The organism is Dongia sp. (assembly GCF_041905885.1).
Taxonomy (GTDB): domain Bacteria; phylum Pseudomonadota; class Alphaproteobacteria; order Dongiales; family Dongiaceae; genus Dongia.
Genome location: NZ_JAYRKD010000016.1, coordinates 57,549 through 115,219, shown reverse-complemented (window position 1 = coordinate 115,219; position 57,671 = coordinate 57,549). Strand labels below are relative to the sequence as shown.

Annotated in this window: 45 protein-coding genes and 1 riboswitch (2 of these 46 cut by a window edge); of the genes, 34 read left to right on the top strand and 11 right to left on the bottom strand. The window is 66.7% G+C overall.

The features are described 5' to 3' along the window. From ACH2CY_RS16900 to ACH2CY_RS16815, 18 genes are all read left to right on the top strand, one after another. Nucleotides 1–345, top strand: partial view of a YbjN domain-containing protein gene (locus ACH2CY_RS16900; RefSeq protein WP_395020484.1) — the 3' portion only. 165 nt of this gene lie to the left of the window's left edge; 345 of the gene's 510 nt are visible here — the last part of the coding sequence; its start codon lies beyond the left edge, outside the window; it ends in the stop codon at nt 343–345. 48 nt (nt 346–393) lie between these two features. Then, nucleotides 394–1,212 carry a pyrroline-5-carboxylate reductase gene (gene proC / locus ACH2CY_RS16895; RefSeq protein ID WP_395020483.1) on the top strand — a complete coding sequence of 273 codons (819 nt, stop codon included), beginning with the start codon at nt 394–396 and terminating at the stop codon, nt 1,210–1,212. A gap of 10 nt (nt 1,213–1,222) precedes the next feature. Beyond that, the gene (locus tag ACH2CY_RS16890; protein ID WP_395020482.1) at nt 1,223–1,690 is read left to right on the top strand and encodes a YbaK/EbsC family protein; all 468 of its coding nucleotides are present in this window, start codon (nt 1,223–1,225) and stop codon (nt 1,688–1,690) included. A gap of 85 nt (nt 1,691–1,775) precedes the next feature. Next, on the top strand, nt 1,776–2,432 hold the full coding sequence (locus ACH2CY_RS16885) for a hypothetical protein (protein ID WP_395020481.1): 657 nt from the start codon (nt 1,776–1,778) through the stop codon (nt 2,430–2,432). A gap of 87 nt (nt 2,433–2,519) precedes the next feature. After that, nucleotides 2,520–2,738, top strand: a complete 219-nt coding sequence (locus ACH2CY_RS16880; RefSeq protein ID WP_395020480.1) for a hypothetical protein — start codon at nt 2,520–2,522, stop codon at nt 2,736–2,738. 113 nt (nt 2,739–2,851) lie between these two features. Next, a complete protein-coding gene (locus ACH2CY_RS16875) occupies nt 2,852–3,847 on the top strand; it encodes a DUF808 domain-containing protein (RefSeq protein WP_395020479.1) in 996 nt (331 codons plus the stop codon). Between the two features lie 61 nt (nt 3,848–3,908). After that, nucleotides 3,909–4,400: a PAS domain-containing protein gene (locus ACH2CY_RS16870; protein WP_395020478.1), complete on the top strand. Its 492-nt coding sequence runs from the start codon at nt 3,909–3,911 to the stop codon at nt 4,398–4,400. Nucleotides 4,401–4,460: 60 nt separating this feature from the next. Beyond that, a complete protein-coding gene (locus tag ACH2CY_RS16865) occupies nt 4,461–4,760 on the top strand; it encodes a hypothetical protein (RefSeq protein WP_395020477.1) in 300 nt (99 codons plus the stop codon). Nucleotides 4,761–5,012: 252 nt separating this feature from the next. Continuing rightward, entirely contained in the window at nt 5,013–5,624 is a 612-nt protein-coding gene (locus ACH2CY_RS16860) for a DUF2280 domain-containing protein (protein ID WP_395020476.1), read from the top strand. Nucleotides 5,625–5,744: 120 nt separating this feature from the next. Continuing rightward, a complete protein-coding gene (locus tag ACH2CY_RS16855; protein ID WP_395020475.1) occupies nt 5,745–6,872 on the top strand; it encodes an ABC transporter ATP-binding protein in 1,128 nt (375 codons plus the stop codon). 17 nt (nt 6,873–6,889) lie between these two features. Beyond that, nucleotides 6,890–7,699 (top strand): BtpA/SgcQ family protein, encoded by an 810-nt coding sequence (locus ACH2CY_RS16850; protein ID WP_395020474.1) that lies wholly within the window; start codon nt 6,890–6,892, stop codon nt 7,697–7,699. Further along, the gene (locus ACH2CY_RS16845; protein ID WP_395020473.1) at nt 7,696–9,186 is read left to right on the top strand and encodes an FGGY-family carbohydrate kinase; all 1,491 of its coding nucleotides are present in this window, start codon (nt 7,696–7,698) and stop codon (nt 9,184–9,186) included. The genes ACH2CY_RS16850 and ACH2CY_RS16845 overlap by 4 nt, the downstream gene beginning before the upstream one ends. Then, nucleotides 9,183–9,989: a carbohydrate ABC transporter permease gene (locus ACH2CY_RS16840; RefSeq protein WP_395020472.1), complete on the top strand. Its 807-nt coding sequence runs from the start codon at nt 9,183–9,185 to the stop codon at nt 9,987–9,989. Before ACH2CY_RS16845 ends, ACH2CY_RS16840 begins: the two co-directional genes overlap by 4 nt. Further along, nucleotides 9,986–10,897 carry a carbohydrate ABC transporter permease gene (locus ACH2CY_RS16835; protein ID WP_395020471.1) on the top strand — a complete coding sequence of 304 codons (912 nt, stop codon included), beginning with the start codon at nt 9,986–9,988 and terminating at the stop codon, nt 10,895–10,897. The genes ACH2CY_RS16840 and ACH2CY_RS16835 overlap by 4 nt, the downstream gene beginning before the upstream one ends. 194 nt (nt 10,898–11,091) lie before the next feature. After that, complete coding sequence (locus ACH2CY_RS16830) at nt 11,092–11,598, top strand: phasin family protein (protein ID WP_395020470.1); 507 nt, start codon at nt 11,092–11,094, stop codon at nt 11,596–11,598. Nucleotides 11,599–11,724: 126 nt separating this feature from the next. Next, the gene (locus ACH2CY_RS16825; protein ID WP_395020469.1) at nt 11,725–12,087 is read left to right on the top strand and encodes a tRNA-binding protein; all 363 of its coding nucleotides are present in this window, start codon (nt 11,725–11,727) and stop codon (nt 12,085–12,087) included. Between the two features lie 92 nt (nt 12,088–12,179). Further along, entirely contained in the window at nt 12,180–12,950 is a 771-nt protein-coding gene (locus tag ACH2CY_RS16820) for a hypothetical protein (RefSeq protein WP_395020468.1), read from the top strand. 229 nt (nt 12,951–13,179) lie between these two features. Beyond that, nucleotides 13,180–14,829, top strand: coding sequence for a calcium-binding protein (locus ACH2CY_RS16815; protein ID WP_395020467.1), 1,650 nt, complete (start codon nt 13,180–13,182; stop codon nt 14,827–14,829). Between the two features lie 9 nt (nt 14,830–14,838). On the opposite strand, the gene ACH2CY_RS16810 is transcribed toward ACH2CY_RS16815, so the two are convergent. From ACH2CY_RS16810 to ACH2CY_RS16800, 3 genes are read right to left on the bottom strand one after another with little or no spacing between them, the layout of a single operon-like run. Next, nucleotides 14,839–16,179 (bottom strand): ATP-binding protein, encoded by a 1,341-nt coding sequence (locus ACH2CY_RS16810; protein ID WP_395020466.1) that lies wholly within the window; start codon nt 16,177–16,179, stop codon nt 14,839–14,841. After that, entirely contained in the window at nt 16,179–16,895 is a 717-nt protein-coding gene (locus ACH2CY_RS16805) for a response regulator (protein ID WP_395020465.1), read from the bottom strand. The genes ACH2CY_RS16810 and ACH2CY_RS16805 overlap by 1 nt, the downstream gene beginning before the upstream one ends. A gap of 10 nt (nt 16,896–16,905) precedes the next feature. Further along, nucleotides 16,906–17,397, bottom strand: coding sequence for a MarR family winged helix-turn-helix transcriptional regulator (locus ACH2CY_RS16800; protein ID WP_395020464.1), 492 nt, complete (start codon nt 17,395–17,397; stop codon nt 16,906–16,908). Between the two features lie 100 nt (nt 17,398–17,497). Between ACH2CY_RS16800 and ACH2CY_RS16795 the strand changes: the two genes are divergently transcribed. Further along, nucleotides 17,498–18,391: a branched-chain amino acid aminotransferase gene (locus ACH2CY_RS16795; protein ID WP_395020463.1), complete on the top strand. Its 894-nt coding sequence runs from the start codon at nt 17,498–17,500 to the stop codon at nt 18,389–18,391. Between the two features lie 147 nt (nt 18,392–18,538). On the opposite strand, the gene ACH2CY_RS16790 is transcribed toward ACH2CY_RS16795, so the two are convergent. The 3 genes from ACH2CY_RS16790 to moaD all read right to left on the bottom strand — a co-directional run bounded on the left by ACH2CY_RS16790 (nt 18,539) and on the right by moaD (nt 20,101). After that, on the bottom strand, nt 18,539–19,303 hold the full coding sequence (locus tag ACH2CY_RS16790) for a TerC family protein (protein ID WP_395020462.1): 765 nt from the start codon (nt 19,301–19,303) through the stop codon (nt 18,539–18,541). Between the two features lie 80 nt (nt 19,304–19,383). After that, on the bottom strand, nt 19,384–19,845 hold the full coding sequence (locus ACH2CY_RS16785) for a molybdenum cofactor biosynthesis protein MoaE (protein ID WP_395020461.1): 462 nt from the start codon (nt 19,843–19,845) through the stop codon (nt 19,384–19,386). Nucleotides 19,846–19,849: 4 nt separating this feature from the next. Then, the gene (gene moaD, locus ACH2CY_RS16780; RefSeq protein WP_379959030.1) at nt 19,850–20,101 is read right to left on the bottom strand and encodes a molybdopterin converting factor subunit 1; all 252 of its coding nucleotides are present in this window, start codon (nt 20,099–20,101) and stop codon (nt 19,850–19,852) included. A 33-nt stretch (nt 20,102–20,134) separates the two neighbouring features. On the opposite strand from moaD, the gene arsC reads away from it, so the two are divergent. From arsC to ACH2CY_RS16750, 6 genes are all read left to right on the top strand, one after another. Further along, entirely contained in the window at nt 20,135–20,479 is a 345-nt protein-coding gene (gene arsC / locus ACH2CY_RS16775; RefSeq protein WP_395020460.1) for an arsenate reductase (glutaredoxin), read from the top strand. 43 nt (nt 20,480–20,522) lie between these two features. After that, nucleotides 20,523–20,718, top strand: a riboswitch (cobalamin riboswitch). An 80-nt stretch (nt 20,719–20,798) separates the two neighbouring features. Continuing rightward, entirely contained in the window at nt 20,799–21,329 is a 531-nt protein-coding gene (cobU, locus tag ACH2CY_RS16770) for a bifunctional adenosylcobinamide kinase/adenosylcobinamide-phosphate guanylyltransferase (protein WP_395020459.1), read from the top strand. Between the two features lie 13 nt (nt 21,330–21,342). After that, the gene (gene cobW / locus ACH2CY_RS16765; RefSeq protein ID WP_395020458.1) at nt 21,343–22,374 is read left to right on the top strand and encodes a cobalamin biosynthesis protein CobW; all 1,032 of its coding nucleotides are present in this window, start codon (nt 21,343–21,345) and stop codon (nt 22,372–22,374) included. 126 nt (nt 22,375–22,500) lie between these two features. Further along, nucleotides 22,501–26,214, top strand: a complete 3,714-nt coding sequence (cobN, locus tag ACH2CY_RS16760) for a cobaltochelatase subunit CobN (RefSeq protein ID WP_395020457.1) — start codon at nt 22,501–22,503, stop codon at nt 26,212–26,214. Next, complete coding sequence (cobO, locus tag ACH2CY_RS16755; RefSeq protein ID WP_395020456.1) at nt 26,211–26,828, top strand: cob(I)yrinic acid a,c-diamide adenosyltransferase; 618 nt, start codon at nt 26,211–26,213, stop codon at nt 26,826–26,828. The genes cobN and cobO overlap by 4 nt, the downstream gene beginning before the upstream one ends. A gap of 1 nt (nt 26,829) precedes the next feature. Beyond that, entirely contained in the window at nt 26,830–28,311 is a 1,482-nt protein-coding gene (locus ACH2CY_RS16750) for a cobyric acid synthase (protein WP_395020455.1), read from the top strand. Here the strand turns inward: ACH2CY_RS16750 and cbiB are convergent. Then, a complete protein-coding gene (gene cbiB, locus ACH2CY_RS16745; protein WP_395020454.1) occupies nt 28,298–29,284 on the bottom strand; it encodes an adenosylcobinamide-phosphate synthase CbiB in 987 nt (328 codons plus the stop codon). The two genes, ACH2CY_RS16750 and cbiB, sit on opposite strands and share 14 nt — an antisense overlap. Nucleotides 29,285–29,357: 73 nt before the next feature. On the opposite strand from cbiB, the gene ACH2CY_RS16740 reads away from it, so the two are divergent. The 8 genes from ACH2CY_RS16740 to ACH2CY_RS16705 all read left to right on the top strand — a co-directional run bounded on the left by ACH2CY_RS16740 (nt 29,358) and on the right by ACH2CY_RS16705 (nt 50,461). Continuing rightward, entirely contained in the window at nt 29,358–30,578 is a 1,221-nt protein-coding gene (locus ACH2CY_RS16740) for an MFS transporter (RefSeq protein ID WP_395020453.1), read from the top strand. Between the two features lie 91 nt (nt 30,579–30,669). After that, nucleotides 30,670–31,512: a uroporphyrinogen-III C-methyltransferase gene (cobA, locus tag ACH2CY_RS16735; RefSeq protein WP_395020452.1), complete on the top strand. Its 843-nt coding sequence runs from the start codon at nt 30,670–30,672 to the stop codon at nt 31,510–31,512. Between the two features lie 4 nt (nt 31,513–31,516). Then, entirely contained in the window at nt 31,517–32,836 is a 1,320-nt protein-coding gene (locus ACH2CY_RS16730) for a cobyrinate a,c-diamide synthase (RefSeq protein ID WP_395020451.1), read from the top strand. Between the two features lie 65 nt (nt 32,837–32,901). Beyond that, a complete protein-coding gene (locus tag ACH2CY_RS16725; RefSeq protein ID WP_395020450.1) occupies nt 32,902–34,110 on the top strand; it encodes an MFS transporter in 1,209 nt (402 codons plus the stop codon). 225 nt (nt 34,111–34,335) lie between these two features. Next, a complete protein-coding gene (locus tag ACH2CY_RS16720; protein WP_395020449.1) occupies nt 34,336–35,619 on the top strand; it encodes a caspase domain-containing protein in 1,284 nt (427 codons plus the stop codon). Nucleotides 35,620–35,703: 84 nt separating this feature from the next. Continuing rightward, entirely contained in the window at nt 35,704–37,074 is a 1,371-nt protein-coding gene (locus ACH2CY_RS16715; RefSeq protein ID WP_395020448.1) for a caspase domain-containing protein, read from the top strand. A gap of 321 nt (nt 37,075–37,395) precedes the next feature. Continuing rightward, on the top strand, nt 37,396–43,188 hold the full coding sequence (locus tag ACH2CY_RS16710; protein WP_395020447.1) for an Ig-like domain-containing protein: 5,793 nt from the start codon (nt 37,396–37,398) through the stop codon (nt 43,186–43,188). Nucleotides 43,189–43,540: 352 nt separating this feature from the next. Continuing rightward, the gene (locus ACH2CY_RS16705) at nt 43,541–50,461 is read left to right on the top strand and encodes a VCBS domain-containing protein (RefSeq protein ID WP_395020446.1); all 6,921 of its coding nucleotides are present in this window, start codon (nt 43,541–43,543) and stop codon (nt 50,459–50,461) included. A 140-nt stretch (nt 50,462–50,601) separates the two neighbouring features. Here the strand turns inward: ACH2CY_RS16705 and pgmG are convergent, their stop codons facing one another. Then, nucleotides 50,602–51,996, bottom strand: coding sequence for a phosphoglucomutase/phosphomannomutase PgmG (pgmG, locus tag ACH2CY_RS16700; RefSeq protein WP_395020445.1), 1,395 nt, complete (start codon nt 51,994–51,996; stop codon nt 50,602–50,604). A gap of 107 nt (nt 51,997–52,103) precedes the next feature. Continuing rightward, the gene (locus ACH2CY_RS16695) at nt 52,104–55,385 is read right to left on the bottom strand and encodes an adenylate/guanylate cyclase domain-containing protein (RefSeq protein WP_395020444.1); all 3,282 of its coding nucleotides are present in this window, start codon (nt 55,383–55,385) and stop codon (nt 52,104–52,106) included. A 154-nt stretch (nt 55,386–55,539) separates the two neighbouring features. Between ACH2CY_RS16695 and ACH2CY_RS16690 the strand changes: the two genes are divergently transcribed. Further along, nucleotides 55,540–56,481, top strand: a complete 942-nt coding sequence (locus ACH2CY_RS16690; protein WP_395020443.1) for a carbohydrate kinase — start codon at nt 55,540–55,542, stop codon at nt 56,479–56,481. Nucleotides 56,482–56,540: 59 nt separating this feature from the next. Here the strand turns inward: ACH2CY_RS16690 and ACH2CY_RS16685 are convergent, their stop codons facing one another. Together ACH2CY_RS16685 and ACH2CY_RS16680 are read right to left on the bottom strand one after the other, a co-directional pair. After that, the gene (locus ACH2CY_RS16685; RefSeq protein WP_395020442.1) at nt 56,541–57,170 is read right to left on the bottom strand and encodes a TetR/AcrR family transcriptional regulator; all 630 of its coding nucleotides are present in this window, start codon (nt 57,168–57,170) and stop codon (nt 56,541–56,543) included. Nucleotides 57,171–57,487: 317 nt separating this feature from the next. Next, nucleotides 57,488–57,671, bottom strand: the final stretch of a protein-coding gene (locus ACH2CY_RS16680) for a fumarylacetoacetate hydrolase family protein (protein ID WP_395020441.1). 665 nt of this gene lie beyond the right edge of the window; the window shows 184 of its 849 coding nt (coding positions 666–849); the start codon falls outside the window, past its right edge; the stop codon is at nt 57,488–57,490.

Here is a 57,671-nt window from a genome sequence, read left to right as displayed (position 1 = left end):
GTCTGGCAAGCCGATCTCGGCGCCATGTATTTCTCCAGCCTGTTCGACCTCAAAGTCCCGGCCAACAAGAAACGCGAAGCCGCCGAGCTGCTCTCGATGATCAACGAGCGGCTCTGGCTCGGCCATTTCGATCTCTGCTCGGAAGAGAGCGCGCCGATGTTCCGCCACACCATCCTGCTGCGCGGGACCGGCGGCGTCGCGGTCGAGCAGCTCGAGGACCTGATGGAAGCGGCGCTCTGCGAGTGCGAGCGCTACTATCCGGCCTTCCAGTTCGTGATCTGGGGTGGCAAGCGCCCGGAAGAGGCGATGCAGGCGGCGATGCTGGAGACTGTCGGCGAAGCCTGATAGCTTCTCTGCATGATTGATGCTCAGCGGCAAGACCGCGGTAAACCATTGGGCTTGCCGGGACCGCTGGTCCTGGTCGGTTGCGGCAAGATGGGCGGCGCCCTGTTGCGCGGCTGGCTGGCGCGTGGCGCCGACCCGAAGCTGGTGACGGCGATCGACATCGCCCCGGTCGGCCTCGACGACGTCCAGGCAAAAGGCGTCACCATCCTCACCAAGGCCGCCGACCTGCCGGCCGGCCTGAAGCCGGCGCTGTTGCTGCTGGCGGTGAAGCCGCAATTCATGGACGACGCCTTGCCCGACTACCGCAAATATGTCGGGCCGGACGCCACCTTCCTGTCGATTGCGGCCGGCAAGACCCTCGCCTATTTCAAGGACCGGCTCGGCGCGGATGCGGAGATCGTGCGCTCGATGCCGAACACCCCGGCGGCGGTCGGGCGCGGCGTCAGCGTGATCTACCGCGACACCTCCGTCCGCGCCGAGCGGCTGGCGCTCTGCGGCGAATTGCTGCAAGCCGTCGGCACCGTGGAATGGGTCGACGCCGAGGACCTGTTGAACGCGGTGACCGCGCTTTCGGGCGGCGGGCCGGCCTATACCTTCCTCTTGATCGAATGTCTCGCCGAAGCCGGGCGCGCCGCCGGACTCCCGGCCGAGATGGCGATGCGGCTTGCCCGCGAGACCGTCTCCGGCTCGGGCGAGCTGGCGCGGCTCTCGGACGAGAGCGCGGCACAGCTCCGCATCAACGTGACCAGCCCCAAGGGCACGACGCTCGAAGCCTTGAACGTGCTGATGGCGCCGGACGGCATGCAGCCGCTGATGACCAAGGCGATCGCCGCGGCGACCCGGCGCTCCCGCGAACTGGCGCAGTAGCCGGCGGCCGATGGACAGCGTCGATCGCGTCCGCCAGGCGCTGGCCGAGCTGGGTCTCGCCACCGAGATCAAGGAATTCTCCGCCTCGACCCGCACGTCTGCCGACGCCGCGGCGGCGATCGGCTGCTCGGTCGCGCAGATCGCGAAGTCGCTGGTGTTCCGCGCCAAGCCCTCCGGCCGCGCCATCCTGGTGATGGCCAGCGGCGCCAACCGCGTCGATGAGAAGAAGCTCGCGGCCGCACTCAACGAATCGATCGGCAAGGCCGACGCCGAATTCGTGCGGGCGGAGACCGGCTTTGCCATCGGCGGCGTCTCGCCGGTGGGGCACGGCATCAAGCTCAAGACCTTCATCGACGAAGAACTGATGGCCTTGTCGGAGATCTGGGCCGCCGCTGGTTCGCCGCATTCCGTCTTTAGGCTGACACCGCATGACCTGCAGCGGGTCACGCAGGGTCAAATTCTCGCCTTGAAGGCCTGATAAGCCTCCCCCGGCCTTGATGCAGAACAGGCGCGGGGCCATAGTTTCTTCAACCACAATCGATTCACGCTTGGGAGGCTCGGACATGGCGAAACGGGCTGGAGCGAAGAAAGCGGCGCGGAAGACCGCCCCGAAACCCGCGCGCGCCGGGGGCGGCGACTCCGCCGCCGCCTTGCGGCGGGCGCTGCTGAAGCTGGTCGAGACCCAGGGCTGGATCGACCTCTCCTTCGCCGAGATCGCCGATCAAGCCGGCGTGCCGATTGCCGAGGCGCACCGGGTCTATCCCAGCAAGACCGCGATCCTGCTCGGCCTCAGCCGCGCGATCGACGAGCGGATCCTGACCAGCCTCGGCGGCGATCCGCTGGAAGGCACGGCGAAGGACCGGCTGTTCGACATCATCATGCGGCGCTTCGACATCCTGAAAGGCGACCGCGAAGCCTATCGCCGCCTGATGCGGCAGTTGCCGGCGACGCCCGACAGCTTCGCCGCCTTGCTCTGCCAGCTCCGGCGCTCGCTGGCGCTCACCCTGGAAGCCGCGGGGATCAGCGCCAGCGGCTTGAAGGGCGCCTTGCGGCTGAAAGGCCTGCTTGCGATCTACCTCGCGGGCCTGCGCGCCTTCGCCCAGGACGAGAGCGACGATCTCGCCAAGACCATGGCCGAAATCGACAAGCGCCTCGGCCAGGCCGAGCGGCTCTCCGGCATGCTCCATCGCCGGCACAAGGGCGACCCCGCGGCGGCTTAGCAACGACCTCGCGCGTTGCTCCACGTCGGAACGGTCTTCGCCGGTCGTCGTTGATCCCTCGTCACTGGGTTGCTGACGAGGTCAGAGATGGACCGGAACCGGGAAGAAGAACTCCGCCGGCGCGCGACCAAGGTTCGGGACGGGGCCGGCAAGCCCGAGGGGCAAGACCGGGCGCATCGGGCGCAGGCCGCGCGCGACGTGGACGCCGCCCGCAATCCCGTCGGCAATGGTCAAGGCGACGCCCAGGCCGACGACCCGAATAATGAAATGAACGCTCCGAGCGGCAAGGGCGATCGCCGCAGCTAGCGCCGCCGGGCATCCCGGGCACACCTCCTGTCGTGGCAAAGCCTCCGCACCTTGACTAAGCTGGGCGGACAAGGTGGGACGCTCGGATTCCACCGCCAACAGGAGCATCTTTCTTGAGCATCGGTCTGATTGCCCTTCTCGACGACGTGGCCAGCATCGCCAAGGCCGCGGCGGCGTCGCTGGACGACATCGCCGGACAGGCGGCCAAGGCGGGAACCAAGGCGGCGGGCGTCGTGATCGACGACACCGCGGTCACGCCGCGCTATCTGACGAATTTCGCCGCTTCGCGCGAGCTGCCCGTCGTCGGCAAGATCGCGCTCGGTTCGCTCAAGAACAAGCTGCTGTTCCTGCTGCCGGCAGCACTTGCGCTGACCTTGCTCCTCCCGCAGGCCATCATGCCCCTGCTGATGCTGGGCGCGCTCTACCTCTGCTACGAAGGGGCGGAGAAGGTCTATGAATCCCTGTTCCCGCACGCCGCCCACGAGCACGAGGCCGCCCTGGAGTCGATCGCGGACGACGCGCAATCCTTCGAGGACCAGAAGGTCGCGAGCGCCATCAAGACCGACTTCATCCTCTCGGCCGAAATCATGACCATCACGCTGGGCGCCGTTCCGGACGCCGGGTTCTGGACGCAGGCGACGGTGCTGGCCGTCGTCGGCGTCGCGATCACGGTCGCGGTCTACGGCGTGGTCGCCATCATCGTGAAGGCCGACGACGTCGGCCTCGCGCTGGCGCAGGTCCGCGGCCCGCTCGGCGCACCGGTGCGCGTGTTCGGTCGCGCCCTGGTCCGGTTCATGCCGCATTTCCTGCGCCTGCTCGGCATCCTCGGCACCGCGGCGATGATCTGGGTCGGCGGCGGGATCCTGCTGCACGGCCTTGAGAGCTATGGCTGGGCCTGGCCCAGCCAACTGCTGCACGATGCCGGCGCCGCCGCGGAACAGGCGGTCCCTGCCGTCGGCGCGTTCCTCGCCTGGCTGGTCCAGGCCGCCGGCGCCGGCGTCGTCGGCCTCTGCATCGGCCTGCTCGCGATCCCGGTCATGGGCCGCTTCCTCTCCCCGCTCTGGCGGAGCCTGAAGGCAGGTTTGCGCCGCCTGCGCGCGAAGCCCTAGCGCCGGCGTTGCAGCCCTCGGATTTGCCAGTGCAGCAAGCCCCGTCGTATAGGCTCAGGAAATGGCCAAGATCGAAGTAAAGCTGTTGCCGCCGCCGCCCGGGAGCCTGGAATCTTACAATCCTCGCCTGGCACGGCTGTTTGACTACTGGATCGGCAAATGCGCCGGACGGCCGCTGCCGTCGCGTGCCGACATCGAACCGCTGGAGATGCGAGAATGGCTCGGCAATCTTCTCCTGGCGGAGTTCTTCGGCGGGATCGAGCACTATCGCGTTCGGCTTGACGGCTCAAACCTCATTGGTCACGGCGGAAAAGACCGCACCGGGAAAGGCTCGGAGGTCCTGACTTCCGACGAAGAACGCAATTTGATCGCCATGCAATACAAGCCGGTGCTCGACACGGCACAGCCGGCCTATTTCGAGACCCAGTTCCGTAACAGCGAAGGGCGCTTTCTGCGCGAGCAGAAACTTCTGCTGCCGCTGTCCGATAACGGTTCCGTGGTGAACATGGTGCTGGCAGGCATTTACTACAGGAACCTGGACAGCGCCTATTGAGTGCCGGTGACATGCGGCACGATCGAGGATGAGCGTCATGAAAAGAACGAAGGACCACCCATGACGGCGGATTCAGATGAAGAATATCCCCTTGGCTTCAATGCCGGCCGCGCCTGGGCTGAAGCCTCGGATGACGAGGGGGCGGTGGAGAACGTCGAGACCTTCACCTACGACGCCGGAACCTCCTTCGACGAATTGCTGGCGCTCTACAAACGCTGCATCGACCCCGAGGGCATTCTGGTGGAAGACGACATTCTCGACGGCTTCGAGGCCGATGGCCGCATGCTGACCAGCGAATACCTGTTCGGCTTCATCGACGGCGTGCAGGCCGCGATCAAGCAGGCGAAGGGGCTGTCGTAACGCCGCGCGGCATGGGCGTGGCATCCTCTTTCTGACGCATTCCGGCCTCCCGACGCGCGTCTAGCCTTGCATTGGAACAAAAAGAGAACTATACTGCGTCTTGCAGTGGCGAGATGCGCCGGCTGCGATCCCGCCGCGCGAGCGGGGCATTAACGACGGCACTGAGGTGCCGCATTCCCGATCAGCAATACCGAAGAGCGACGGATGCCGCGCGCATCGCCACGCCCGAATCTTTTTGCCTGAGAGGTCGCCATGCCGCCCACCTCGACCGAAGCACCAACCCCCACGGGAGGTTTACCAAACGTGCCAACCCCCACAGGAGGTTTACCGAACGCACCAACCCCCACAGGAGGTTTACCGAACGCACCAACCCCCACAGGAGGTTTACCGAACGCGCCAACCCCGACCGGAGGTTTACCGGATGCACCAACCCCGACCGGAGGTTTACCGGATGCACCAACCCCGACCGGTCCAAGGTCGACATTCCGCCTTACCGATGAGATCCGGGAGTTCATCGTGCGCGCCTTGGCCTGCTTCGACACGCCGTCCCGGGTGGCCGCGGCCGTGCGCGACACCTTCGGCATCGAGGTCAGCCGCCAGCTGATTTACAAATATGATCCGGCCGGCTGCAAGCCGCCCGCGCAACGCTGGATCGACCTGCACGCGGCGACGCGGGCGAAATTCCTGGCCGAGCTTGCCGAGATCGGCGTCGCCCAGAAGGCCTTTCGCCTGGAGATGCTCGACCGCTTTGCACGGCAGGCCGTGGAGAAGCACGAGTTGTTCAAGGCTGCCGCCTTCCTCGAGCAGGCGGCCAAGGAATGCGGCGGCTGCTACGAAAGCCGGCGGCGCGCTGCATGGCGCTGAATGCGGAATGAATGCAACGCCGCTCCGAATCCTTCGGCGCGGCGTTTTATTGCACACGCTGGGGTGCGATGCGATGATATTGCCGAAGAAACTCAGTGATTCGGCAGTGGAATTAAGCCGTTGGCGTCGATTGCGCTTCAGGATGTCTCCAAGAACTACGGCAAGGTCGCTGCGCTCGCGGATGTGACGCTGCAGGTCGATGACGGCGAGCTCATGGTCCTGCTTGGGCCGTCCGGCGCCGGCAAGTCGACCTTGCTGCGGCTGATCGCGGGGCTGGAGAGTCCGAGCGCCGGCGAGGTCTTCATCGGCGACCAGATGGTCAACGACGTGGCGCCCAAGGACCGCAACCTCGCGATCGTGTTCCAGTCCTACGCGCTCTATCCGCATCTCTCGGTCGGGGAGAACCTTGCCTTCGGCCTGAGGATGCACAAGGCGCCGCGCGCGGAGATCGAGCAGCGGGTGCGCCGGATCGCTGGGATGCTCGACCTCGACCAGCATCTTGGCCGCCGGCCCTCGGCGCTGACCGGCGGCGAACAGCAGCGCGTCGCCCTGGGCCGGGCGCTGGTGCGCGATCCGGTCGCCTACCTGTTCGACGAGCCGCTGGCCAATCTCGATGCGCAGCTCCGCAACGAGATGCGCCTCGAGCTGGTGAAGCTGCATCGCAGCCTCGGGCGCACCATGGTCTATGCGACCCATGACCAGGTCGCGGCCATGACCCTGGGCGAGCGGATCTGCATGATGCGCAAGGGCCGGGTCGAGCAGGTGGGCATGCCGCTGGAGCTCTACCGCAACCCGGTCAATGTCTTCGTCGCCGGGGCGCTGGCGCATCCGGCGATGAACCTGGTGCCCTGCCATGTGATGACCGCCGACGGCACCAAGCGCGAGGACGGCGCGCTGTTCATCGAAACCGGCCATGTGCGCCTGCGGGTGCCGACACCCTACACGCCCGCCTATCGCACCTATAATGCGCAGGAGGCGATCTTCGGTCTGCGGCCCGAGGACGTGCATGCCGAGCCCAGCGATCCCGGCTGGCAGGCGATCGACGTCGAGGTGGTGGCGCTGGAGACCCGCGGCGCCGAGACGGTGCTGATCGCGGCAATCCCGGGCCTCGCAGGCTTCGATTTCGCCGCGCGGCTCGGCCGCCATTACCGCGCGCCGATCGGCAGCATGCAGCGCCTCTACCTCGATCTCGCCGAAATGCATCTCTTCGACCCGCGCACCACCATGGCCGTGCCGCGGGATATCTGAGTGTTCAGGAGTATTCAATGACCAGTCTGAATCTTGGTGAGACCTTCGGCAGCGTGAAGCCGATCATCGCCATGGTGCATTTCCCGCCGCTGCCGGGATCGCCGCTCTATGACGCCAAGCGCGGCATGAACTGGATCATCGAATCCGCATCCAAGGACATCGTCGCCCTGCAGGCCGGCGGGGTCGACGCGGTGATGTTCGGCAACGAGGGCGACCGGCCCTATATCCTCAAGGCCACGCCGGAATCGCTCGCCGCCTATGCCGCGGCGGTGATGGCGCTGAAACCCGAGATCAAGGTGCCGTTCGGCGTCAACTATCTCTGGGATCCCGTGGCGACGGTCGGACTCGCGGTCGCGACCGGCGCCAGGTTCGGGCGCGAGATCATGACCGGGGTCTATGATTCCGACATGGGCCTCTGGGCGCCGGATTGCGCCGGCGCGGTGCGGCTGCGGCACAATCTCGGCCGCGACGACATCAAGCTCATGTACAACATCAACGCCGAGTTCGCCTCGCCGGTCGGCAGTCGCACCATTGCCCAGCGCGCCAAGAGCGCGGTCTTCGCTTCGCTGGCCGACGTGGTGCTGGTCTCCGGGGTGATGACCGGCGAAGCGGTCGAGACCAGCGACTTGAAGGCGGTGAAGGACGTGCTGCCCGAGACCCCAGTCTTCGCCAATACCGGCGTCAACATCGACAACGTGCAGTCGATCCTCGCGATTGCCGACGGCGTCGTCATCGGCACGCATTTCAAGCAGGGCGGCGACACCTGGAAGGCGGTCGATGGCGACCGGGTGAAGCGGTTCATGGACAAGGTGCGAAAGCTGCGGTGATCTTTCTCGGCCTCGACATCGGCACCACCTCGACCATCGGCATCCTGATCGATGCCGAAGGCGGGACCCTGGCGACCGCGGCGCGGCCGAGCGCGCTCCAGTCGCTTCATGCCGGCTGGGCCGAGGAGGATCCGGCGCTCTGGTGGTCGAATTGTTGCGCCGTGATCGGCGAATTGCTGAAGACCGCCGGCATTTCCGCCGACCGGATCGCGGCGGTCGGCGTCACCGGCATGGTGCCGGCGCTGGTCCTGCTGGATCGGGACGGCAAGCTGCTGCGGCCGAGCATCCAGCAGAACGACGCCCGCGCCACCGCCGAGATCGCGGCGATGCAGGCTCGCTTCGATGCGGACCGCTTCTTCCGGCTGACCGGCGGCAGCATCAACCAGCAGGTCGTGGCGCCAAAACTGCGCTGGCTCGAGCGCCATGAGCCGGAGATGTTCTGCCGGATCGCGACGGTGTTCGGCTCCTATGACTACATCGCCCATCGCCTGACTGACGCCCGGTCGATCGAGCAGAACTGGGCGCTGGAATCCGGGCTGATGGATCTCGCGGGCGGGCACTTTGCGCCGGAGATGGTGGTGGAAGCGGGCATCGCCGCGGATGTTCTCCCGCCGATCCGCCGCGCGACCGAGATCATCGGCGCCGTGACAACAGAAGCGGCGCAGGCGACCGGGTTGAAAGCGGGCACGCTGGTCATCGCCGGCTGTGCCGACCACGTGGCCTCGGCCTATGTGGCGGGCGCTTCGCAGGACGGCGACCTGGTGCTGAAGTTCGGCGGCGCCGGCGACATCCTGCTCTCGACCGCCAGGCCGGCGACCGATCCCCGGCTGTTCATCGACCACCACATCCTGCCCAACCGGTATTTCGTCAACGGTTGCACCGCGACCAGCGGCAGTCTCTTGAACTGGATCCTCCGCGAGTTCGCCGGCGGCGAGACCCATGCCGCGCTCGATCGTCTTGCGGCCGGCGTGCCGGCCGGCGCCGACGGCATCGTGCTGCTGCCCTATTTCCTCGGCGAGAAGACGCCGCTGCACGATCCGCACGCCCGCGGCACGATCGTCGGCCTCGGCTTGCATCACACCCTGGCGCATCTCTGGCGCGCGGCGCTGGAAGGCGTCGTCTTCGGCTTCCGGCATCATGTCGAGGTGTTCTCGGAGCTGGGCCTCGCCGTGAACCGCGTCTTCGCCTGCGACGGCGGCGCGGCCAGTGATCTCTGGCTGCAGATCGCCGCGAACGTGCTGGCGGTTCCGGTGACCCGGATCGACCGCCATCCGGGCTCCTGCCTGGGCGCCGCTTACGTCGCGGGCCATGGCATCGGCGCCTTCGCGGATCTCGCCGGGGTCAGTCGCTATGTCGCCACCGGCCGAGAGTTCCGGCCGGACCCGGCGCGCCAGGCGGTCTATGACCGCGCCTATGCGAATCACCGCGAGGTCTATGCGCGGCTGAAGACGCTTTATCCGCGGCTCGACCTGGAGAGCGCGGCATGAGGCGGCGCGGCAATCTCATCGCCCATGCGGTGCTGGCGGTCTGCGCGCTCTGGATCGCGCTGCCGCTCCTCTGGGTCTTGCACCTGAGCTTCCTCCCCGAGACGCAGAGCAACAGCCTCGATCTGCCCACCGCCGTCACGCTCGAGAATTATGTGAAGCTGCTGGTGGAGGATCGCTTCTGGCGCGCCGCCGCCAACAGCCTGGCGGCGGCTTCGCTCTCGACCCTGCTGGCCTTGCCCTTCGCCGCGACGCTCGGCTATGCGCTGGCGCGCTACCGCAGCAGCGGGCAGGCCGGGCGGTTTCTGCTGCTGCTGCTCCAACTGCTGCCGCCGATTGCCATGGTGCTGCCGGTGGTCGCGCTGTTCATGGTCGCCGGCTTCACCGACCCGATGGGCGGGCTGGTGCTCGCCTATGCCGCGGTCAACCTGCCGTTCCTCACCTGGGTCCTGATCGGCTTCTTCGAGCGCGTGCCGGCCGAGCTCGAATGGGCGGCGATGTCCGACGGCGCCACCGCCTGGGGTGCCTTCTGGCGGATCGCCTTGCCGGTCGCGCGGCCCGGCCTCGCCGTCGCGGCGCTGTCGGGTTTCATCCTGGCCTGGAACGAGTTCCTGTTCGCGCTGGTGCTGACCGACGGCGAGAGCGAGACCATCCCGGTCGCGCTCACCAACCTGCAGTCCCGCGCCGAGGTGCCGGTCGCGGAACTCTCCGCCGGCATCGTGCTCGGCGTGCTGCCGATGCTCGGGGTCCTGGCGCTGTTGCGCCACCACCTGCTCCACGGCCGCACCTTCGGAGCGATCCGGTGACGGCCGCCGCAGCCAATGCGAAGCCGGCGAAGCGACGGCGGCCGCGCAACCGCTGGCGGGCGACCGGGTGGAAATTCGCGGCGCCCGGGCTCTCGATGATCGCCCTGGTCCTCGGCCTGCCGCTGGTCTATGCGGTGCTGCTCAGCCTTTCCTCGTTCAACCTGCTCAACCCGGTGCTCGAACCCTTCGTCGGCCTGGCGAATTTCGAGACCCTGCTGGTCGATCCCTATTTCTGGCACTCGCTGGCGGTCTCCTTCGAATACACCGTCGCGACCGTGACCGGCGCCTTCGGCCTCGGCCTGCTGATCGCCGTGCTGCTAACCCGGGTGGTGCGGCTGAAGGCGATCTACTTCGCGATCCTCACCGTGCCGGTGGCCCTGGCGCCGGTCAGCGCCGGGCTGATCTGGCATATCCTGCTCGCGCCCGGTCGCGGCGTGATCAACCAGCTGATCGGCCTGGCCGGGCTACCGGTGCCGGATTGGCTGGGCGATCCCGACCTCGCGCTCTGGACCCTGGTCTTCGTCGAGCTCTGGCAGCAGGTCGCCTTCGTGGTGCTGATCCTTTCGGCCGGCCTCGCCGCGCTGCCGCGCCGCCCCTACGAGGCGGCCGAGATGGATGGGGCGGGGCGCTGGCAGCAATTCTGGTACCTGACCCTGCCGCTGCTGCGGCCGGTGGTCGGGATCGCGATCGTCATCCAGCTGATCAACGTGACCCGCGCCTACGACCTCGTCTATGTGCTGACCCGGGGCGGGCCGGACATGGGCACCGATCTCTTGAGTATCTACACCTATCGCCAGGCGTTCCTGGGCTTGAGCCTCCACGACGGGGCGGCCGCCTCATTTGTATTACTAATGATGGTCCTCTTTCTCAGCCTCATCCTCTTCCGGTTAGTGACCCGCCGGGCCTAGATCCGGCCCCGCCGGCGCCCGGGAAGTGACTCGCGAACTTCATCTAAGTGTCAGATAAATAATGGTAATATTTCGAGCCTGTTGCGTCGCAACAAAGCCCTTGATTTTCCTGCTGCATTGCACCATCTTCCTTGTAATTGTGCACTGCACAATGAAGGCACGAGCAGATGAAATCCCCCAGGAGGAAAGCCCCCATGGCCAAGACCAACACCGCCGAGACCAACGACTTCTTCAAGCCGGACTATTTCAAGGTTCCGGATTTCGGTCAGTTCCAGACCGACTTCAACCGCTGGGTCAGCGACTTCTCGAAGTCGTTCGCCAACGGCAAGGCCCCGAGCGTTGACCTCGAGAGCGTCTTCGCTTCGCAGCGCAAGAACTTCGAGGCGTTCCAGAGCGCCAACCAGCTCGCGTTCGACGGCGTGAAGGCCGTTGCCGCCCGCCAGGCCGAGCTCGCCCGCGAAGCCGTCGAGCAGTTCTCCAGCATCGCCAAGGAGCTTTCGGCTCCGGCCAGCGTCGAAGAGAAGCTGGTGAAGCAGGCTGAAGTCGCGAAGTCGGCTTTCGAGCAGGCCGTTTCGACCCTGCGCGAGATGAACGAGACCCTGACCAAGTCCAACACCCAGGCGATCAACGTCGTCTCGAAGCGCGTCGCCGACAGCTTCGACGAAGTGAAGACCGCCTTCGCCAAGACCGCGAAGAAGTAATCTCGCTTCGCCCGGCTCGCAGTTAGAGCCGAGATCGATGGAAGGCCGCCCCCCGGAAACGGGTGGGCGCCCTTCTCTTTATGCTCTAACGTCCGACCCGAACAGCGAGCGAGAGAGAGCGGGACCATGGCTGCGGAAGCGGGCGGCGCGACGGCGCCGATCACCTACGACGATTTCCTGAAGGTCGATATCCGGGTCGGCGTGATCCTCTCCGCCGAGCCTTATCCCGAGGCGCGCAAGCCCGCCTTCAAGCTCTCGGTCGATTTCGGCCCGGGGATCGGGGTCAAGCGCAGCTCCGTCCAGATCACCAAGCACTACACGCTGGAAGGGCTGGTCGGAAAACAGGTCGCCGCGGTGGTGAATTTCCCGCCCAAGCAGATCGGCAAGTTCATCTCCGAGGTGCTGGTTCTGGGCTTCCCGGACGGGGATGGCGGCGTGGTCCTGATCGCGCCGACCCAGAACGTGCCGGTCGGCGGCCGCTTGTTCTAGGACCAAAGGACGCACCGCCCCGTAGAAGCTTTTTTAACGAAGCCCCGCCCAGACTGCCGGCTGCTGCGGCAATTTCGGAAAGTGGGATCGATATGCGTGGACTCGGGAGCGGCGCCTATGCGGGCGCCACGGCGGATATGGTGGCGGGGCTGCTGGCCGAGTTCGTCGGCGAGACCCAGGAACGCACCGCCGACCTGATCCAGCGCCTGCCCAAGGGCGACTGCCTGCCGGATCTCCGCCGCTTCGTCTTCGACCTCGCCGGCCAGGCCCGGAATTTCGGCCTCTCCATGCTGGAGACCGTGGCCGACCAGGCCCAGAACTACCTCACCGCCATCGTCACACTCGACGACCGGGCGATCGACGATCTCGGGCATTACCTCGACGTGATCCAGGACCTCCTCAGCGGCAAGCAGGGCGAGGAGGGCGACATCCGCCAGATGGTGCGCGGCCTCCCGGTCCGCCGCGGCGTCGAGATCGACGAGGCGCCGGAAGTGCGTGACATCGAGGTGGTGCTGGTGATGGCCCCGGGCACGCAGCAGACCTTCGTCGAGCGCGAACTGCGCGCCTGCGGCTACCGCGCCACCGCCATTCCCGACACCTTGAAGGCCCTGGCCTATGCCACCCGCGCCAAGCCGGACATGATGATCCTCTCCGCGGTGATGCCGCAGCTCTCCGGCATCGACCTCGCCCTGGCGCTCGCGGCGATCCCGGCGACCCGCAACATCCCGGTGGCGGTCATCACCAGCCTCAACGCCGATGATCCGCAATTGAAGGTGCTGCCGCCGAGCGTCTGCCTGATCCGCAAGACCAGCGCCTTTGGCGACGACCTCACCAAGGCCTTGCAGCAAGGCTTCCTGCTCTAGCCGCATATCGACGTGCAGTGAAGGCGGCATTCCCGCCGTTTCGCCGCTCGCCGGAACTGTGACCACCGGCACAGGCGGGTCTCTCTGCGTCGATTCCGTCGAACAGCAACGAACCTGACAGACCGCGCTCCCGACCGACCTCAGGACGGCGTGGCGCGCGGCGGTCTCACTCGACCGCACCAGCTCTGACGCGCGTGGAACGCCGGCACTCTCCTAAAGGAGGTCCGCCATGGCGAATTTCACGACCAGCCCCAACAACGGCGTCGATTTCAACAACTTCGACATCGACGACCTGATCGGCAACTTCCTGTTCGTCGCCAATGCGACGAACTGGCGGACCGGCCCCAGCAACCTCGATCCCAGCACCTATGTCGAGGTCCAGGGCGTCGGCCTCACCTACAGCAACGGCGCGCTCACCGGCGGCACGATCACCTCCATCACCAGCATCGTCACCGGGGCTTTCGATTTCCAGATCGCCAACCTCTCGCTGTCGGCGGCGAGCTTCAACGCCTATCGCCTGGCGGGCGATTCGCAAGGGTTCCTCGCCGCCGTCTTCAACGGCGACGACACGATCACCGGCTCCAACCAGGACGACACCCTGATGGGCTATGCCGGGAACGACAAGCTCAACGGCAACAACGGCGACGACTATCTGGATGGCGGGGCCGGCAGCGACACGATGACCGGCGGCAAGGGCGACGACGTCTACGTGATCGACAGCCTGACCGACGTGATTGTGGAGACCGGTGGCGACGCGGGTGACGCCGTCCTGGCGACCGTCGATGTCAACCTCGACCTCAAGGCCTTCGACGGCATCGAGGACGTGATGCTGCTCGGTGCGGCCGATCTCTCGATCGCGGGCGACGCCAGCTGGAACGCGCTGTGGGGAAATGAAGGCAACAACACGATCTTGGGCAAGGCCGGCAACGACGACATCTTCGGTGCCGGCGGCAAAGACGTCATCGACGGCGGCATCGGCGCCGATACCCTGTGGGGCGGCCTCGGAGACGACACCTACTACGTCGACAATCCCGGCGATGTGGTCACCGAGACAGAGTCGGTGAAGGATGGCGGCGGGGCCGATACGGTGATCAGCACCAAGGACTTTGCCCTGTCGGCCTATGTCGAGAACCTGACGCTCACCGGCGGCGCGCTGGTTGGCACCGGCAACGCGCTGGCGAACACCCTGATCGGCAACACCAAGGACAACACGCTCGACGGCGGCACCGGCTACGACACGATGATCGGCGGTGACGGCAACGACACCTACATGGTCAATAATTCCAAGGATGTCGTGGTCGAGACCAGCACCGGCGGCACCTTTGACACGGTCCTGAGCGAGGCCTTCGCCTACACGCTGCCGGACTATGTCGAGAACCTGACCTTGCGTGGGAATGCCGGCATCAGCGGCACCGGCAACGATGCGCATAACATGATCATCGGTAACAAGGCCGCCAACAAGATCGACGGCGCGGGCGGCAGCGACTGGCTGTTCGGCGGCGACGGCGCGGACACGCTGATCGGCGGCGACGGCGATGACTGGATGAGAGGCGAAGGCGGCAACGACACGATCGATGTCAGCGCCGGCAACGACGTGGTCTCCTATGCCAGCAAGCTGGACGGCTTCGACATCATCCTGGGCTTCGACGGCGACAAGACCGGCGGCCAGGACTATCTTGACCTCAACCTCTATTTCGACAAGCTCGGGGTCGATGTCGAGGATCGCGAGGCGCGCGTCGGCCTGGTCGATAACGGCGCGGTGGTCGATGTCTGGATCGACACCGACGGCAACAATTTCCTCGACACCAAGATCGCGGAGATCCACACCACGGACACGCTCAAGGTCGGCGAAGACGTCGCCACCAACGTATTGTTCTGAAGGCCGTGCTTAGCTCGGCAGCCGGAGGATCGCGCGCAACCCGCCGAGCGGTGAATCGTGCAAGGTGATCTCGCCGCCATGGGTGCGCACGATGTCGCGGGCTATGGCGAGCCCCAGGCCGGTCCCGCCGGTCTCCGGGTTGCGCGAGGAGTCCAGGCGGAAGAACGGGCGGAACACGTCTTCGCGCTGGGCCTTGGGAATGCCCGGGCCGTTGTCATCGACGATGACATCTACGCCGTGGCCGCGGCTGCGCATCGAGACCTCGATCCGGTCGGCATAGCGGCGGGCATTGCCGATCACATTGGCCAGCGCGCGCCGCAGCGCGTCGCGGCGCAGCGGCAGCATGATCTTCTGGGTCGGTGTCGCGAGCGTGATGGCGGCGCCCTCGCGCCGGGCATCGTTGACCGCGTCGGTCACCAGCTCGACCAGATCGGCGTCGACCGCGCGTTCGGTGCCTTCGCCCCGGGCGAAGGCGAGATAGCCGCCGATCATGCGCTCCATCTCGTCGACGTCCTTCTTGAGGTCTGCGACTTCGGGATTGCCGCCCATCAGGGCCAGCTGCAGCTTCATCCGGGTCAACGGCGTGCGCAGATCGTGGCTGACGCCGGCCAGCATCTCGGTGCGCTGCGAGATCTGACGGCGGATGCGGTCGCGCATCAGGTTGAAGGCATGGCCGGCGAGCTCGACCTCGTTGGCGCCGCTGGGGTGGAAGTCGCGGATCTCGCGGCCGCGGCCGAAATCGTCGGCGACCTGGGCCAGCCGCTTGATCGGCCGCACCTGGTTGCGCATGAAGATGGTGGCGAAGGCGAGCAGCGCCAGCGACGTCCCGACCATCCAGAGGAAGAAGAGATAGGTGGTCGAGCTGAACAGGCGGCGGCGGCGCACCTGCGCTTGCATCACGCCTTCGGCCAGCTGCACGTGAATCTCGATGTAATTGCGCTGCGAGCGGCTGTCGATCAGGAACGGCCGCTTCAGCGCATCCTCCAGCGCCTTGGAGAGCGAGCGATCGACCAGGTTCTGCCGCGTGATGGTGGGGTCGTTGGGCAGGATCTTGCCCGGCTTGAACACCAGCTTCACGTCCATCATGTCCTTGGCGATGGCGAAGACCTGCTGCGCCTGCCTTGGATCGATCGGATGTGGCAGCTGGCGGATCACATAGGCGATGTCGCCGGCCACGCTCTGAGCGAGCCGCCTTGTCACCGTGTCCCAATGGCTGGTGTAGAAGACCCAGGCCGATATCGCCTGCAGCAGGATCACCGGGGTCACGATGATGATGATCGAGCGGCCGAGCAGGGTCCGCGGCATCAGCCGCTCCACCGCCGCCAAGAACTCGCGCGCCTGGGCCAACATCAGTCGGGCTGCAGCAGATAGCCGCGGCCGCGCACCGTCTGCAGGTAGCGCGGGAAGCGCGGATCGGCCTCGATCTTGCGCCTGAGACGCGTCACCTGGACATCGACCTGGCGGCTGCCCGCGGCTTCCGGCGCGGCCGCTTCTTCAGTCTCGGAAGCGGAGGAGGAGGTAAGCTCGTCGCGGCTGACCACCTCGCCGGCGCGGTTGCAAAGCTCGGCCAGCAGCTCGGTCTCCGCTTCCGTCAGATAGACCGGTTCCTCGCCGCGGAACAGGCGCCGGCGGTCGAGCTCGAACAGGAACTCGCCGAATTTGATCACCCGCCGCTGCGGCGCCGCGCGCGGCGCGGTGCGGGCGCGCTTCAGGATCGACTGGATCCGCAACACCAGCTCCTTCGGCTCGAAGGGCTTGGTGAGATAGTCGTCGGCGCCGGTCTCGAAGCCGGCAATGCGGTCCTCGGTCTCACTGCGGGCGGTCAGCAGCAGGATCGGCACGTCGCTTTCGGCCCGCAGGCTGACCGTGAGCTCGAGCCCGTTCTCGCCCGGCATCATGATGTCCAGCACCAGCAGGTCGAAGGCGAGGCTCTTCATCTTGTCGCGGGCATCGGCGGCGTCGTTCGCCGTCACCACGTTGAAGCCCTGCTCGGAGAGGAATCGCGCGGTGAGATCGCGAATCCGGCGGTCGTCATCGACGACGAGGATATGGGGCTGGTCGCTCATGCCCGCTATCCTACCGCCGGGTTTGCGGATTGAACCGTTCGCGATCGGATTCGTTGATCAGGCCGAGCAGCACCTTGCGGAAGCCTTCGACCGCTTCGGCGCCGGCGCTGCGATAGGCCCTGGCGACCAGCGCCCGCTGCTCCTCGGTCAACTTCCTTTCGAGCTCGGCGCCGCGGTCGGTCAGGCTCAAGAGTCGCTGCCGCCGATCGGTCGAGCCGGGGCGCTGGGTGATGAAACCCTGGCGCACCAACTGGCTCAACACGCGGGAGAGGCTCTGCTTGGTGATCTTCAGGATGTCGAGCAGTTCCGAAACCGTCATGCCTGGGTTGCGCCCGACGAAATAGATCACGCGGTGATGCGCCCGGCCGAAGCCGTATTGCAGCAGGGTCTCGTCCGCTTTCGCCGTGAAGTCCCGGTAGGCGAAGAACAAAAGCTCGATCCCCTGGCGCAGGTCGTCGTCCCGGAGGAACAGCAGATTGAGCGGCGATTTCACTTCAGCCATTTTATGTCAGCACTGTTGACTTATTTTTCCGAAGCTTCTAAATTCAGCCCAGATACGATGCTTTTATAACCTGAGAAGCCTGACCGGAGGAAACCTTACCATGAGCCTGGTCCCCTATGACGATCGCGACGGCGAGATCTGGTACGACGGCAAGTTCGTGCCCTGGCGCGAGGCGAAGGTCCATGTCCTGACCCACGGATTGCACTATGCCTCCTGCGTGTTCGAAGGCGAACGCGCCTATGGCGGCAAGGTCTTCAAGTCACGCGAGCATTCGGAGCGCCTGCACAAGTCGGCCGAGATCCTGGGCTTCAAGATTCCCTATGCGGTGCAGGAGCTGGTCGCGGCGAAGGAAGAACTGATCCGTCGCGCCGGCCTGGTCGATTGCTACGTCCGGCCGCTGGCCTGGCGCGGCAGCGAGATGATGGGCGTCGCCGCGCAGCAGAACACGATTCATTGCGCGATTGCGATGTGGCAATGGCCGGCCTATTTCTCGCCGGAGCTGCTGGAGAAGGGCATCCGCGTGAAGTGGGCGAAGTATCAGCGCCCGGCGCCGAACACCGCGCCGACCGCCTCGAAAGCTGCGGGCTTGTACATGATCTGCACGATCTCGAAGCATGAGGCCGAAGCGGAAGGCTATCAGGACGCGATGATGATCGACTATCGCGGCCAGCTTGCCGAAGCCACCGGCGCCAACGTCTTCCTGGTGCAGAACGGCGAAGTTCACACGCCGACGCCGGACTGCTTCCTGAACGGCATCACCCGGCAGACCGTCATGGATCTCGCCCGCCGCCGCCAGCTCAAAGTGGTCGAGCGCGCGATCATGCCGGACGAGCTCGCGAAGACCGACGAGGTCTTCCTGGTCGGCACCGCGGCGGAAGTGACACCCGTGGGCCAGGTCGGCGACTACAAGTTCAAGGTCGGCCCGGTGACGCGGCAGCTGCGCGAGGACTACCTGAAGGAAGTCCGCGCGCACGAGAACAGCGCGGCGGCGTAGCAACGCGGGCGAAGTCGCGTACCCCCACCCCGGCCCTCCCCCGATTCGGGGGAGGGAGAAGATCACAGTCTCGCTGCAATCCCCTCCCCCGAATCGGGGGAGGGTTAGGGTGGGGGTGCGAATATCCGCTTATGCAGCGGACTCGGGCTATGCCGCGGCCTTCTTCTTTGCCGCCTCTTTGCGCGCGCGGGCCCAGAGGTTGAGGCCCTCGACGCCCGCCGAGAAGGCGATGGCGAAGTAGAGGTAGCCCTTCGGGATTTGGAAGTGCAGGCCTTCGCCCAGCAGCGCCACGCCGATCAGCAGCAGGAAGGCGAGGCAGAGCATCTTCACCGAAGGATGCTTGTCCACGAAATCGCCGACCGCATTCGCCGCCGCGATCATCACGATCATCGCCGTCACGACCGCGGCAACCATCACCTCCAGATGATCCGACATGCCGACCGCGGTGATGACGCTGTCCAGCGAGAAGACGATGTCGAGAATCGCGATCTGCACCACGGCGGAAGCGAGGGTCAGATAGGTCTTCTTCGTCCCTTCTTCCTCGTGCGCGACATCGATGTTGTGATGGATCTCGGTGGTCGACTTGGCCAGTAGGAACAGTCCGCCGCCCAGCAGGATGATGTCGCGCCAGGAGAGGTCGTAGGCGTGCTCCGGCCCGAACCAGTCGACGGTCAATATCGGCTCCTTCAGTCCGGCCACCCAGGAAATCGAGGCCAGAAGCGCGAGCCGCGTCAGCAGGGCCAAGGCCAGCCCGAGGCGCCGGGCGAGCCGCTGCTTATCCGGCGAAACGCGGCCGGCGACGATCTGCACGAACAGCAGATTGTCGATGCCGAGGACGATCTCAAGCGCCGCCAGCGTGACGAAACTGAGGATGACGGCAGGATCCGTCAAAAGGAGCATGTAGTCGGACATGGGAAGCGGTCGCCCCGGTCGGCCGTTTCAGGAAATGGAGAATTGGCGGTTTGTCAGGAAGATTTCAAGCTGGGAGCCGGCTACTTCCTTAGCCAGGCCGCCTTGCGGGCGTCGTCGCTGGTCTTGGCCTCGACCCAGCGGGCGCCTTCGGGGCCGTCTTCCAGCTTCCAGAACGGCGCCTCGGTCTTCAGCCAGTCGATCAGGAAGGCGCAGGATTCCAGCGCCGCTTCGCGGTGGCTGGAGGCGGTCGCGACCAGCACGATCCGGTCGCCCGGCTCCAGCCGGCCGTAGCGGTGGATGATCAGCGTTGCTGACAAGGGCCAGCGACGCTGCGCCTCGGCCTCGATCTCGGCGAGACGCTTCTCGGTCATGCCGGGGTAATGCTCCAAGGTCATCGAGGACGCGGCACCCGAGCCTTCGGGCGCGATGTCTCGCACCAGGCCGATGAAGCTCGCGACGCCGCCGACCTGGTGATTCCCGGCGGCGAGCTTCTCGAGCTCGGCGCCGATGTCGAAATCCTGCGTCTGGACCCGGACGGTCACGACTTCAGCCGCCGGTCACCGGCGGGAACAGCGCGACCTCGTCGCCGGCCTTCACCGGATGCGTCAGGCCGACATAGTCCTGGTTGACCGCGACCTTCACCGCCTTGCGCTCCTTGAGCGCGGTCGCGTAATTGGGGCCGAGGCTTTCCAGCCAGTCGAGCAGCTGCCCGACCTCTTTCACGTGGGCGGGAACGTCGAGGGTTTCTTCGGCCTTGCCGATCTTCTGGCGGAGCCAGGCGAAATAAAGCAGCTTCATGATCTCTACTTAATAAGGGCGCGAGGAAGGTCCATGGCCGTCACCATCTACCATAACCCGAATTGCAGCACTTCCAAGAAGGTGCTGGGCTGGCTGAAGGAAAAGGGCCACGAACCCAAGGTGGTCGAATACCTGAAGACCCCCCTGGACGAGGCGGGAATCAAATCCCTGCTGAAGAAGCTGAAAGTCGGGCCGCGCGACATCCTGCGCAAGAAAGGCGAGGCCTTCGAGGCGTTGAAGCTGACCGACAAGACCAGCGACGAAGCCCTGATCAAGGCCATGGCCAAAACCCCGGTCCTGATCGAGCGCCCGATCGTGGTCGGGCCCAAGGGCGCGGTCGTCGCCCGGCCGCCGGAGCGGGTCTGGGAGACGGTTTGAGCCCGTTAACCTTCTCGGCGGATTTTGCTGCACCGCCCCGGGCTTCCTGCTAGTTTCCGGCCGTTCGCAGGGAGGGAAGCCGGTCCGATGCCGGCGCTGCCCCCGCAACTGTAGGACCAGGCCCGGGCGTAGTGCGTCCGGGCAACGGACCCGATGGAAACCACTGGCCGTATACTGGGCCGGGAAGGCGCGGGATCCGGCGGTCGAGCCAGGAGACCTCGGCGAACGCTCTTTATAACGGTCGGCGCCTCGGCGGGAGGAGCGCAACACCTTGTCGAAGTCTCCATCTTCTGCCCCTGCACCCAAGCTGTCCCTGGGCATGTCCGGCGTGATCACGCCCTTGCCGCCGGTAAGCCTGGTCCTGGGCGGCGCGCGCTCAGGGAAAAGCCGCTATGCCGAAGCCCTGGTCGATCGCCATCCCGGCCGCCGCACCTATCTCGCCACCGCCGAGGTGCTTGACGACGAGATGGCGGCGCGGGTGAAGACTCATCGCGAGCGCCGCGATTCGGATTGGAGGACCGTCGAGGAACCCCTCGATCTCGCCGGCGCCTTGAAGGCCGAAACGGAACAGGGAGCGGCGGTCCTGGTGGATTGCCTGACGCTCTGGCTCGGCAATCTCCTGGGGCAGGCGCGGGACGTCGAGGCCGAGATCGCCGGCCTGGTCGCCGCGCTCGGGCAGTTCGGCGGGCCGGTGGTTTTCGTCTCGAACGAGGTCGGCCAGGGGATCGTCCCGGACAATGCGCTGGCCCGGCGGTTCCGCGACCTCGCCGGCATCCTGCATCAACGCCTGGCGGAGAAGGCGGATCACGTGGTGTTCGTGACCGCCGGACTTCCGATGAAATTGAAGTGAGAAGAGAAGTTCTATGACGACGAAGATCCCCGCAACCATCGTGACCGGCTTCCTCGGCGCCGGAAAGACGAGTCTCATCCAGAATCTGCTGCGCAACGCGCGCGGGCGCCGCATCGCGCTGATCATCAACGAGTTCGGCGAGCTCGGGGTCGATGGCGAGATTGTGAAAGGCTGCGGCATCGAGGATTGCCCGGAAGAGAATATCGTCGAGCTGGCCAACGGCTGCATCTGCTGCACCGTCGCCGACGACTTCCTGCCGACCATCACCGCCTTGCTCGACCGGCCGCAGCCGCCGGAGCATATCGTGATCGAGACCTCCGGCCTCGCTTTGCCGAAGCCGCTGATCCGCGCCTTCAACTGGCCGGAAGTCCGGACGCGGGTGACGGTCGACGGCGTGATCGCGGTGGTGGACGGCCCGGCCGCGGCGGCCGGCCGCTTTGCCGACAATCCGGAAGCGGTCGCGGCACAGCGCGCGGCCGACGAGTCCTTCGATCATGAGAGCCCGCTGGCGGAACTGTTCGAGGACCAGATCAACAGCGCCGATCTCATCATCCTCAACAAGAACGACCAGATGTCGCCGGACGACCGCACCGCCGCCAAGGACGTGATCGACCGCGAGATGAAGCGCAAGGCCAAGCTGGTCCTCTCCAGCTTCGGCGCGATCGATCCCGAGGTGCTGCTGGGTCTCGGTGCCGCGGCGGAAGACGACCTCGACACCCGCTTCTCGCATCACGAGCTCGAAGGCGAGGACCATGATCATGACGAGTTCGAGAGCTTCCAGATCGACATGCCGGTGCTCAAAGCCCCGGAGGAATTGCTGGCGCGCCTGAAGCCGGCGATCGCGACCCATGACATTCTGCGCGTCAAAGGTTTCCTCGACGTGGCCGGCCGCGACATGCGCCTGGTGCTGCAGGGCGTCGGCGGCCGCATCCAGCATTACTACGACCGCGCCTGGGGTTCCGACGAGGCACGCAAGGGCCGGCTCGTGGTCATCGGCCTCAAAGGCCTCGACCGCGCGGCGATCGAAGCGGCGGTCAAGGGCTGAAACTTTGCACTGCGCCGGCCTTTCGCACCCCCACCCTAGCCCTCCCCCCATTCGGGGGAGCGGACTAGAGCGAGTCCTTTCTTCTCCCTCCCCCGAATCGGGGGAGGGCCGAGGTGGGGGTGCGTAATGCATCTTCTCGCCGCGAAGCCCGGTGAAATCAGCGACGGAACAAATGCGATCGACCTCGGCCAGACGCCGGGCGAGATCGTCATCCTGTCCGCCGCGGATACCGAGCTCGCCTGTCTCGCCGCGGCCCATGCCGCGCTGCCGGAGCCGAAGCCGAGTCTCCGGCTCGCCAATCTGCTCATGCTCCAGCACCACCTCTCGGTCGACGCCTATGTCGAGGACATCATCGCGCAGGCGAAGCTCGTCGTTGTGCGGCTGATCGGCGGGCGGCGCTACTGGCCCTATGGGCTGGAGGAGATCTCCGCGACCTGCCGCGCCAACAATATTCCGCTGGCGGTACTGCCGGGCGACGACCAGCCGGATCCCGAGCTTGCCGATTTCACCACGCTGCCGCCCGAAAACGCGCATCGGCTCTGGCGCTATTGCACCGAGGGCGGAATCGAGAACGCGCAGCAGGCCTTGCTGCATGCCGCGAGCCTGATCGGCGGCGATGCCGAATGGCTGGAGCCGCGGCCGCTGCTGAAGGCCGGGCTCTATTGGCGGGGTGAAACCGTCACCAATCTCGCCGATCTCAGGTGGCATTGGCGCACCGGCCGGCCGGCTGCGGCGATCGTCTTCTACCGCGCGCTGATGCAGGCCGGCACCTTGAAGCCGATCGACGCGCTGATCGCGGAACTGGACCGGCGTGACATCAACGTCCTGCCGGTCTTCGTCAACAGCCTGAAGGACGCCGTCGCGGCGGATCTCCTCGCCGCGCTGTTCGCGGAAGCCAAGCCCGACCTGGTGCTGAACGCGACCGGCTTCGCGGTCTCGCAGCCGGGCGGGGATTTTGCGACGCCTTTCGACGTCGCCGACTGCCCGGTGCTGCAGGTCGTGCTCTCCAGCGGCAGCGCCGCGGATTGGGAGCAGAACACCCGCGGTCTCTCGCCGCGCGACCTCGCCATGCAGGCGGCCTTGCCGGAGCTCGACGGCCGCATCCTGACGCGCGCGATCTCGTTCAAGGCGGCGGCGCGCTACGACGCCGCGACCCAGTGCAACATCGTGGCGCCGGAGCCGGTTCCGGATCGCATCGCTTTCGTCGTCGATCTCGCCGAACGCTGGATCCGCTTGCGCAAGAAAGCGGCGGGCGAGCGCACCATCGCCGTGGTGCTGGCCAATTACCCGAACCGCGACGGCCGGATCGGCAACGGCGTCGGCCTCGACACGCCGGCCGGCACCGTCAACCTGCTGCGCGCGATGCGCAGCGCCGGCTATGCGATTGCCGATATCCCGGCCGACGGCGACGCCCTGATCAACCGCCTGCTCGACCGGCAGGCGGCATCGGCCCGGCTCTCGGTCGCCGACTACCGGGAATTCTTCGCGACCCTGCCCGCGGTGATCCGCCATGCGGTGATCGCGCGCTGGGGCCAACCGGAGAGCGATCCGCATTGCGTCGATGGCCATTTCGCGCTGCCGCTACAGGGCTTCGGCGCGACCTTGATCGGGATCCAGCCGGCCCGCGGCTATGGGATCGATCCGGTCTCCAGCTATCACGATCCCGATCTCGTGCCGCCGCATGCCTATTTCGCCTTCTACGCCTATTTGCGGGACGTGGCGGAGGTCGATGCCATCGTCAACATGGGCAAGCACGGCAATCTGGAATGGCTGCCGGGCAAATCGCTGGCGCTTTCCGCCGCCTGCTATCCGGAAGCGGTGATGGGTCCGGTGCCGCTGATCTATCCCTTCATCGTGAATGATCCCGGCGAGGGCACCCAAGCCAAGCGCCGCAGCAGCGCCGTCATCATCGACCACCTGACGCCGCCGCTGACCCGCGCGGAGAGCTACGGCCCGCTGAGCGAACTCGAGACCCTGGTCGACGAATATTACGAAGCGAGCCAGGTCGATCCTCGGCGCTGCGCGGTGCTGAAGGGCACGATCGTCGATCTCGCGCAGGCGAGCGGCCTCGCCGCGGATTGCGGCATCGCCCGCGAGGACGATACCGAGGCGGCGCTGATCAAGCTCGACAACCATCTCTGCGAATTGAAAGAGCTGCAGATCCGCGACGGGCTGCACATCTTCGGTGAGTCGCCGAAGGATACGCAGCTCGCCGACCTGCTGGTGGCGCTCACCCGGCTGCCGCGCAGGACCGGCGTCAACGGCGACGCCTCGCTGCTGCGGGCACTGGCCGCCGATCTCGGCCTCGACTTCGACCCGCTCGATGCGAAGCTGGGCGATCGCTGGACCGGCCCGCGCCCCGCCATCGTGGCCGCGGCGTCGGACACGCCCTGGCGCACGATCGGCGATGCGGTCGAGCGGCTAGAGCTGCTGGCCTCGAAACTCACCGCCGGAACTCTGCGTCCGGAAGCGAACTGGACCCGCAGTCGCGCCGTGCTCGACTTCATCAACGCCGAGCTTCGCCCTTCTGTCGCGGCTTGCGGCGATGCCGAACTCTCGGCGGTGCTGACCGGGCTCGACGGCCGCTTCGTGAAGCCGGGGCCTTCCGGCGCGCCGACCCGCGGCCGGCTCGACATGCTGCCCACCGGGCGCAACTTCTTCTCGGTCGATACCCGCGCAGTGCCGACGCCGACCGCCTGGGCCTTGGGCTGGAAGTCGGCGGCCTTGCTGCTCGACCGCCATCGCCAGGAACATGGTGCCTGGCCGAAGTCGCTGGTGCTTTCGGCCTGGGGCACGGCGAACATGCGGACCGGCGGCGACGACATTGCACAAGCACTCGCGCTGATGGGCGTGCAGCCGCGCTGGGATGCGGGCGCTTCGGGCCGAGTTTCCGGCTTCGAGATCATGCCGCTTTCCGTGCTCGACCGGCCGCGGGTCGATGTGACCTTGCGGGTCTCGGGCTTCTTCCGCGATGCCTTCCCGGCGCAGATCGATCTCTTCGACAGCGCGGCGCGCGCGGTCGCGGCTTTGGACGAGCCGGACTCGCAGAACCCCCTCGCGGCCCGCAACCGCGCCGAACGCGCCGCACTCGTCGCCAAGGGCGCCAGCGAAGCCGAGGCGGAACAGCGCGCCGGCTATCGCATCTTCGGCTCCAAGCCAGGCGCTTACGGCGCCGGCCTGCAGGCGCTGATCGACGAGAAGGGCTGGAACGACGGCGGCGATCTCGCCCGCGCCTACCTCGCCTGGGGCGGCTATGCCTATGGCGCCGGAGTCTCCGGCGCCGCCGAAGGTCGCATGTTCGAGACCCGGCTCGCCCAGGTCGACGCGGTCCTGCACAACCAGGACAACCGCGAGCACGATCTCCTCGACAGCGACGACTATTACCAGTTCGAGGGCGGGCTGGCGGCGACGGTGCAGCACCTGACCGGCCGCAAGGCGGTGGTCTGGCACAACGATCATTCGCGCCCCGAGACGCCGCAGATCCGCAGCCTGGACCAGGAGATCGCCCGCGTGGTGCGCGCCCGCGTGGTCAACCCGAAATGGATCGCCGGCGTGATGCGCCATGGCTACAAGGGCGCCTTCGAGATGGCGGCGACGGTCGATTACCTGTTCGCCTTCGCCGCCACCGCCGACTGCGTCGCCGACCATCATTTCGACGCCGTGTTCGAGGCCTATCTGCTGGACGATGCGGTGCGGGATTTCATCGCCGCGCACAATCCGGCGGCGTTGAAGGAAATCGCCGATCGCCTGCAAGAGGCGCAGACGCGCGGCCTGTGGAAGTCGCGGCACAATTCCGCGCATCAGCGCCTGGCCGCCTGGTCAAGAGGAGAAGCCGCATGAGTATCGAGGAAGGCGACGACGCCAACCGCCGCGCCAACGAGAAATCCGCCCGCCGCCAGGAAGCCCGGCAGAAGATGATGGCCGAGAAGACCCGCGAGAAGGGCCTGATCATCGTCCATACCGGCAAGGGCAAGGGCAAGTCGACCGCGGCCTTCGGCATGGTGATGCGCTGCATCGGCCATGGCATGAAGGTCGGCGTGGTGCAGTTCATCAAGGGCAAGTGGGAGACCGGCGAGCGCACCGTGCTCGAGCGCTTCCCGGATCTCTGCGAGATCAAGGCGCTGGGCGAGGGCTTCACCTGGAACACCCAGGACCGCGCCCGCGACATCGCCCATGCCACCGAGGCCTGGGCCGAAGTGAAGCGCATGATGGCCGATCCGAGCTTTGCCTTCGTGCTGGCCGACGAGATCAACATCGCACTGCGCTACGATTATCTGCCGATCGCCGATGTGGTGGCCGCGCTCAAGGCGAAGCGCCCGGATCTCCACGTCTGCCTCACCGGCCGCAACGCCAAGGATGAGATCGTGGAGCTGGCCGACCTGGTGACCGAGATGGAGATGGTGAAGCATCCCTTCCGTGACGGTGTGAAGGCGCAGAAGGGCCTCGAGTTCTGATATGACTCAGCCGGCCGCCGTCATGTTCCAGGGCACCGGGTCGGATGTCGGCAAGTCGCTGATCGTCGCCGGCCTATGCCGTGCCTATGCGCGCAAGGGGCTGAAGGTGCGCCCCTTCAAGCCGCAGAACATGTCGAACAACGCGGCGGTGACAGCGGACGGCGGCGAGATCGGCCGCGCTCAGGCCTTGCAGGCGCGCGCTTGCGGCATTCCGCCCAGCAAGCATATGAACCCGGTCTTGCTGAAGCCGCAGAGCGAAACCGGCGCCCAGGTGATAGTGCAGGGCCAGATCTTCACCAACGCCAAGGCTGCCGACTATCAAAAGCTCAAACCCCAGCTCCTCGCCAAGGTGCTGGAGAGCTATCGCATCTTGCGCGCCGACGCGGACCTGGTGCTGGTGGAAGGGGCGGGATCGCCGGCTGAAGTCAACCTGCGCCAGGGCGACATCGCCAATATGGGCTTCGCGCTCAGCGCCGGCGTGCCGGTGGTGCTGGTCGGCGACATCGACCGCGGCGGCGTCATCGCCAGCCTGGTCGGCACCAAGGCGCTGCTGGCGCCGGCGGAAGCGGCGCGGGTCAAGGGATTCCTGATCAACAAGTTCCGCGGCGATCTCACGCTCTTCACCGACGGCATGAAGGCGATCGCCGAGAAGACCGGCTTCGCCCCCTTGGGCGTCGTGCCCTGGTTCGACGGCGCGCGCGATCTCCCGGCCGAGGACAGCGTCGCACTCGACGGCGCGCATGCGGGCTACGGCGCGCGGGAAGGTGCGGCGATCAAAGTCGTGGTGCCGCAGCTGCCGCGGATCTCGAATTTCGACGATCTCGATCCCCTGCGCGCGGAGCCCGGCGTCACGGTCGAGTTCGTGACCACGGAACGGGCGCTGCCGGGCGACGCCGATCTGGTGATCCTGCCGGGCTCCAAGGCGACCATCGTCGATCTCATCGCGCTCCGCCAGGCCGGCTGGGACATCGATCTGAAAGCGCATGTCCGGCGCGGCGGCCGGGTGCTGGGCTTGTGCGGCGGCTATCAGATGCTGGGGATGCGGGTCGCCGACCCGAAGAATATCGAAGGCCCGATCGGCGAGCTGCCCGGCCTCGGCCTCCTCAACGTGAAGACTACGCTGACGCCGAAGAAGAAGCTGGTCGAGATCACCGGCAAGGATATCGCGACCGGTACGGCAGTGCGCGGCTATGAGATGCATGTCGGCGAGACCACCGGCAGCGATTGCGACCGCCCGATGCTCGACCTCGGCGGCCGTCCGGACGGCGCGATCTCGCCCGACGGCCGGGTGATGGGCTGCTACCTGCACGGCATCTTCGCCGATGATGCATTCCGCCGCGCCTACCTGAAGACGCTGAAGCCGGACTTCGCCTCCGATCTCAACTTCGAGGCACGCGTCGATGCCACGCTCGACGCGCTGGCCGACCACCTGGAACAGCATGTCGCGATCGATCGGATTCTGGATATCGCTAATGGCCGATGACGGCCACCGCCGTCACGCCGATGCCCAGCAGCAGGCAGGCGCGGAGATAGAGCCGCAAGGCGTGCCAGATATCGGGCGCGTCGAGAGTCTTGCGGCCGGTCTTGTGGGTCCAGGGCTCGTCGGTCGGGACGCCGTGATAGGCGCGCGGCCCGTTGAGCGCGAAACCCAGCGCGCCGGCCAGCGCCGCTTCCGGCCAGCCGGCATTGGGCGAGCGGTGCCGCCGCGCGTCGCGCAGCGTGACGGCGAGGGCCTTGGGTGCATCGGCGCTGGGCAGCAGCAGCGCGCCGAGCAGTATCAGAAAAGCGGAGAGCCGTGCCGCCGGCCAGTTCACCAGGTCGTCCAGCCGCGCCGCCGCCCAGCCGAAATCCCGGTGCCGCGGCGAGCGGTGGCCGATCATGCTGTCGGCGGTGTTGATCGCCTTGTAGGCGACCAGCCCGGGCAGGCCGAGCAGCAACGCCCAGAAGGCCGGCGCCACCACCGCGTCCGAAAAGTTCTCGGCGAGCGATTCTATGGCGGCTCGGCTGACTCCCGCGCGGTCGAGACGGTTGGGATCGCGGCCGACGATCTTGGCGACGGCGAGGCGCCCGCCTTCGAGGCCCGAGACCTCGATCGCCCGCGCCACATCGGCGACATGGCCGTAAAGGCTGCGCTGCGCGATCAGCGCGCTCATCACCATGCCGAGCCAGAGCCAGCCCAGCGGCAGTGCGAGCAGCAGCGCCTGGATAACGCCGCCGACGGCCAAGGCGGCGGCGACCAGCAGGACCACCAGCGCGATGCCGGCGTTGCGGCGCCGGCGCGGCGCATCGGCTTCGCGGTTGAAGACCCGGTCGGCCCAGCCGATGGCGTTGCCAATGACCACGACCGGATGCGGCAGCTTGCGGTAAAGCGCCACCGGGTCGCCGTAGCAGGCGTCGATCACGAGCGCGATCAGCAGGGACAAGGGCTCGGACCATGCGAGCCAGGATTCAAGCATCGGCACCACTCCGGGAATCGGCGGCGATCCTGCCCGACTTTGCGCCGGCGTCAAGTGAAGGCGGGCTGATCCCATGTTCGCCGGCTGGTCCCGCGACTTCCGCGCGCTGCTGGCGGCCTTCGCGGTCTCCAGCCTAGGCACCAAGGTCGCGCGCGAGGCGGTGCCGCTGACCGCAGTGCTGGTGTTGCAGGCCGGCCCCGGCGCGCTCAGCCTGCTGGGCGTGGCGGCGACCCTGCCGGTGCTGCTGCTCGGCCTCTTCGCCGGGGTCTGGGTCGATCGCTGGCGGCGGCGGCCGCTGATGATCGCCGCCGACCTGCTGCGTTTCGCCGCGGTGGTCTCGGTGCCGATCGCGGCCTGGGGCGGGGTGCTCACCCTGGCGCAGCTGCTGGTGGTGGTGATCGCGGTGGCCGCCCTGTCGCTGCTGTTCACTGCCGCCGATGCCGCCTATCTGCCGTCGCTGGTCGCGCCGGACCGCCTGACCAAGGCGAATGCCGCGCGGGAGACCATCGATGCCACCGCCGAGATCGTCGGCCCACCGACCGGCGGATTGCTGGTGCAGCTGCTGACCGCCCCCGCGGCCCTGCTGATGGATGCGCTCTCCTATCTGGTCTCAGCGCTCTTTCTCTTCCGCATGAAGCATGTGGAGCCGGTCGCGCCGCCGCCGACCGCGCGCCGCCGCGTGCTGCAGGAGATCGCCGAAGGCCTCGGCGCGCTGTGGCGGGATCCGATCCTGCGGCCCTTGCTGCTGGCGCGTGCGATCCGCACCTTCTTCGGCGGCATGATCGGGCCGTTCTACGTGCTCTATGTCGTGCGGCAGCTCGGCGTCTCGCCGGCGATGATGGGCATCCTGATCGCCTGCGGCGGCGTCGCGGCGCTGATCGGCGCGGCCCTGGTGCCCTGGCTGAACGCGCGGGTGCCGGCGGGGCCGGGGCTGATCGGCGCCTTCGCCATCAAGACCCTCGGGCTGGCGATGCTGCCGCTGGCCGGGCTCATGCCGGCGCTGCTGCTGCCGCTGCTGGTCCTGCAGCAGCTCCTGCAGGATTCGGTCACCAGCTGGTTCGCGGTCAATGAGCGCACCCTCCGCCAGAAGCGCGTGCCGAAATCACAGCTCGGCCGCGTCGCCGCCACCATCGCCGTCGTCAACGACGGCCCGGTGCCGTTGGGCGCGCTGATCGCCGGGCTGCTGGTGCAGGTCGTGAGCCTCGATACGGTGCTCTGGATCGGGGTTGCCGGCTATGCCCTGTCGCCGCTGGTGGCGCTGCTCTCGCCGGTGCGGGGCCTGCGGAGCATTTGAGCCCCAGGGTCCGGAGCCATGACGCTATTGCTGAGGTCGGTGTCCAAAACGGACTAGCCGGAGCTGCCCCGATCGGCTCTAAGATCGCCCCATGGAACGGATTTTGGCGCAACTTCCGGATCTTGAACCGGGCTGGGTCTGGCTGACCGGGGCCGGCCCCGGCGCGACCGGACTGCTGACCCTGCTGGCGGTCAAGGGGCTCTCCCAGGCCGATGTCGTGGTCTATGACGCCCTGGTCGACCAGTCGATCCTCGATCTCGCCAAGCCGGGCGCCAAGCTCGAATATGCCGGCAAGCGCGGCGGCAAGCCCTCGGCCAAGCAGCCCGACATTTCGCTCCGCCTGGTGCAGCTCGCCCGCGAGGGCAAGCGCGTGCTGCGCCTCAAGGGCGGCGATCCCTTCGTCTTCGGCCGCGGCGGCGAGGAAGCGATGTCGCTGGTCGAAGCCGGCATCCCCTTCCGCATCGTGCCCGGCATCAGCGCCGGCATCGGCGGGCTGGCTTATGCCGGCATCCCGGTCACCCACCGCGACGTCAATTGCGCCGTGGCCTTTGTCACCGGCCATGACGCGACCGGCGCCGTACCGGATTCGGTCGACTGGGCCTCGCTCGCCAAGGGCGCGCCGGTGATCGTGATCTACATGGCGCTGAAGCATATCGCGCTGATCGCCGACCGGCTGCTCAGCGGCGGTCGCGCGCCGCACGAGCCGGTCGCCGTCATCGCGAATGCGACCACCGAACAGCAGCGCGTGCTCGAAACCACGCTCGGCACCTGCGCCCGGGACGTCGCCGAGAGCGGCATCGAGCCGCCGGCCATGGTCGTGGTCGGGCAGGTGGTGCGGCTGCGCGCGGCTCTGGACTGGCTGGGCGCCATCGGCGGCCGCGCGCTTCAGTCCGATCCGCTCGGCACCCGGCATCACGACCAGACCGGCTCCTAGCATCATGCAAGCACGCGGCCTGATCATCGCGGCGCCCGCCTCGGGCAGCGGCAAGACCACGATCACGCTCTCGCTGCTGACCTTGCTGAAGCAGAACGGCGTCGTCGTCTCCAGCGCCAAGATCGGGCCCGACTATATCGACCCCGCCTTCCACCAGGCGGCGACCGGACGGCCCTGCTTCAATCTCGATTCCTGGGCGATGCGGCCGGAGACGCTGCGCGGCCTGCTGGCGGCGGCGGCGGAGGATTCCGCGCTGACCATCATCGAAGGCGTCATGGGCCTGTTCGACGGCGCCGAGCCCGGTCCGGGCGGCGCCACGGGATCCACGGCGGATCTCGCGCGGCTGTTCGACCTGCCGATCGTACTGGTGATGAACGTGAAGGGGCAGGCGGCCACCGCCGGCGCCGTGCTCGCCGGCCTCGCGCATTATCGCCCCGGTGTCAGGATCGCCGGCGTCGTCTTCAACAATGTCGGCGGGCCGGTGCATCGCCGGATCCTCGCCCAGGCGGCCGAAGAGGTCGGCATTCCGGCGCTCGGTTTCCTGCCGCGCATCGCCGCCTTGGCGATGCCGGAGCGGCATCTCGGCTTGAAGCAGGCCGGCGAGATCGCCGATATCGGCGCCTTCCTCGCCGCCGCCGCTGCCGCCATCGCGCCGCATGTCGACCTCGATAGGCTGACCGCGCTCGCCGCGCCGATCGCGAGCGGATCGGCGCCGGCTGCACTCGGCATCCCGCCCTTGGGGCAGCGGATCGCGGTCGCGCAGGACATCGCCTTCGCCTTCGCCTATCCGGCGCAGCTCGGGACCTGGCGGCGGCAGGGTGCCGCGCTCAGCTTCTTCTCGCCGCTCGCGGACGAAGCACCGGACGCCGCTGCGGATGCGGTCTTCCTGCCCGGCGGCTATCCGGAGCTCCATGCCGGCCGGCTGGCGGCGAATGATCGCTATCAAGCCGGCCTGCGCGATGCGGCGGCGCGGGGCGCCGCGGTCTATGGCGAATGCGGCGGCTATATGGTGCTGGGCGAGAGCCTGACCGATGCGGCCGGCGTCGCGCATCCGATGGCGGGGCTGCTGCCGGTCGCGACCAGCTTCGCGAAACCGAAACTCCATCTCGGCTATCGCCATGCCCATTTGATGGAAGCGGGACCGCTGGGTGTCCGCGGCGCCGGATTTGCCGGCCATGAGTTCCACTACGCCACCGTCGAGCGGGAAGCCGGCGATGCGGCGCTGTTCCAGGCCAAGGACGCGCGCGGCCAGGAACTCGCCGCGATGGGAAGGCGGCGGGGCCGTGTCATGGGATCATTCCTTCATCTCATCAGCCCGGCCTGATGCATTTCCCGAAAGGCGCCGCTATGATGCGCGCCGGTTGCTCAAGCCTCCTTCCGTAGTCCCCCATGCTTGCCGAACCTGAAGAACCGACGACCACGGCTGCTCCCGCCGCCGCGTCGTCCACGCCCGCGCGCCGCTGGCCGAAGCCCGGCCCGGGCCTGATGGCGGCTTTGTTCCTTTCGGATTCGATCGCGCGGGCCTTGCTGGCGCCGGTGATCCCGCTGGAGGCGCTCCGGCATTTCGGCTCCGAGAGCAACGCCAGCCTGATGGTGGCGGCGGCCGGCATCATGGGCGTCTTCGCCACCTTCGCCATCCCGACTCTGGTGCAGCGCTGGCGGCCGCGGCGGGTCTATCTCGGCGCCATCGCCTTGCTGGTGATTGCACCCGCGGCCATGGCGGTGGATGGGCTGCTCGGTTTTTCCGCCGGCTGGTTCCTGCGCTCGATTGCGGCCGCGAGCCTGCTGACCTTGCTCAATCTCTACATCACCGCCTTCATCCCGAAGAAGCAGCTCTCCAGCTCCGAGCCCCTGCGCACCTTCGTGGCCGCCTTCGCCTGGGTGGCGGGGCCCTGGATCGGGGTGCGGCTCTACACCATCGACCCGCTGCTGGTGTTCGGCATCTCCGGCGGTTTCGCCTTGGCGCTGTTCGGCTTCTTCTTCTGGCTCCGGCTCGAGGCGCCGGTCGGGATCTCCAGCCGCAATCCGCTGAAGAATCTCCGCCGCTATTTTTCGCAGCCGCGGCTCGCCCTCGCCTGGTTCCTCAATTTCGGCCGGGAGATGTGGTGGGTGGTGATGTTCAATTACGGGCCCTGGTATCTCGCCGACCAGGGCTTCCCCGAAACCGCGGCCGGCGATCTGCAGTCGAGCTGCACCGCCTTGCTGTTCCTCACCCTCGGCCTCGGCTGGATCGCGCGGCGGACCGGGCTCCGGCACTTCATCTGCGCCTCCTTCCTGATCATCGCGCTCGGGATGGGGATCGCGGGCCTCGCGGGCGGCAACCCGACCCTCGCTCTGGCGGCGCTGCTGAGCTCGGCGCTTGGCGCCGTCGCCCTGGATTCGGTGGCGGCGGTGACCTTCCTGCGCGCGGTGCGCTCCTGGGAGCGGCCGCAGATGGCGACCGTCTTCAGCATCTACCGCGACGCCGCCAGCATCATTCCCCCGGCCGTCTTCTCGCTGCTGCTGCTCATATTCCCCCTGCCGTCGGTGTTCATCGCGACCGCCGTCTTCGCGCTCTTATGCAGCCTGCTGGCCCTGTTCCTGCCGCGCAGCATGTGACCGCGTGGGGTCAAATCGGTCACCGGACGTGCGCATCGGTCCGCACTGCGAGATACCGTTGCGCGCCGCGGCGTGGTCTCCGATTGTGGACCCCAACACAAAGAGGTGTGGTGATCGAGCGCACATCTGCCGGGCCTCACATGGACAAGAATCCGGGTCAGGCGTAATTTTATGTGTGTTCGGCGCGGCTATATGTTGTCAGCGCCTCGGGGTTGGAGGACTACCATGATCGGCAGGATTCACGCGGTTGTCGCGGCGTTTTGCCTGTTGGCCGCCACATCCTTTTCCGCACAAGCCGAGCCGCGCTTCGCGCTGGTCGTCGGCAATTCCAATTACGGACCGGAGATCGGCAAGCTGCCGAACCCGGTCAACGATGCCGGGGTGATGGCCCAGGCGCTGACGCAGACCGGCTTCCAGGTCACCAAGGTGACCGATGTGGACCAGCAGAAGCTGAAGCGCGCCATCATCGAGTTCGGCGACAAGCTGACCGCCGCCGGGGAGAATGCCACGGCGCTTTTTTTCTATGCCGGCCACGGCGTCCAGGTGAAAGGGATGAACTACCTGATCCCGGTCGGCGCGGATATCGGCAAGGAATCCGATGTCGGGCTCGAAGCGATCTCCGCCGACGAAGTCTTGCAGCAGATGGAATATGCCGGGGCGCGGGTGAACATCGTGATCCTCGACGCCTGTCGCAACAATCCCTTGGCGCGCGGCTTCCGCTCGGCCAGCCGCGGCCTGGCCCCGATGGACGCGACCCGCGGCACCTTTATCGCCTATTCGACCTCGCCCGGCGACGTGTCGGCGGACGGTGATGGCAAGAACAGCCCCTACAGCGCCGCCCTGGCGAAGACCATCGTCCAGCCGGGCATCGGCATCGAGGAAGCGTTCCGCGACGTCCGCGCCCAGGTCATGTCGGCGACCGACGAGAAGCAGGTGCCCTGGGATTCGTCTTCGCTGACCGCGCCCTTCTTCTTCCAGCCCTCGCAGTTCAACACCGCCTCGCAGGCGGCCCCGGCGCCGGCCGCGGCGCCGAAGGCCGCCGCGAACACGTCGGCGCCCGCCAATATCGAAATCGAGAAGGCGGTCTGGGACGGCATCAAGGACAGCAAGCAGGCCGGCGACTACCAGGCCTACCTCGACCAGTATCCGAACGGCATCTTCGCGCAGGTCGCGAGGAGCCGCGTGGCTTCGCTCGGCGGCGGCAGCGGCGCGCCGCGGGAGCAGCCGGCGGCGCCGGTGGTGGAACCGGCGGCGGCGGTGATCCCGGAGCCGGCGCCTGCGCCCGCCCCGGTCCCGCAGGAAGCCAGCACCACCGATGCGGCGGCGGCCATCCCCGTTTCCGCCGAGCCGGCGGAGGTCCTGGATTCGCGCGGCGTGAGCTGCAAGGTCAAGGACATGTCGCGATCGGAAGCGGATATCGCGAAGTGCAAGCAGACCACGCGCCGCGGCGCCAACGGGTCGGACGGCGGCGGCGGCTCGAAGTCCACCGGCAGCACGCGTTGGCAGTGAAGCCGCGCGCGGCCGGACGAGAGTAACGCCGAGGGCGTCCGCCGCGCGACGGTGAACGCCCGCGGCGATCAGGTGGAGGGAAACGTGATCAGCAAGGTCCTTTCGGTCGTCGCGGGTCTTTGCCTCTTCATGGCTGGCGCCACGACGGCACAGGCCGAGCCGCGCGTCGCGCTGGTGGTCGGCAACTCGAACTACGGTTCCGAGATCGGCAAGCTGCCCAACCCGGTCAACGACGCCAACCTGGTGGCCCAAGCGCTGCAGCAGACGGGCTTCACGGTCGTCAAGGTGACCGACGTCGATCAGAAGTCGCTGAAGCGCGCCATCATCGAGTTCGGCGACAAGCTGACCGCCGCCGGCCCCGAAACCACCGGCCTGTTCTTCTATGCCGGCCACGGCGTCCAGGTGAAAGGGATGAACTACCTGATCCCGGTCGGCGCGGATATCGGCAAGGAATCCGATGTCGGGCTCGAAGCGATCTCCGCCGACGAAGTCTTGCAGCAGATGGAATATGCCGGGGCGCGGGTGAACATCGTGATCCTCGACGCCTGTCGCAACAATCCCTTGGCGCGCGGCTTCCGCTCGGCCAGCCGCGGCCTGGCCCCGATGGACGCGACCCGCGGCACCTTTATCGCCTATTCGACCTCGCCCGGCGACGTGTCGGCGGACGGTGATGGCAAGAACAGCCCCTACAGCGCCGCCCTGGCGAAGACCATCGTCCAGCCGGGCATCGGCATCGAGGAAGCGTTCCGCGACGTCCGCGCCCAGGTCATGTCGGCGACCGACGAGAAGCAGGTGCCCTGGGATTCGTCTTCGCTGACCGCGCCCTTCTTCTTCTCGGGCGGCATCGCCAAGCCGGCGGCGGTCACCACCGCGCCGGCCGCTTCCAGCCTGGAAGTGGAGAAAGTGGTATGGGACGCGATCAAGGACAGCAAGCAGGCCGGCGACTACCAGGCCTATCTCGACCAGTATCCGAACGGCGCCTTTGCCTCGATCGCGAAGAGCCGGATGGCATCGCTCGGCGGCGCTCCCGCTCCCGCTCCCGCGGCGGCGACGGTCGCCCCGACCGCCGCCAAGTCGGGGGCCGAGAAAGCGATGTGGGATTCGATCAGCACCAGCAAGCAGGCCGGCGACTATCAGGCTTTCCTCGACCAGTACCCGCAGGGGACCTATGCGCCGCTGGCGCGCAGCCGCCTCGCGGAGCTCAACCGCGCCGTCCCGGCCGTGCCGGCGCAGCCACAGGCCGCCCCGGCCGCCACTGCGGCGCCGGAGTCCACGCCGGCTGCGGAATCGGCCAGCCCGCCGGCCGAAGAAAGCTCCGGGGGCATCTTCGGCGCGAGTCCTAAGGTCGAGTATGATTCCAAAGGCGTCGACTGCCGGATCATGGATCTCAATCGCTCCGAGAGCGAATGCCGGAACACCAAGAAGCCGAAGAAGCCCAACAAGCCCAGGGGCTAAGCCATGGGAAAGGTGTGATTCCCCGCTTCGCTGGCTGCACGCTCAGCGCGAAGATCCGACAGAAGCTCGCCGTGTCTCGGCGGGTTTTCTTTTATATTTTCCAATGAGTTACCGGATGCGGGACGACCCCCGGTAGATTCCCTGCATTTTACTTAATATTCGCGAAAAATCGGCATTAACTCATACCCCGCTGTAGGATTCCTTACCACGGCAAGATTGTGGGCTTTACGGGGGCATGGTCTCGTATTCCCACGCACGGAGGTCTGGGTGGGGTCGGGTGAACCCTAGACGAAGTGCATCGAGCCACGTCAGGGGGTTGCTATGGCGAATGACAGCACGAATGCCGGCGTTTCTTCTTCCGCCGAAGATACAACGCAGCACAGCGAAAATTATTTCACGGACATGCAGGGCGAAGACGTTTTCTTCGGCCCCGAGCAGCTGGCGCAGGCCACAACCACCGAGAAGGTGGCTGTGCCGCAGGGCCAGAATGTCATTCGTGTCCAGGTCAGCCCCGGCGAAATCATCGAGCTGAGCTCGCCCTTCGATCCAGGCGCCACGCTGCTGGCCCGGGAAGGCGACGGCAACCTCGCGATCCGTGTCGGCGACGTCACCGTGATCCTGCAGGGCTATGTCGATGCCAACCAGCAGGCGCCGGTCGTGATCCAGACCTCCGACGGCCAGCCGATCGACATCGCAATCCTCCTCGCTTCGACCGACCCCACCATCGACATCCAGACCGCCGCCGGCCCCGGCGAGCCCGGTCCGCAGGGGCAAGGCGCCGACAACACCGGCGCGCTGCTCTCCCAGCTGCAGGGCGGCAACGGCCTCGGCGGCCTGAACGCCGTCGGTGCGCAGGACGGCACGTCGCTCAAGTACGGCCTGATCGACAACTCGATCAATCTCGATCGCGAGGACGCCCTGCTGCTAGCCGGGGTCACCCCCTTCCCGGGCGTGCAGGAGCCGTTTCTCCGCGATCCGTTCAAGACCGACAGCGGCAGCTGGGCCACCTTCGCGGATTTCCTCAGCGACTACACCGACTACATCAACGGCCATAAGGACGACACCGACAAGCAGGGCAATTCCACGCCCGGCGGCTGGGCGGACTTCACCGGCACCAAGGCGAACGACGACGACGCCACCGGCTTCCTGGGCGTGACCACCTATACCGTCACGGTTCCGCACAGCTCGGAGACGCCGGAGCGGCTGGAATTCTGGAACGGCTCGCAGTTCTTCCCGGGCGATATTCCGAGCTCCAACGGCGAGCAGCTCGAAGCGCGCTATCTGCAGAACGGCGCCGAGCCGACCACGATTCTCCTGGTGCGTCCGTCGGACGGCGCCATCGTCATGGTGTTCCATATCATCGAGACGGAACCCAGCACCGGCGACTTCCATGTGCAGGTCGTCCTGGTCAACCGCCTGGATCATCCCGAGCAGGGCCAGGACGTTCTGAATGTCGAGTTCAGCACCCGGATTCCGATCGAGAACGAGGAACTGCCGCCGGAACAGCAACAGCAGCAGTCCGAGTATGAAGGACCGTATTACGAGGAACCGCAGTACAAGGACGGCCCGGACAGCTCGGTCGATATCCAGGACGACATCCCGGAGGCGCACGGCGCCACCTACGCGAGCTTCCTGCACGCCACCAGCTACAAGGATGCGCTGTCTTGCCTGGCGGCCTTCACCGGCGGTAAGATCGACATCGACGACTATGTCGTCACCAAAGACGGCGGCCATGTCGATGAGGACTACATCTTCGGCGGCAACCACGACAAGGACAACGCCAACGGCCCCGACAGCGACCCGGCGCGCGGCGACGAGTTCGGCGACAAGTTCGTGGTCGGCATCCTCGACATCAACTTCGGCGCCGACGGCCCGTCGGGCAAGATCCCCGATCCGTCGAAACCCGGCATCGGCGACATCCTGTTCGGCCCGAAAGAGCCCGCGCTGACGGTCGCGCTCAACGAGGGCGACACCTTCCCGGGCGTCACCTCCGGCGGCCATGAGCTCAAGGTCCTGGAGAAGACGACGTCGCTGTTCGGCGTCGAGATCCTGCAGGTCGGCTATTGCGATTACAGCGACAACGCCAAGGGCAAGGGCAACGACGTCGTCGTCTTCACCCTGGTGCTGCAGGCCAATCCGAACGTGCCGCTGTTCGGCGCCTTCGCCTTCGAGATCTACGGCCCGATCGATCATCCGCTCGGCACCACCGCGGAGACCACGCTCCCGCTCAACATCCCGATCATCGCGACCGATGACGACGGCGACCATCCGCTCGACGACGTCAACATCACCATCCTGGTGAACGACGACGCGCCGATGATCAAGGACGTCGAATACATCAGCCAGAAGGGCGGCATTCCCTGCGAGGGCGGCTCCGAGACCCTGACCCTGACCGGCGCCGGCGGCAACTCCGGCACCATCATCAAGTCGAACGAGTACGGCCAGGTCGATGAAGACTGGCTGCACGGCGGCAGCGGCAACAGCATGCTTTACGGTGCCGGCGGCAACAGCGGCGCCGGAACCTTCGGCAACCACGACGAAGACGGCAACGGCCACAACAACGCCGGCAAGGACGGCGACGACTACGGCAAGACCAAGGTGAAGGGCGAGATCGACGTCAACTTCGGCGGCGACGGCCCGGCCGACTACGATGCCTTCGTCTTCACCAAGGAGTTCGTGGCGAACGGCAGCCCGGCGTTGTTCGTCGATGCCGACGGCAACAGCTTCAAGTCCGGCGGCCATGACCTGGTCGTGCTCAACTCCGACAAGGGCTTCCTTGAGGTCGGCTACCTGGTCAACACTGGCTCCGAATCCGAGCCCTACTTCGAGAAGACCGTCATCTTCACGATGTCAATCAACGACCAGGGCTCCTTCGAATTCCGCCTGGAAGGCCCGATCGACCATACCGGCCAGAACGAGCAGACCCTGCCGATCAAATTCGACGTGACGGTCAGCGACAACGACGGCGACACCGAGACCGTGACGCTCGAGATCAAGGTCAACGACGACAAGCCGGAGATCGGCATCTACTATACCAGCGGCCTCGAGATCGACATCAAGCGCGAGGTCGAGATTGACGGCCTCAGCCTCTCGGGTGCCGGCGGCAACAGCGGCATCTTCCACTCCGAGGAATACGGCCGGGTGGACGAGGACTGGCTCCGCGGCGCGGCCGGCAACAGCTATTCCTACACCGGCAACCAGGACAAGGACGGCAACGACCAGCCCAACGGCTACGAGAACGGCGATCGCGGCGGCAAGACCAAAGTCTGCGGCGAGATCGACATCCATTATGGTGGCGACGGCAAAGGTGCCGCCGATTCCGGCCTGGGTCTGTTCGATTACACCGTTGGCCAAGTCTTCAAGGACGGCGACGGCACCGGCAACAGCTTCAAGTCCGGTGGCAAGGACCTGGTCGTGCTCTCGACTGGCAACAATGCCGGAACCGAATGGGTGACGGTGGGTATCAAGGGGCCGGAAGTGGAGGAGGATGTCTCGGAGAAAACCCTCGACTCCAACGATACGACCATCTTCACCTTCACCTTCAACGCATCGACCGGCAAGTTCGAGTTCGATCTCTTCGGCCCGATCGACCACGACCCGGTCTCCGGCGACAAGGGTGCCGAGACCGACCAGCTGATCTCATTCGACCTCGGTTCAGCGACCGACGGCGACGGCGACACCGCCGACGCGATCGTCAACATCAAGGTCAACGACGACGTGCCGGAAATCGGCATCACCTACTTCAACAACCTCGAGCACGACTTCGTTCTCGATCAGTATCAGGAGAACGGCCTTACGGCGCTCGTGGGCGGCGGCGGGAATTCCGTCGTCCAGACCACGGACTACGGCCATGTCGACGAGGACTTCCTGAAGGGCGGTTCCGGCAACAGCCTCACCTACACCGGCAACCAGGACAAGGACCCGAACAGCAACCCCAACGCCGGCGAGCACGGCGATGACATCGGCAAGAGCCAGGTCTGCGGCCAGATCTCTGTCAACTACGGCGGCGATGGGCCGGGCGACGCGGCATTCGGGTTGGAGATCTACACCATCCCCGACTTGCCCGCCCCGCTTCCCGGAAGTCCGACCGCCCAGGAAGTCGCGGACCAGATCACGGCCTACAACGCGACCATCCCGGCGTTCAAGAACGTGGACGGCAGCACAGTCTCCTCGGGCGGCGTGGAGCTCCAGGTGCTGGTCTCCGAAGCCGGCCACCTGCAGGTCGGGTTCCCGCCATATTTCTCGGTGATCGAGAACGATGAATCGCCCGATACCCTTCTCCTTGTCCCGGGCAAGGTCGTGTTCGATCTCTACTTCGACGTCGGCACCGGCAAGTTCGACTTCCAGCTGTTCGGAAAGATCGACCATGATCCGCAGGCCGGCGCGGACGGGGTGGAGACCAACGAGCTGCTGACCTTCAATGTCGGTTCGGCGACCGATGGCGACGGCGACAAGGTCGATGCCGTCATCAAGATCCAGGTCAACGACGACTCGCCGGAAGTGGGCGTCGCGTACGTCAACAATGACGGTTATTCTTCGACCACCGTCGGCATCGTGGACGAAGACTATGTGCTCAGCGGCGTCGGCAACGAGGACGCCGATGGCGCCGGCACCGGAGGCGACACCGCCGGCTTGGGCGCCGTCTTCTTCGACCTGACCGCGGGCGGCTTCGGCGCCGACGGGCCTGGTGCCTCCGGTCCCGTCGGTTTCACCGCGCAGGAAGACGACACGATCACCGCCAAGGATGACAACGGCGATCCGCACACCCTCACCACGGCGGATGGCCACGAAGTTCTGGCTCACCTCGCGGACAACGGCCTGGGCGGGTACACCCTGGTCGGCTACTTCAACGGCGACGACAGCGAAGGTTTCGTTGACGGCAGCTCGACCGTAGTCTTCACGCTCGCCTATAACTCGAACAGCATGAGCGGCCAGTTCAATCTCCGCCAGGCGCTGGAGCACCCGACCGGCGGCACCGAGGACAACCTGTTCTTGAGCTTCGGCATCAAGACCGGGGCCACCGACGGCGACGGCGATCCGGCGATCGCCCACATCAACATCCAGGTGAACGACGACGGGCCGCAGGCGGTGGACGACAAGGATGAGCTCAGCACCTATGCCGGCAACGTCCTGGACAACGACAAGAAGGGTGCGGACGATGCGACGGTAACGGGTGCGTACAGCAGCACCGGCGGCGACGTGTCTGGGGATATCAACGGCGACATCCTAATCCAGGGCGCTCTGGGTGTCCTCGTGCTGCTCGCCAACGGTTCTTGGACCTACACGCCGGAAGCGGACAACGCCGGCGGCTTTGACGAGTTTCAGTACACGCTGACGGACGGCGACGGCGACACCGCGAGCGGCAAGCTGGTGATCAGCGTGGAGGCGACGGCGATCCCGCTCCGCGTGGCGGACCCGAGCTCGATCCACACCGACTTCGACCTGACCCTGTCGGTGACCAAGGATACCGACGCCACCAAGAACAAGGGCTATCACGACGGCGACGACGTGAAGCTCACCGACACCAGCACCGGCTTCCTGAATACGGGCATCGGTGCCGGCCATGAGCTGAAGACCGGCAGCGGCGACGACCTGATCTTCGGCGGCATGGGCGGCGACCATATCTACGGTCGAGCCGGGGCCGACGCCCAGTCGGGCGGCAGCGGCGACGACACGTTCCACAACGTCGATGCCGCGGATCTCGACGGCAGCCACACGCTGGACGGCATCCACAGCATCGACGGCGGCGACGGCTACGACACGGTCCAGCTCGGGGGCCTGAAGGACTTCAACTCCGACCAGGCCCAGGCCATCATCAACGTCGAAGCGCTGAACCTCGACGGCACGCCGGCGGGTGGCAGCGGCACCGCCGTCTCGCTCAGCTACGACGCCGCCTATGGCATCACCCAGGTCGGCGGGCTGCACACGCTCACGATCAACGGCGATACCGGCAGTGACAGTGTCACGCTGACCGGCAGCAGCGGCCACAGCTGGAAGTTCGACGGCACCGTGCTGGGCTTCAACATCTACCACGCCGGCAGCGGCGCGGCCTTCAGCGGTGGCGATACGGTCACCGTCTCGGTCGAGCAGGGAGTCGCCGTCACCACTTCATGAGGCGAGATACCGACACAATAGTATGCGCTAGACTATGCGATGAGGCGGCACACACATAGATGTGCCGCCTCACTGCTTAGGGAATAAGAATCAGGGACTTGGCGTTGGTTCGGGGCGGGGAAATCTCACATTTTCGGGGGATTTAGATCAATTGCCGGGTATCCACCGGGTGATTTAGATCGAATTATCTCGAAAATTCGATACACCTTACAACGCCGTGTGCAGGTTTAAGCGGACCCTGCATTGTAGGGTTACCGCCAATATGTTCTTCTCTCGGTCAGGTCGCACCCGGGCGGGATGAGGATCGGGGCTCGGACACCGCGGCACCAAGTTTTCTCAAAAGGGGTCAAAAATGGCCAACGACGCCAGCAACCATCCGACCAATTCGTCCGACGCCGACATGAACGTCGCCGGCGATCACGCGGAGTTCGATGCCGTTCAGCTCGCCCAGGCCAACGCGCCGGCGCAGCAGCCCCAGCAGCCGCAGAAGACGGCGGCGATCCCGGCGGTGCCGAACGGCACCGTCCAGGTGGAGATCCCGCAGGGTGAGAAGGTGGTTCGCGTCGCGGTCGCCAACGGCGAGACCGTGATCCTGCCCGCGCCCTTCGACGACCAGGCCGCTCTGGCCGCCAAGGAAGGCAACGGCAACCTCGCGATCCGGGTCGGCGACATCACCGTCCTGCTCGAAGGCTACCAGCAGACCGTGGATGCCGCGGGCAACCCGACCGTCACGCTGAAGGATCCGCAAGGCGACGTGATCGACATCGCCGTGGTCCTGGCCAGCACCGATCCCAACCTCGACATCGAGACCGCCGCCGGCGGCGACGCCGCGGGCGCCCAGGGCGCCGACAACACCGGCGCGCTGCTGAGCCAGTTCGGCCTTGGTGCCGGCCTCGGCGGCCTGAACGCGGTCGGCGTGCTCGACGCGACCTCGCTGCAGTACAAGCTGATCGACAACAGCATCCTGCGCGAGCGCGAGGACCTGCTGGAGCCGAGCCAGCCGCTGGACATCAAGGTCACCGGCCCGAAGGACATCCTCAGCCAGTCGCACCTGCGCGACCCGATCGTCACCATCAACGACTACAGCGCCAGCCCGACCTTCGCCGAGTTCATCAACGGCAACGGCAAGGCCCCGGCCTGGGACAACCATTTCGGCGACTTCGACGGCACCGACCCGCTCGACGCTTCGGCCATGCACACGACTGGCGAGGTCGTGGTCGATCCGCACAATGATTCGACCGTCAACGTCGATCTGGACCCGAGCGGCCTCAATGCCCAGGGCCTGACCTCGAACGGCGTACCGCTGGTCTATGTGCTGTCGGCGGACGGCAGCACCATCTTCGGCTTCCGCGGCGACGGCACCGGCGGCACCGACGGCGCGCTGGTCCTGGTCGTCCATGTCGCTGACACCGGCACCAAGGCCCAGGACGGCACCACCCACTTCGTGGTCGACTACTACCTGGTGAACCGCCTCGACGACCTGGCGGGCGACAGCAACGGCGGCGAGGACGCGACCCATCTCGACGTCGGCTTCGACGTCACCACCAGCGCCGACCAGACCGGTTCGGCCTCGAGCACGGTCAACTTCAAAGACGACGCCCCGATCGCGGCCGACGACACCGACAGCGTCGGCAACCAGCTCAGCACCGACGGCAACGTGATCACCGGCGTCGGCACCACCAACGACGACCCGAACAAGCTTTCGGACCTGGGCGGCGCGGACGGCTCGACCGTCACCAGCCTCACCGGCAAGAACGGCAGCGACAACGACGCCAGCGACAAGCTCACCGTGAAGGGCGAGCACGGCACGCTGGTGATGAACGCGGACGGCACCTACACCTACACCCGCGACAACGGCGATCCGACCGTCGATAAGAACGGCAACACGATCACGCTGCAGGACAAGTTCACCTATACGCTGACCGATGGCGACGGCGACAAGACCACCGCCAACCTGACCATCGACATCAAGGACAGCGACATCAAGATCAAGGACCTCACCCCGAAAGCCGATGGCGGCGACGTCACGGTGGATGAGGACGATCTCGCCGACGGCAGCGACACCACCAAGGAATCGACCACCCAGGGCGGCGACTTCACGATCACCAGCCCGGACGGCGTGGGCAACCTCTCGATCGGCGGCCATGCGGTCATCACCAACGGCGTCTTCGCCGCGACCAGCTTCACCACCCCGCTCGGCAACACGCTCTCGATCACCGGCTACAACGCCGCAACCGGCCAGGTCACCTACACCTATACGCTGCTGGACAACGAAGGCCATGCCTCGGCCAACGGCGAGAACAGCCTGTTCGAAGACTTCAAGGTCGATGTGACCGACAAGGACGGCGACGCCGCGAGCAGCACGCTCAGCGTGAACATCGTCGATGACGTGCCGACCGCGCGGAACGACGTCGATACCATCGCCACCGGCGGGACCTCCGCCGACGGCAACGTCATCACCGGCGCCAACACCACCTCCGGCGCGGCGGGTGCGGACACCAAGGGCGCCGACGGCGCAACCGTCTCGGCGGTCACCGGCTTCAACGGCTCGGCCGACAACGACGCCAGCGACGGCCTGAAGGTCGACGGCCAGTACGGCAAGCTGACCCTGAATGCCGACGGCAGCTACACCTATACCCGCAACGCCGGCTCGCCCGGCGGCGTCTCCGACACCTTCACCTACACCTTGAAGGACGGCGACGGCGACACCTCGACCGCGACGCTCACCATCAATGTCGGCGACGACAAGCCGACCATCGATGCGCCAACCGCCGACGGGGCGACCAAGGTCTACGAGAAGGGCCTGCCCCAGGGTTCGGGCGAGCTCGCCGACGGCAACAGCGGCAACAACAGCGACAGCTCGGAAACCGTCAAGGGCACCATCAACTACTACGAGGGCGACGCCCCGGCGGCCATCACCATCACCGACAAGAACGGCGTTGCGATCACCGCCGTGGCCGGCGTGGACATCGTGGGCGCCGACGGCACGCTGCACATCGATTCGGTGGGCGGCGGCAAGATCGACTACACCTACACGCTGACCACCAACACCAGCGGCGACACCACCACCGACAGCTTCAAGCTGTCGATCACCGACAAGGACGGCGACAACGACACCGACAACCTGGTGATCAAGATCGTCGATGACACGCCGGATGCGAAGAACGACACCGACAGCGTCGGCGCCGGCATGACGACGGACGGCAACGTGATCACCGGCGTCGGCACGACGTCGGGCGCGGCCGGTGCGGACGTGAAGGGCGCGGACGGCGCGTCCGTCTCGCAGGTGGTCGGCCAGACCACGGACTCCGACCCGGCCGGCGGCTTCACCGTACAGGGTCAGTACGGCAAGCTGGTGATGCAGGCCGACGGCAGCTACGTCTACACCCGCGACAGCGATGCCCCGACCCTCGACAAGGACGGCAAGGTCGTCACCCTGACCGACACCTTCACCTACACCCTGAAGGACGGCGACGGCGACACCGACCCCGCGACCCTGGTGGTCACGATCAAGGACAGCGATATCAAGATCCTCGATCTGACCCCGAAGGCGAACGGCGGCGACACCAAGGTCGAGGAAGACGGTCTGTCCGCCGCCCGCGGTCCGAACGAGTCCGCCGGCAGCGACGGCTCGGGCCCGACCACCGGCAACGGCACCTTCACCATCAGCTCGCCGGACGGCGTGCAGAGCCTGATGGTCGACGGCAAGGCCGTGGTCACCAACGGCGTGTTTACCGCGATCACCATCGACACCGCGCTCGGCAACAAGCTCAACATCACGGCCTACGACGCCAACACCGGCACGGTCACCTACAACTACGTGCTGCTGGACAACGAGCAGCACGATGCGGGCGCCGGCAAGAACAGCCTCTATGAGGACTTCTCGGTCATCGTCACCGACAAGGATGGCGACAGCGCCAGCGACACCTTGAGCGTCAACATCGTCGATGACGTTCCGGATGCGAAGAACGACACCGACACCATCGTCACCGGCGGCACCTCCACCGACGGCAACGTCATCACCGGCGCCAACACGAGCTCCGGCGCGGCGGGTGCGGACGTGCAGGGCGCGGACGGCGCCAAGGTCTCCGGCGTCACCGGGTTCAACGGCTCGGCCGACAACGACGCCAGCGACGGCCTCAAGGTCGACGGCCAGTACGGCAAGCTGACCTTGAACGCCGACGGCAGCTACACCTACACCCGCAACGCCGGCTCGCCGGGCGGCGTCACCGACGTCTTCACCTACACCTTGAAGGACGGCGACGGCGACACCGACACGGCGACCTTGACCATCAATGTCGGCGACGACAGGCCGACCATCGACGCCCCGACCGCCGACGGCATGACCAAGGTCTATGAGAAGGGCCTGCCCCAGGGTTCGGGCGAGATCGCCGACGGAAATCCGAACAACAACAGCGACAGCTCGGAAATCGTCAAGGGCACCATCAGCTACACCGAGGGCGACGCCCCGGCGGCCATCACCATCACCGACAAGAACGGCGTTGCCGTGACCGTCGTGGCCGGCGTGAACATCCTCGGCGCCGACGGCACGCTGCACATCGATTCGGTGGGCGGCGGCAAGGTCGAGTACACCTACACGCTGACCACCAACACCAGCGGCGACAACACCACCGATACCTTCGGGCTGTCGATCACCGACAAGGACGGCGACAACGACACCGACAATCTGGTGATCAAGATCGTCGATGACGTGCCGGACGCGAAGAACGACACCGACAGCGTCGCCAACGACAAGCTCAGCACCGACGGCAACGTGATCACCGGCGTCGGCACGACCTCCGGCGCGGCCGGCGCGGACGTGAAGGGCGCGGACGGTGCTGCGATCTCGCAGCTGGTCGGCTTCAGCGGCTCGACCGACAGCAACCCGGCGGGTGGCTTCACGGTGCAGGGCCAGTACGGCACGCTGGTGATGCAGGCCGACGGCAGCTACGTCTACACCCGCAACAACAGCGACCCGACGGTCGACAAGGACGGCAAGCCGGTCACCTATACCGACACCTTCACCTACACCCTGAAGGACGGCGACACCGACGTTGACACCGCGACCCTGGTGGTCACCATCAAGGACGACGGCTGCAACATCACCAACCTGACCCCGAAGGCCAGCGGCGGTGATACCACCGTGGACGAGGACGGCCTCCTGGCCAGCCGCGGTGCCAACGAATCCGCCGGCAGCGACGGCTCTGGTCCGACCACCAACACCGGCGACTTCAACATCAGCGCGCCGGACGGGGTGCAGACTCTCACCATCGGCGGCCATGCCGTGATCACCAACGGCGTGTTCGCGGCCAGCTCCTGGACCACCGGCTTCGGCAACACCATCTCGATCACCGGCTACGACGCCAATACCGGCAAGGTCAGCTACAGCTACACGCTGAACGACAACGAGGCGCATGCCACCGGCAACGGCGAGAACAGCCTCTATGAGGACCTCAACGTCAGCCTGACCGACAAGGACGGCGACACCGCCACCGGCACGCTCAGCGTCAACATCGTCGATGACGTGGCCGTGGCCCTGAACGGCGCGAAGTCGATGACCGGCACGGACGCCAAGTACAACGTCCTGCTGATCATGGACGTCTCGGGCTCGATGGGCGATCCCTCCGGCGTCAACGGCCTCACCCGGCTGCAGCTCGAAGGCCAGAGCATCATCAACCTGCTCAACGCCTATGCGGCGTCGGGCCAGACGATGGTGCAGATCGCGACCTTCAGCTCCAATGCCAACGTGCCGAACCCGGGCGGCTGGATGACCGTGGCGGACGCAATTGCGCTGGTGAACCAGATCGTGGCCAACGGGCCGCAGCAGGCGACCGACTATCACGACGCCATCGCAGCGGGCATCCAGGCCTACAACACCGACGGCAAGATCGTCGATGCCACCAACGTCGCCTACTTCTTCTCCGACGGTAAGCCGAACGAGCCGGACGAGAACACCGGCCCGCTCACCAACGGCGAGGTGACGAACTGGGTGAACTTCGTCAACACGAACGACATCAACGCCTATGCTATCGGCCTCGGTACCGACACCGTCAAATCGACGCTCGATCCGATCGCCTACAACGGCGATACCGGCGTCAATACCGACGCGGTCATCGTCACCGACCTCAACAACCTGGCTTCGGTGATCAACTCCACGCTGCCGGAGCCGCAATCCGGCGACATCGTGAGCGCGCTGGGCGGCACCTTCGGCGCCGACGGCGGCCACGTCGCCACGATCGTGATCAACGGCGTCACCTACACCTACGCTCAGGCGGTGGCGGCGAATGCGGCGCACGAGCTGACGATCGCCACCGCGGGCGGCAGCTTCAAGATCGACTTCGATGACGGCAAGTACACCTATACGCCGGACTTCACCAAGAACCAGACCAACCTCGACATTGGGTTTACGCTGATCGACAACGACGGCGACACCGCCGGTGCGACCCTGAAGCTGCTGGCGCCTCTGGCCCAGTTCGCGATGCCGGTCGAGCCGACGCCGGTCACCACGACCAACATCTTCGGCACCGGCAACTACAATGCGCCGGCCGGCACCAACAGCGCCGACCATATCCGCGACTGGACTTCCGGCGGCAGCGCCAATGACGTCCACAACTCGACCATCAACGGCCAGAACGGCAATGACTGGATCGAGGCGGGCGCCGGCAACGACACCGTCACCGGCGGCACCGGACTGGACAAGATCCTGGGCGGCGCCGGCAACGACAACCTGCAGGGCCAGACCGGCAACGACTGGCTCGACGGCGGCACCGGCAACGACCATCTCCAGGGCGGTGCAGACACCGACACGATGATCGGCGGCGCCGGCAGCGACAAGATGGACGGCGGCGACGGCACCGACTACTTCAAGAACGTCGATACCGCCGACCTCGACGGCACCAACACGCTCGATGGCACCCACAGCATCGACGGTGGCGCCGGCAGCGACTACGTGGATCTGAGTGGTCTCGCCAGCTTCGGTTCGGCCCAGGCGGCCCGGATCGAGAATGTCGAGGCGCTGAGCTTCACCGGCGGCGGTTCGACCGCGGTCACGCTGGACTACAACTCGGTCCTCAACATGACCGACGCCAACAACAACCTGGTGATCCACGGCGACCAGGGCAGCGACACGGTTGCTCTGTCCGGCGGCTTCACCAAGATCGGCACCGATGTGGCGGCGAATGACGGCCAGCACTACGACGTGTTCCAGGCCGGCGTCGGCGCCAACCAGGTGACCGTGTTCGTCGATCACAACCTCAACGCCAGCGCCACCTGACGGCGACCGGCAGCGAAACGAGAAGGGCGCCTCCCGCGGGAGGCGCCCTTTTCATTTTCTGGCTTCACCAAAGCCCTCCCCCGTCTGCGGGGGAGGGTTGGGAGGGGGGCCGCAAGCTCGCTGTGGGCGGCGGCGCTGCGCTACCCCGCGAAGGCGACGCCGTGCCTCTGCAGCCGCGCCTTGAGATCGCTCTTCAGCCCGGCCAGCACCTTCTCGTCCGGCGCCTCCGCTCTGGCGACAAGCACCGCCTGGGTGTTGGAGGCGCGGAGCAGCCACCAGCCGCCGTCCTTGCTGATCCGGATTCCGTCCACGTCGTTGAAGTCGGCGCCCTCCTTGCGGAGCTCGCCGGCGAGGTCGGAGACGATCGCGAACTTCTTGTCGTCGGGGCAGGGGATGCGGATCTCCGGCGTGTTCACCAGCGTCGGCAGCTGGTCGCGCAGCTCGGTCAGCGACTTGCCCGACCGCGCCACCGCGCGCAACAGCCGCACCGCGCCGTAAAGCGCATCGTCGAAGCCGTAATATTCGTCGGCGAAGAAGATATGGCCGCTCATCTCGCCGGCCAGCGGCGACTTGGTCTCCGCCATCTTGACCTTGATCAGCGAATGGCCGGTCTTCCACATCAGCGGCTTGCCGCCCATCTTGGCGATCTCGTCGAACAGGGCCTGGCTCGCCTTCACGTCGGCGATGATGGTGGCGCCGGGGCGTTTCGCGAGCACGTCGCGCCCCAGAATCGCCAGCAGCTGGTCGCCCCAGATGATCCGGCCCTTGGCGTCGATCGCGCCGATCCGGTCGCCGTCGCCGTCGAAGGCGATGCCGAGGTCGAGCTTCTCCTTCGCCACAAGCTCCTGCAGGTGATGCAGGTTCTCGGGCTCGGTCGGGTCGGGATGGTGGTTGGGGAAGGTGCCGTCGATCTCTTCAAACAGAGTCTTGTGAGTGCCAGGCAGGACCTTGACCAGCCGCGCCATGATCTCGCCGGCCGCACCGTTGCCGGCATCCCAGCCCACCTTCAGCTTGGAAATGCCGGTGCCGTCCAAGGCCTCGGCCAGTTTCTTCACATAGGCGTCGCGGATGTCGGTCGCTTCCTCGCCGCCGTTGCCGCCGGCGTAGTCGCCCGCGGCCGCCATCTTGCCGATCTCCTTGATCATCTCGCCATAGACCGGCTTGCCGGCGATCACCATCTTGAAGCCGTTATGGGTCGGCGGGTTGTGCGACCCCGTGACCATGATGCCGGCATCGACGCTGAGCTCGGCGGCGGCGAAATAGAGCATCGGCGTCGGCCCGGTGCCGACCCGGACCGCCGAGGCGCCCGTGGACTTGATCCCGGCGACCAGGGCGGCTTCCAGCTCCGGCGAGCTCATCCGGCCATCCCGGCCCACCGCGATCTTCGGCGCGGTCTTGTTGGTCTTGCGCGCGGTCATGGTCGCGAAGGCCTTGCCGATCGCCTCGGCATCGGCGGCGCTGAGCGTCTCGCCCACAATGCCGCGGATGTCATATTCGCGCAGGATCGAGGCGTGGAATGGGTGGCCTTTCGGCATCATGCTTTCTCCGGAAATGGTGCGGTGCGGAATCTAGTGGAATCCCTCCAGGAATGCCAGGGAAGCCACCAGGGTTCCGGGCCACGCTCCGGGGGTCCGGGAAAAGGTCAGGCCGGTGACAGGTCGAAGCCGGGCCCGAATCCGGCATCCCGGGCGGTGTCCAGGATCGCCCGCAGCTTCGCCATCGCGCCGCTGTCGTCCGGCGTCCGGCCGAGCTGCATATAGATCCGCGCCCGCTCGATCAGCAGCTCGACGAAGGGCAGCGGCTCGGCGGCGGTATACTGGTTGAGCCGGCCGATCTGCCGCTCGACCTCGGCCCAGTCCTTATGCGCCAGGCCCCAGTCGATCGCGAACAGGCGGAACCAGATGTGGTTATGCGAGAGTCCGGTCTGCCGCAGCAGCTCTTCGCCGCGCGCCAGCGCCGCCCGCTGCCGCTCCGGATCGCGCTCGACGCAGGCGGCGACGCCGCAGACGATCGCGCCGCAGAAGCCCGGCCCGGTCTCGTCGGCGATTTCCATGGCTTCGCGTACCGCCGCCTCAGCCTCGTCATGCCGTCCCTGGATGTGGCGCACCTGGGCCAGCAGCGGCAGCTGGATCGAGACATAGCGCTTGGCGCCGAGTGCCCGCGCCATCTCGATGCCCTTGATGACCACCGGCTCCAGCTCGGCCCAGCGTCCGAGCAGCGCGAAAGCGACGGCGCGGCATTCGGTGGCGAACATCTCGCCGAAGCGGTCGCCGATCTCGATCGCCACCTGCCTTGCGCCATCGACCAGGGCGAAGGCCGTCTCGAAGTCGAGGGTGTAGAAGGCGGTGTTGCCGGCCATCGCCTGGTTCGGCCAGACGATGCGCAGCAGGTTGTTCGCGCGGGCGAGCTCGACCGTGCGCATGAACTGCTCGGAAGCGCTCTTGAACCGGCCCTGCATGTAATAGGCATCGCCAAGCCCGCTCCTGGCGCGGGCATTCCATTCCGGCAGCCCGGCACGCTCGGCGGCGGCCAGCGCGCGACTGTGCTCGGCCAGGCATTCATCCGCGGCCCCCAGCGCGAAATGCAGGTTTCCGCGCAGGTAGCAGATCTCCGAGAGCAGCGCCGGGTCGTCCAGACTGACGGCGATCGGCTCGGCGGCGGCGAGGCTCTCCATCGCCAGCGGGATCGCGGCCAGCATCCGGTCCGAGGCGGCGAGGCCGATCAGCCCGCGGCAGCGCGCCTGCGGCGTTTCGGATTCCGCCAGCACGGCGAAGGCGGCGCGCGCCGGCTTGCCGAGGCCGATATCCAGCGCATAGCGCCCGACCGCTGGCGCCAGGCTGGCGCGATCCTCCGCCGTCTTCGCGATCTCGAGCCCACGCTCGGCCAGCCGCAGCGCGCGATCGACGCGATAGGCCGCGGCCTCCGCCTCGGCGGCGGCGAGATAGGCACGCGCGGCCGCGGGATCGTCGGCGCGGTCCAGATGCTCGGCATGGAGTGCCGCATCGCGCTCCTTGAACAAGGCCGCCGCCGCCTGGTGCAAGGCGGAACGCCGCTCCCGGGTCAGCGAGGCATAGGCGCCGTCGCGGATCAGGGCATGGGCGAACAGCAAGCCGCTGCCTTCCGGCCGCACCAGCTGCCGGCGCAGCAATTCGCCGGGATCGTAGCCCTGCTGGTTGATCAGGCCGGAAAGGTCTTCGATCTCGAAACGCTGGCCGAGGATCGAGGCGGCCTGCAGGGCCTGCCGGTCCTTGGGCAACAGCTGGTCCAGCCGCGCCAGCACCACCGACTGCAGCGATTCCGGCAGCCGCTGGCTGTCCGTGGCGCCGCGCAGCAGCTGTTCCAGGAACAGCGGGTTGCCCTCCGCCCGCTCGATGCAGCGCCGCGCGAAATCGTCGAACTCGACGCGCAGCTCATGGGCGAGGCTTTCCGCATCGGCGACGCCCAGCGGCGAGAGGTCGATGATGGTGAGATGCCCGTGCCGCAGCCCGGCGCGGAAGGTGGCGTCGAACGGATCGCCCTCGACCCTCGTCGTCATCGCCAGCATCAGCGGTGCGCCGCCGGAGGCTTCGATCAGCGCGGTCACATGGCCGCGCACCACCGGATCGGACCAATGCACGTCCTCGATCAGGACGTAGAGCGGGCGGGCCGACGCGACGCGGGCCGCCAGCTTGGCGAGGATTTCACTCTTGCCGCGATTGCGGTTGGCGTTGCTCATCGCCTCATAATTGGCGCGGCTGTCCTCCGGCTGCGGCAGGTCCAAGAGGTCGCGCAGGAACGGGATTGCGGCGGCGTCCAGCCCGGCCGCCGCCAGCCGCGCTTCCGCTTCGCCCCCGGCGCCGGCGACCGCGTCGAGCAGGCCGGCGGCCAGCACGCGCTCGACGCTGCGCTCGCGGGCCGCACCGAAATCCAGCACCAGTGCCTTCAGGGTGTGGAAGCCGCGCGCCGCCGCGCGGTTGACCAACTCCTCAGAGAGCCGCGACTTGCCGATGCCGGGCTCGCCGCGCAGCACCACTGCGGCACCGGTCTTGCCGGCGGCGACGGATTCGATCAGCGCCGTCGCCTGCGCCAGCTCCGCGCGGCGCCCGACCAGCGGCCGCGCCGCACTCCTCGCCGCGCTGGTCGCCGCGGTCTTGGCGCTCAGCTGGAAGGTCTCGACCGGCTTGGCGATGCCCTTGTAGCTGAGCGGCCCGAGCGACGTCATCGCCAGGCTTCCGGCGGCGATCGCCTGCTCGGAGCCCTGGCGCACGGTGGCGGAGACCAGGGTCTGGCCGGCCTTGGCGCTGTCCATCAGCCGCGCCGCCAGGTTGACCGCATCGCCGATCACGGTATAGGCGCTGTGCGCGGCGCTGCCGAGGCCGCTCGCCACCACCTCGCCGGTGGCGACGCCGATATGCACCTGCAGCTCCTGCCCGACCTTGGCCGAGATCGCCGGCATCGCTTCGTGGATCGCCAGCGCCGCCAGGGCCGCGCGCTCGGCATCGTTGCCATGGGCGACGGGGGCGCCGAACAGCGCCATCACGGAATCGCCGATATGCTTGTCGATCCTTCCGCCGAACCGCACCACCACCGCATCGACGGTTTCGAAGAACTGCGCCAGCAGGCGATGCGTATCCTCGGGATCCAGCCGCCCGGAAAGATTGGTGTAGCCGCAGATATCGACGAACATGATGGTGACCGGCCGGATCTCGCCGACCGGCATCTCGGCTTTCGGCGCCTCGGCGACGGGTTCGGGCTGCGGCGGTGCTGGCGGCGGCGCCGGGGTCGTGGCCGGCGCGCCCAGGGGCTTGCCGCAGCCGCCGCAGAAGCGGTCGTCGGGCGTATTCTCGAATCCGCAGGCGGGGCAGGGCGCGGGCAGGGGCTGGCCGCAGGCGGCGCAGAATCGGCGGCCCGCGCGGTTCTCGGTCTTGCACCCGGGACAAAGCATGCCGGCGACCCCCAAAAGGCTTCACCGATCAACGACCGGGACCCAACCGCCATTCCGGATCAATCCGACCATGGGCGGCGGGCGTGGTCAATGCGCTCACTTCCTGTTATGACCGACGCCCCGAGAGGTTACAGGCGAATACCGAGGAATCGTGATGATCGTCTCATGCGGCGAAGCCCTGATCGACTTCATGCCGATCGAGCACGAGGGTGCGCCCGCCTATCGGCCGTTTCCCGGCGGCTCGCCCTTCAATGTCGCGATCGGGCTGGGGAGGCTCGGCGCCCCGACGGGATTCCTGAGCCGGATCTCGACCGATTTCTTCGGCGATCTCCTGTTGCGGACCTTGCACGAGAACGGCGTCGATACCCGCTACGTGAAGCGCGCCGCGGATCCCAGCATGCTGGCCTTCGTCAGCCACCGGCCGGAAGGCGAGCCGCAATACGCCTTCTTCGCCAACGGCGCCGCCGATCGCTGCATCACCGAGCATGACCTGCCGGCCACGCTCGGCGACGATGTCGCCTGCCTGCATCTGGGCCTGGGCGCGATCTCGACCCTGGCCGAGCCGGCGGCCAGCACCTTCGAGACCTTGCTCAAACGCGAGTCGAAGCGCCGCGTGCTGGCACTCGACCCCAACGTCCGGCCCAACCTGATCAAGGATCGCGACGCGGCGCGGGCACGGCTAGAATCCTGGGTCTCGCTTTGCGACATCGTGAAGGTGAGCTGCGCCGATTTCGACTGGCTCTATCCCGACCGCAGCTTCGAGGATTCCGCCGTGGCCTGGCGCAACCTCGGCCCGAAGCTGGTGGTGATGACGCTGGGCGCCGACGGCGCGATGGCGCTGCTAGACGGAGCCAAGGTCGCGGTGCCGGGTCGCAAGATCGGCGTGGTCGACACCGTCGGCGCCGGTGACAGCTTCCATTCCGCCTTGCTTGCAGGCTTGAGCGAGCGCGGCCTGCTGACCCTCGATGGGATGAACAAGCTCGATGTCGGGGTGTTGAAGATCCTGCTCGACCAGGCGGTGGCCGCCGCCGCCATCACCTGCAGCCGCGCCGGCGCCAACCCGCCGACCAAGCGCGAGCTGGAAGATTCACTCTAACTCCCTCCCCCTCTTCGGGGGGGGGTTGGGGTGGGGGTGCGACTGATAAACCTCGCCGGCTAGCGCTTCTTCGGCACCGTCCGCAGCCCATCCATCAGCAGCCCGACCAGCCGTCGCGAGCGCTCGCGCCAATCGGGCGAATCCGGCGCGCTGTAGAGCCCGAACAGGACCTGGAGCAGGTCGGAACTCTGGATGTCCTTGCGGATCAGCCCAGCTTCGGCGGCCGCATCGACCAGCCTCTGCATGGTTTTCGGCACCGCGCCCGAGACCCGCGCGAACAAGGCCGAGTTGCTAGCATAGAGCACCTTCAGGCTCTCGGACATGCCGCGCTTGGCGGCGATATAGCCGACGAAGCGCAGCATCCACTGCTCCAGCGCCACGTCCGGCGCCTCGCGCTTCTGCAGCTCGTCGGCGGCATCGATCAGCTGCTCGACCTCACGGCCGTAGACCACCTCGACCAGGTGCTCGCGGGTCGGGAAATGCCGGTAGAGCGTGCCGATGCCGACCCCGGCGCGCCGCGCGATTTCCTCCAGCGAGGCGTTGGTCCCATGCTCGGCGAAGGCCGGCCCCGCGGCCTCGACCAGCTTGTCGCGGTTGCGGCGGGCATCGGCGCGCAGGTCATCGGACGGCAACCGGAGCTTGGCCGCAGCACCGGCCCGGCCGGGTTTTGCTTTCTTCTTCACCGCCACGATCGATCTCGTTCCCTGGGGTCTTTTGCAACAGATACCCGACGGAGAAGCAGCGCGCCAATGGGGCGTTCCATCGCGGGCCGGCGCTTGAGATTTCGGAACAAAAATGGTACAAGTTCGCATCGAGGCGCAGCCGCGCTGACTGGTCCTCTGTCGGCTACAACCCCGACCCGACCCCGACAGAATCAACTTTCTATCTTACGATAAAAGAAAATCCACGTGTCATCAGCTACTTAGGATAGGGCCGAGAATCGAGCGTCGGGGTAACACCCTCCCCCGGCCCGGGGGGCCAAAGATGGGGGAGGGTGGAGTGCGGACTACTTCGCGGCGACGGTCTTCTGCTGCTGCTCGCCGAGGCCCTTGATGCCGAGGCGCATGGTCTGCCCGGCCTTCAGGTAGATCGGGTTCGGCTTCTGGCCCATGCCGACGCCGGGCGGCGTGCCGGTCGAGATCACGTCGCCCGGCTGCAGGCTCATGAACTGCGAGAGATAGGAGACCAGG

Excerpts from the sequence above, each read along its gene's own strand:
- ACH2CY_RS16840 (WP_395020472.1), top strand. The coding sequence starts at position 9,183 with ATGAGGCGGCGCGGCAATCTCATCGCCCATGCGGTGCTGGCGGTCTGC.
- ACH2CY_RS16825 (WP_395020469.1), top strand. The coding sequence starts at position 11,725 with ATGGCTGCGGAAGCGGGCGGCGCGACGGCGCCGATCACCTACGACGAT.
- ACH2CY_RS16880 (WP_395020480.1), top strand. The coding sequence starts at position 2,520 with ATGGACCGGAACCGGGAAGAAGAACTCCGCCGGCGCGCGACCAAGGTT.
- pgmG (WP_395020445.1), bottom strand. The coding sequence starts at position 51,996 with ATGCCGAAAGGCCACCCATTCCACGCCTCGATCCTGCGCGAATATGAC.
- ACH2CY_RS16890 (WP_395020482.1), top strand. The coding sequence starts at position 1,223 with ATGGACAGCGTCGATCGCGTCCGCCAGGCGCTGGCCGAGCTGGGTCTC.
- ACH2CY_RS16720 (WP_395020449.1), top strand. The coding sequence starts at position 34,336 with ATGATCGGCAGGATTCACGCGGTTGTCGCGGCGTTTTGCCTGTTGGCC.
- cobU (WP_395020459.1), top strand. The coding sequence starts at position 20,799 with ATGTCCGGCGTGATCACGCCCTTGCCGCCGGTAAGCCTGGTCCTGGGC.
- ACH2CY_RS16830 (WP_395020470.1), top strand. The coding sequence starts at position 11,092 with ATGGCCAAGACCAACACCGCCGAGACCAACGACTTCTTCAAGCCGGAC.
- ACH2CY_RS16820 (WP_395020468.1), top strand. The coding sequence starts at position 12,180 with ATGCGTGGACTCGGGAGCGGCGCCTATGCGGGCGCCACGGCGGATATG.
- cobA (WP_395020452.1), top strand. The coding sequence starts at position 30,670 with ATGGAACGGATTTTGGCGCAACTTCCGGATCTTGAACCGGGCTGGGTC.
- ACH2CY_RS16810 (WP_395020466.1), bottom strand. The coding sequence starts at position 16,179 with ATGTTGGCCCAGGCGCGCGAGTTCTTGGCGGCGGTGGAGCGGCTGATG.
- cobW (WP_395020458.1), top strand. The coding sequence starts at position 21,343 with ATGACGACGAAGATCCCCGCAACCATCGTGACCGGCTTCCTCGGCGCC.
- ACH2CY_RS16705 (WP_395020446.1), top strand. The coding sequence starts at position 43,541 with ATGGCCAACGACGCCAGCAACCATCCGACCAATTCGTCCGACGCCGAC.
- ACH2CY_RS16750 (WP_395020455.1), top strand. The coding sequence starts at position 26,830 with ATGACTCAGCCGGCCGCCGTCATGTTCCAGGGCACCGGGTCGGATGTC.
- cobN (WP_395020457.1), top strand. The coding sequence starts at position 22,501 with ATGCATCTTCTCGCCGCGAAGCCCGGTGAAATCAGCGACGGAACAAAT.
- arsC (WP_395020460.1), top strand. The coding sequence starts at position 20,135 with ATGGCCGTCACCATCTACCATAACCCGAATTGCAGCACTTCCAAGAAG.
- ACH2CY_RS16885 (WP_395020481.1), top strand. The coding sequence starts at position 1,776 with ATGGCGAAACGGGCTGGAGCGAAGAAAGCGGCGCGGAAGACCGCCCCG.
- ACH2CY_RS16800 (WP_395020464.1), bottom strand. The coding sequence starts at position 17,397 with ATGGCTGAAGTGAAATCGCCGCTCAATCTGCTGTTCCTCCGGGACGAC.
- ACH2CY_RS16790 (WP_395020462.1), bottom strand. The coding sequence starts at position 19,303 with ATGTCCGACTACATGCTCCTTTTGACGGATCCTGCCGTCATCCTCAGT.
- ACH2CY_RS16815 (WP_395020467.1), top strand. The coding sequence starts at position 13,180 with ATGGCGAATTTCACGACCAGCCCCAACAACGGCGTCGATTTCAACAAC.
- ACH2CY_RS16725 (WP_395020450.1), top strand. The coding sequence starts at position 32,902 with ATGCTTGCCGAACCTGAAGAACCGACGACCACGGCTGCTCCCGCCGCC.
- cobO (WP_395020456.1), top strand. The coding sequence starts at position 26,211 with ATGAGTATCGAGGAAGGCGACGACGCCAACCGCCGCGCCAACGAGAAA.
- ACH2CY_RS16850 (WP_395020474.1), top strand. The coding sequence starts at position 6,890 with ATGACCAGTCTGAATCTTGGTGAGACCTTCGGCAGCGTGAAGCCGATC.
- ACH2CY_RS16740 (WP_395020453.1), top strand. The coding sequence starts at position 29,358 with ATGTTCGCCGGCTGGTCCCGCGACTTCCGCGCGCTGCTGGCGGCCTTC.
- ACH2CY_RS16695 (WP_395020444.1), bottom strand. The coding sequence starts at position 55,385 with ATGCTTTGTCCCGGGTGCAAGACCGAGAACCGCGCGGGCCGCCGATTC.
- ACH2CY_RS16860 (WP_395020476.1), top strand. The coding sequence starts at position 5,013 with ATGCCGCCCACCTCGACCGAAGCACCAACCCCCACGGGAGGTTTACCA.
- ACH2CY_RS16805 (WP_395020465.1), bottom strand. The coding sequence starts at position 16,895 with ATGAGCGACCAGCCCCATATCCTCGTCGTCGATGACGACCGCCGGATT.
- ACH2CY_RS16710 (WP_395020447.1), top strand. The coding sequence starts at position 37,396 with ATGGCGAATGACAGCACGAATGCCGGCGTTTCTTCTTCCGCCGAAGAT.
- ACH2CY_RS16690 (WP_395020443.1), top strand. The coding sequence starts at position 55,540 with ATGATCGTCTCATGCGGCGAAGCCCTGATCGACTTCATGCCGATCGAG.
- ACH2CY_RS16730 (WP_395020451.1), top strand. The coding sequence starts at position 31,517 with ATGCAAGCACGCGGCCTGATCATCGCGGCGCCCGCCTCGGGCAGCGGC.
- ACH2CY_RS16870 (WP_395020478.1), top strand. The coding sequence starts at position 3,909 with ATGGCCAAGATCGAAGTAAAGCTGTTGCCGCCGCCGCCCGGGAGCCTG.
- ACH2CY_RS16795 (WP_395020463.1), top strand. The coding sequence starts at position 17,498 with ATGAGCCTGGTCCCCTATGACGATCGCGACGGCGAGATCTGGTACGAC.
- moaD (WP_379959030.1), bottom strand. The coding sequence starts at position 20,101 with ATGAAGCTGCTTTATTTCGCCTGGCTCCGCCAGAAGATCGGCAAGGCC.
- cbiB (WP_395020454.1), bottom strand. The coding sequence starts at position 29,284 with ATGCTTGAATCCTGGCTCGCATGGTCCGAGCCCTTGTCCCTGCTGATC.
- ACH2CY_RS16865 (WP_395020477.1), top strand. The coding sequence starts at position 4,461 with ATGACGGCGGATTCAGATGAAGAATATCCCCTTGGCTTCAATGCCGGC.